The sequence below is a fragment of the Mesorhizobium sp. L-8-10 genome (assembly GCF_016756635.1).
In the GTDB taxonomy this organism is placed as follows: domain Bacteria; phylum Pseudomonadota; class Alphaproteobacteria; order Rhizobiales; family Rhizobiaceae.
The window spans coordinates 7,722,933-7,780,603 of sequence record NZ_AP023263.1 but is presented as its reverse complement, the minus strand read 5'-3'; the positions used below and the strand labels follow the sequence as shown (position 1 = coordinate 7,780,603).

The window sequence follows — 57,671 nt, the reverse complement described above, 5'->3', positions numbered from 1 at the left end:
TCCTCAACGCCTCGCCCGAAGCGGCCGCCGGCGGCGGGCTCGCGCTCCTGAAGACGGGAGACCGTGTGCGCATCGATCTCAGGAAAGGCCGTGCCGACATGCTCGTCACGGACGACGAACTCACCCGTCGTCGCGCCGATCTCCAGAACGAGGGCGGCTATCGCTACCCGGCGCACCAGACGCCGTGGCAGGAGATCCAGCGCGGCATGGTCGACCAGCTCTCCGAAGGCATGGTGCTGAAGCCCGCGCTGAAGTACCAGCGTGTCGCGCGTCAGGGCAAGGGCGTGCCGCGCGACAATCATTGACGCCAGCGCCGACTGGCGGAACAGGACGAAGATCGACGTCTCCCACAATCTCGCTGATCCACGTTGCGGCGAAACGAATGCCGTCATAGAGGCAGGCGGTCTTTTCCCCGTCACAACGGGGAGAAGATGCCGGTCCACCCTCCGCAGCTGCAGCGCAGCTGCTGCGGAGGACGGACAGGCAGATGGGCGGTTTTGCGACACGACACAAAATAGCCGTTACGGATCAACGCCTAAGCTCGGGTGAAAATTTTCGGCCGTGCTCTTGAAAGGCAGCGGCGGCGGACCAGATTTCCAATCGCGAGGGGGCCTTCCCGCCAACGGAGGCAAGCCTCGATCGGCATGGGTTCGCGCGCCGGATTTCGGCGTGCAAGGGCCTGTTGCCCGGTGGTGTTTTTCCGATTGCGTTTGCCGATTGAAGGAGATGGACGATGGCCGCCAAGGAAGTGAGGTTCCATTCCGACGCCCGCGACAAGATGCTGCGCGGCGTCGACATCCTCGCCAATGCGGTGAAGGTCACGCTGGGGCCCAAGGGCAGGAATGTCGTGCTGGACAAGGCCTTCGGCGCCCCGCGCGTCACCAAGGACGGCGTCACCGTCGCCAAGGAGATCGAGCTCGAGGACAAGTTCGAGAACATGGGCGCCCAGATGGTGCGCGAGGTCGCGTCGCGGACCAGCGACGTGGCGGGCGACGGCACCACGACCGCGACCGTGCTCGCCCAGGCGATCGTTCAGGAGGGCGCCAAGGCGGTTGCCGCCGGCATGAACCCGATGGATCTGAAGCGCGGCATCGATATCGCGGTCGCCGCGGTCGTGGAGGAATTGAGGGGCAAGGCCCGCAAGGTGACCAGGAACGACGAGATCGCCCAGGTCGCCACCATATCGGCCAATGGCGATGCCGAGGTCGGCCGTTTCCTGGCGGAAGCGATGGAGAAGGTCGGCAACGAAGGCGTGATCACGGTCGAGGAAGCCAAGACCGCCGTGACCGAGCTCGAAGTCGTGGAGGGCATGCAGTTCGATCGGGGTTATCTCAGCCCCTATTTCGTCACCAACCAGGACAAGATGCGGGCCGAGCTGGAAGAGCCCTACGTGCTGATCCATGAGAAGAAGCTCGGCAATCTCCAGGCGATGCTGCCGGTGCTGGAAGCGGTCGTGCAGTCGGGCAAACCGCTGCTCATCATCGCCGAGGATGTCGAGGGCGAGGCGCTCGCCACGCTCGTCGTCAACAAGCTGCGCGGCGGCCTGAAGGTTGTCGCCGTCAAGGCGCCGGGCTTCGGCGATCGCCGCAAGGCCATGCTGGAGGACATCGCCATCCTGACCGGCGGTACGGCGGTTTCGGAGGATCTCGGCATCAAGCTCGAGAATGTCGGCCTCGACATGCTCGGGCGCGCCGGCAAGGCGGTGGTGGAGAAGGATGCCACCACTATCGTCGACGGCGCCGGTTCCAAGGCCGACATCCAGGGCCGTATCGGCCAGATCAAGGCCCAGATCGAGGAAACCACTTCCGACTACGACCGTGAGAAGCTGCAGGAGCGTCTGGCCAAGCTCGCCGGTGGCGTCGCGGTCATCCGCGTCGGCGGCTCGACGGAGGTCGAGGTGAAGGAAAGGAAAGACCGCGTCGACGACGCCTTGCACGCCACCCGTGCCGCAGTCGAAGAGGGGATCCTGCCCGGCGGCGGCGTCGCGCTCCTGCGCGCCGCGGCCGCGCTCAACGGGCTGAAGGTTGCGAACCCGGACCAGCAGGTCGGCATCGACATCGTGCGCAAGGCGATAGAGGCGCCGGCGCGGCAGATCGCGGAGAATTCGGGCGCGGAAGGATCGATCATCGTCGGCAAGCTGCGCGAGAAGGACGAGGTCGCCTATGGCTGGAACGCCCAGACCGGCGAATTCGGCGACCTCTTCGCGCAAGGCGTGATCGATCCGGCCAAGGTCGTGCGCGCCGCGCTGGAAGACGCCGCCTCCGTCGCCGGCCTGCTCGTCACCACCGAGGCGATGATCGCGGAAAAACCGAAGAAGGAAGCGCCTGCGCCGGCCATGCCCGGCGGCATGGACTACTGACGAGAACCGCCTACAGCCCCATCGCCCCGCGCGGCAGATGGATGAGGTTGCCGAAGCGGACCCGGAGCTGGTCATCGACCGCCTTGGGCACATGGCGCGGGAACCGCGTGGCGAGGATCCGCTTCTTCTCCGCGATCGCGTTCTGCAGCATGTCGGGCTTGCCCTTCTCGTTCCATTCCTTGGGCGAGAAGCGGTCGCCGATCGCCGGATAGAAATACTCCGTCTGCATCAGCCGCAATGTCTGTTCGTTGCCGAGATAGTGGCCGGGCCCGTTCATGCAGACCTCGGCGATCGTGTCGATCGAAAGCGCGGCGTCCGTCACCTCTACGCCGCGCACGCAGCGCAGGCAGTGGCCCAGCATGTCGTTGTCGATGATCAGGCTTTCCAGGCAGAAGCCGAGCAGCGAGGCGTGCATGCCGGCCGATTCATAGATGAGGTTGAGGCCCGACAAACCAGCCATCACGGTGGTGATGCCCTTTTCGTAACCGGACTGGATGTCGGGCAGTTTGGAATCGGCCATGCCGGCCGCCGAGCCGCCCGGCAGGTCGTAGAACTGCGCCATCTGGGCGCAGCAGGAGGTGAGCAGGGCCTGCTCGGCCGAACCGCCCGACATGGCGCCGGTGCGCAGGTCGGAGACGAAGGGCCATGTGCCGAAGATCGCGGGATGGCCGGGCTTGAGGGCGTTCACATAGACCAGCCCCGCCAGCACCTCCGCCACCGCCTGCACCACCGCGCCGGCGATCGCCGCCGGCGCAGTCGCGCCGGCCTGCCCGGCGGATAGAAGCAGGATCGGGATGCCGCCTTCCACGCAGGCTTCGAGCACGCCGCAGGCGTCCTCGGCGAACTTCATCGGCGGCACGACGAAGCAGTTCGAGTTCGACACGAAGGGCCGGGCGCGGAAGTTCTCCTCGCCGCCGGCGATGGCATAAAGCATCTCCAGCGCAGGTCCGACATTCTCGCGGATGGTGAAGGAGGTGCCGACATGTTTCGTCGTCCCCATCACGCAGGCGTAGAGCGTGTTGAAATCCATCTCGAGCGGGTCGGGAATGTCGCGCGGCACCATCGGCCGCTGGAAGAAGTGGATATTGTCCAGGCCGTCCACGATGCGCGCGGCGTCGTAGATGTCCTGCAGCAGCGACTCCCGGTATTCGCGTTTCTCGACATCGACCAGATGCACCGCCGCGCCGGCCGTGCCGTAATGCACCCTGGTTCCCTGCACGCTCATGTCGTGCCGGGGATCCTGGCCGCACAGGGTGAAGTTGCGGGCCGCTGTCCTCACCGTGTCGAGCACGAGCCTGCGGGGAAAACGGATGCGTCCGTCCTGGCCCAGTTCCGCGCCGGCGCGGGTCAGGGCTTCGATGCAGCTCGGTATCGCGTTGGCGAAGCCGACGGTTTCGAGCACGGTCAGCACCGCCTCGTGGATGCGTTCGAGATCGTTCTGCGAAAGCGGCTTGTAGCGGCCGCCTTCCAGACCCGGGCGGACGGGTCGGATGTCCTCAGCCAACGGCGCGGCCCTGAGCGCGCGCCGCGCTTCGCGGCCGCCTGATCGGCGCGAGGTGCGTTCCGTGGCGCTGTCGGGCTGTTCGAGCACGATCGACATGACTTTTTTCACTCCGATCCCTGAAGCGCATTCCCGCGCCGTGGACCGGCGTCGAGCCGCTTTGTTCCCCTTCCGCATCGGTCCGAAAATCGCCATCGATTTTCGGAAAGCACGATGCGCAAACCAGTCGTCTTGGAGCGTCCATTGCGCGTCCATATGGACGCGCGGCGCTGCAACATGTGCTGACTATGCGCCGTCCCGGCTCGCCCTCCATGGGCCAGCCGATCACGCCGGATATGCCAGCGGCCCGGGGTTGCCGGGCCGCTGGAGACGACTTTTCCTGCTTTGCCTACGCTGCGGCCGGGCGCCGTCCCGCCGCGGTGGCGAGCTCGCGGATGCCGGGCTCGATATGCTGGAGCGCGATCGAGGAGATGCCCAGTCTCATATAGCGTGTCGGCTTTTCCGGGCGGTCGAAGAAGCGGTCGCCCGGCTCGATGATCACGCTGCGCGCGGCCGCCGCTTCGGCGAGCGCGCGGGAATCGGTGCCGCGCGGCCCCTCGAGCCAGAGCGAGGTGCCGCCGGCCGCGTCGGTCGAGCGCCACTCCGGCAGGAAGGCGGAGATCGCCTGGACCAGCCGCTTGCGGCGTTCGTCGAAGGCCGCCGAGAGGCGCCGCACCAGGGCCTCGTGATGGCCGAGCGACAGGAAGAGCGCGACCGCGCGCTGGTTGTTGGCCGGCGGGTGGCGCAGCATGAAACGGCGGAGCGCGCGCAGTTCGGCGATCAGTTCCGCCGAAGCGACGATGTAGCCGAGCCTGAGACCCGGCGCGAGCGTCTTCGACATCGAGCCGACATAGACGACCCGACCCGAGCGGTCGATGCTCTTCAGCGCCTGCTGCGGCGCTTCATCCACCAGCTGGCTGTCATAGCCGTCCTCAATGATCACCTGGTTGTTCCGCTGGGCACGCGCCAGGAGATCGTGCCGGCGCTCGTTCGACAGCGGCACCATCGTCGGACAATGGTGGCTGGGGGTCACGAAGACGAAACCCGCTTCGGGCGAAATGGCTTCAGTCACAATGCCTTGGCTGTCGACCGGCACCGGCAGCGTGTCGGCCCCGGCCAGCCGGAAGATGCTGCGCGCATCAGGATAGCCGGGGTCTTCCATGGCCACCTTCGAGCCCTTGGTCATCAGCAGCGTGGCGAGCATATAAAGCGCGTTCTGCGCGCCCAGCGTGACGATGATCTCGTCCGGATTGGCGAAGATGCCGCGCCGCGGCAGCAGCCGTGCCTGGATCTGTTCGATCAGCAGCGGATCGTCGCGGTCGACCATGTCGGCCGCCCAGTTGCGGATCTCGAGCACCGCCAGAGCCATGCGGTTGCACTCGCGCCATTCGGCGGTGGGGAAAAGCGCCGGGTCGAACTGGCCGTAGACGAAGGGGTAGGACGACTTGATCCAGTTCTCCGTCTTGGCCGGCCGCTGCATGTCGGTCGCATTGATCTGGCGCAGCGCCTTCCAGTCGACCTGGCCAGTCGATTCGGAAGCCTTCTGCGTCGGCTTGGCCGGTGTGGTCAGTACCTCAGGATTGACGAAATGGCCGCGACGCTCGCGTGCGATCAGGAAGCCCTGATCGACCAGTTGCTGGAAGGCCAGGACGACGGTTCCGCGGGCCACGCCCAGCTTCTCGGCGAGGATGCGGCAGGAAGGCAGCGGCATCGATGCGGCGATCTGCCGGTCGAGGATGGCGGCGACGATCGCCTGCCGGATCTGGGCCTGCAGCGTCTGCCCGGATTCGGCGGAAATCCGGAACAGTCCGGACCAGATCGCGGTATCGTTTCGCTGAGCCATCACGCACCTCCCGGGGCGGAATCTTTGTTTTAGCTGGACTACAAACTACTAGTCCTGGACCAAAGCGTTGCACCAATGAATTTTTCTGATCCTAGCCATTTATGCCAGTGATCCGTCGTCGATGGGGCCATGGCGGGACTGTCGAAATCGTCCGGCTCCGTCGTCTCGAAAACATCTTTTGTCTGCTATGGTCGCCGGACTTGCGCCACTGCCACTCTGGCGCCGATGCCGAACGTCTGCTGATAAGGAGTATGCCCTTGACCCAGTCCCCGCTTGCCAAGGAGATCGAGGCGCTGCGCCGGCACCACGCCGCCACGACGGTCGACATGCGTGCCGCCTTCGCACGCGACCCCCAGCGTTTCGAGAGCTTCTCGCTGACATCGGGCGACATGTTGCTCGACTGGTCCAAGACGGCGGTCACCGGCGAGACGATGCGCCTGCTCGCCGACCTCGCGGGCAAGGCCGGGGTCGAGCAGCGCCGCGCCGCCATGCTGTCGGGCGAGAAGATCAACATCACCGAGGGGCGCGCGGTTCTCCACACGGCCCTGCGCAATCTTTCCGGACAAAGCATCGTGCTCGACGGCGTCGACGTGATGGCCGAGGTCAAGGCCGTGCTGTCGGCCATGGAGGCGTTTGCCGACGCCATCCGGTCGGGCAAGGCGACCGGCGCCACCGGCAAGCCGATCGCCGACATCGTCAATATCGGGATCGGCGGCTCGGATCTCGGTCCGGCCATGGCGACGCTTGCGCTGGCGCCCTATCACGACGGCCCGCGGGCGCACTACGTCTCCAATGTCGACGGCGCCCATATCGCCGACACGCTGAAAGGGCTCGACCCCGAGACGACGCTGTTCATAATCGCCTCGAAGACCTTCACCACCGTGGAGACCATGACCAATGCCGCCACCGCGCGCGCCTGGATCGAGGCAGCGCTTGGAAAGGAGGCGGTGGGCAGCCACTTCGCGGCGGTCTCGACCGCGCTCGACAAGGTCGCCGCTTTCGGGATCGAATCCGACCGTGTCTTCGGCTTCTGGGACTGGGTCGGCGGCCGCTATTCCCTGTGGTCGGCCATCGGCCTGCCCATCATGATCGCGGTCGGTCCGACGAATTTCCGCGCCTTCCTGGGCGGCGCGCATGCGATGGACGAGCATTTCGCGACCGCGCCGCTGCTGGAGAACATTCCGGCCGTCATGGGCCTCGTCGGCTACTGGCATCGCGTGATCTGCGGCTATCCGGCACGTGCCGTCATCCCTTACGACCAGCGCCTGTCGCGCCTGCCGGCCTATCTGCAGCAACTCGACATGGAATCGAACGGCAAGAGCGTCACCATCGACGGGGCCCCAGTGTCGACGCCGACCGGCCCGCTGGTCTGGGGCGAACCGGGCACCAACGGGCAGCACGCCTTCTTCCAGCTTCTGCACCAGGGCACGGATGTCATTCCCGTCGAGTTCCTGGCCGGGGCCGAAGGCCACGAGCCGGCGCTGCGCCATCATCACGACCTGCTGCTTGCCAACTGCCTGGCGCAGTCGGAGGCTCTGATGAAGGGCCGCACGCTCGCCGAGGCGGAAGCGCAGATGCAAGCCAAGGGCATGGCGCCGGCCGAGATCGGGAAGATCGCGCCGCATCGGGTCTTCTCCGGCAACAGGCCGTCGGTCACCATCGTCTACCGGAAGCTGGATCCCGGGACGCTCGGCCGCCTGATCGCGCTCTACGAGCACCGCGTCTTCGTCGAGGCGCAGTTGTTCCGCATCAACGCCTTCGACCAGTGGGGCGTCGAACTCGGCAAGGAACTGGCGACGGATCTGCTGCCAGTCGTCGAAGGCAAGGCCGGTGCCGCTGCCGAGAACCCCTCGACAAGCGGCCTCGTGCGCCATATCCACCGGCTGCGCAAACCGGAGTAGGGCATGGCGAACATCAAGGGGATCCTGTTCGACAAGGACGGGACGCTGGTCGATTTTCAGGCGACGTGGTTCGCCATCGGCCAGAGGATGGCGCTGGAAGCCGCCGGGGGCGACCGCGACCGCGCCAATGCGCTGCTGGCGGCCGCCGGCTACGACTTCGAAGCCCGCCGCTTCAGGTCGGATTCGGTCTTCGCGGCCGGCACCAATGCCGACATCGTGGCCCTCTGGTATCCCGGCCTGCCGGCCGGGGAGCGCAAGCGGATCGTGACGGGCTTCGACACCTTCACCGCGGCCGAGGGGGCGGCGCAATCCGTTCCCCTGCCGGGCAGCAGGGAGGCGGTCGCCCACCTCCACGCCAGGGGGTTCCGCCTCGGCGTCGCCACCAACGATTCCACCAGCGGCGCGGAGAAGACCCTTCTGGCGCTCGGCATCGCCCAGATGTTCGAGGCCGCCTATGGCTATGACGCGGTCGCCAATCCCAAGCCGGCGCCCGATACGATCCACGCCTTCTCCGATCTCACCGGGCTGAGGCCTTCGGAGATCGCCATGGTCGGCGATAACCGCCACGATCTCGAAATGGCGCGGGCAGGCGGTGCCGGCCTCGCCGTCGGCGTGCTCTCCGGCACCGGTACCCGCGAGACGCTTCTTCCCATGGCCGACGTGGTGCTGGATTCGATCGCCGACCTGCCGGCCTATCTCGCGGACCGCGCTTGAGGGGCCCGTTGCCGGCGCACGCACGCATCCCGGCAGAATGGATGGGCGGCTGCGGCACTGCCTTCTCCTCGTGAAGGACGGGGCGAGGGGGACTTCGGCCGCGCGCCTCTCCTTCGAAATGGACATGTGTGCATAGCCTGGAGGCCCATTGGCATGGGGCGCACCAGGGCCGAGGTCGGGCGCGCTGACCGTCGTTGATGGAACGATCGTCCGTCCATGCGCGTTTTCCTGAGTTGAAGCCGCGCCCTGTGCGACGGTCGTTCAGGGCGCGGCGACGACCTGAACAAGGAGAAATGTCATGATCCGCAGATTAATGACCGCAACGGCTGCGGCCACGCTGGTCGCTGCCGGAGCATGGGCCCAGGACACGACCACACAGCCGGTTCAGCCCACGCCGGCTCCTCCCGCAGCAGAACAGCTGGCACCGCCGACGATCGTCGAGGGCAAGGACCACTTGGCCAGCAATTTCCTCGGCGAAAGCGTCTATGACGGTTTGGGCAGCGAGGCGCAGAACGTAGGTGACGTGAACGACCTGGTTCTCGACAAGGATGGCAAGGTGCAGTCGGTGGTGATCGGCGTCGGCGGCTTCCTTGGCATCGGCGAGAAGAGCGTTGCCATGGAATACGGCAAGATGAAGTGGGCGGAGCGTGACGGCGACCGCTGGCTGGTCGTGGAAGCGACCAGGGACGAACTCGACGCCATGCCCACTTTCGACCCCGCGCCCTATGGTCCGGCTCCGGCACCAATGGCGACCGGTTCGATCACGCCAGGCCCGGAGGCTCCCGCGCAATAGTCGACCCGGCGTGAACGTTCACATCGGCTGACTGCCGGAAGCGATGATCGGAGCGGCGCGGGGCGATGGCTTCAATTGCCCTTCGCCGCTTCGTAGCGCGCTTTGTTCTCGGCGTTGGGCGGATAGAGGCCCGGCAGCGGGACCCGGCCGAGACCTCTCGCATGATCCATCTTTCGAGCCGCTCCTGCCCCGGCGCGAGTTCGACCACCTCGTCGACGAGGGCGGCGGGGATCAGCACTGCACCGTCGTCGTCCGCCATGATGATGTCGTCCGGGAAGACGGCGATGCCACCACAGCCGATCGGTTGCTGCCAGTCGACGAAAGTGAGCCCGGCCACCGAAGGCGGCGCGGCTACGCCCTGGCACCAAACGGGCAGGTTCGTGGCCAGCACGCCGGCCACGTCCCGCACCACGCCGTCGGTGATCAGTGCTGCTACACCCCTCTTCGCCATGCGGGCGCACAGGATGTCGCCGAATATGGCCGCATCGGTCACGCCCATGGCGTCGACGACCGCGATGCACCCCTCTGGCATCGCCTCGATGGCAGCGCGGGTCGATTTCGGAGAAGACCACGACTCCGGCGTCGCGAGGTCTTCGCGCGCCGGGACGAAGCGCGGTGTGAAGGCGCGCCCCACAAGGTGCGGCTGACCCGGTCGCAACGGCCGCGCGCCTCGGACCCAGACGTTGCGCAGTCCCTTCTTCAAGAGGATCGTGGTGATCGTCGCCGTGGTGACCTCGCGGAGGACTTCGACGATCTTTGCATCGGGTGTCGCCCTCTTGGCGATCCGCGCGTGGAGATGCCGAGCGGGTGGCCGATCGCGATCGCGCCCCGCCGTTCGGATTGGCGTGGTCGGCGTACTTGGCGATTACGGCGGCTGATGATCAACGAACCGGAATGATGAGTGGCGTCGCGAGATAGTTCCCACCGACGGCAAGGGAAAATGCGACGTCATGACAATGCGCCCATTATCCGAGCAAGCCTCCAGGAATGCCCACCGCGTCCGACGTGCCTGGTCAGGGTCCGTGTCGTACCGAAAGTTCCAGTCGGGGTATATGCATTGCATCGGCCAATGCATGAGATCGCCGGAAAACACAGCCCCGATTCCTTGAGATCTCAGGCCGATGGCTACGTGCCCGGGGGTGTGGCCCGGCGTCGGCTCCAGCCACACTTCGTCATTCAGTTCATAGTCCATATCGACAAGCACAGCCCGACCGGCCTCGACGATTGGCAGAACATTCTCCTGATAGGTCGGTTGGTCGGCATCGGCGTAAGCCGTCTGTGCGGCCTCTAACTCGCGCCGCGCCATGATGTAGCGGGCGTTGGGGAACGTCGGTACCCAACGCCCGTCCACCAATCGTGTGTTCCAGCCGCAATGGTCGACATGAAGATGGGTGCACAACACATAGTCGATCTGCTCGGGAGCAACACCTGCGCTCGCTAGCCGCTCTAAAAAGGTGCCGTCATTGCGGCGATGCCAATGCGGGAAGTCTGCGATCGTCTTGTCGTTGCCGACGCAACCGTCGACCAGGATGGTGTGGTGTCCAGTACGAACCAGAAAACTCTGGATGGGAAGGATAATCCGACCGGTCGCCGGCGATATCGATCGGGGTTTGAGCCAATGAAGATGCGGTGCGAGCGCTTCGTCGGTGCAGTCGGGGAACCATTCCGATGGCGTCCGCAGAGGGTCGCACATCTCCAGAATTCTGGTTACCCGGATATTCCCGATTCTCCAGTCATCCATTGATGCGATTCTTCTTCGGTCGAGGACGGATCGATAGACAAGACATTCGCGGCCATCTGGCGTCTGACATCGCGCCGACAGGAGAAGGAGGCGCTCGCGATGTGGCCGCGCTTACCTTCGAGTACCAAGCGCCCCGACTTTTCAAAGAAGATACTACAGGCTGCACTGTCATCAAACATATCGTGCGGGGTGGCCGGCAATAAAAATCATCGGCGCGGCCATCGAGCCCAACTTGCACTGGAGGCTGTCCGGCACGCGCGAGATTTTTCTTCCCATGGCCGATGTCGTGCCGATTGGACGCGGGCGTGAAGTCTCCGCTGCCGGAGCTGCGTCAGGACTGAGCTTCGCGATCGAGCGAAGCGAAGATGTCTAGGCCCCTCTGAATCAGCATTCCGACAATGACGGTCTCATCCCAATGCTCGATCACCTGGCCACCGCGCAGGCGATCGATGTTGATACCCCTGACTGTCACGCTGCCGCCCGATGGCCCGATGTTCATCCATTTTCCCGGATGCGTGCCCTGGCCGAGACGCGGGTGACGACCAAATCGCCTTCAGCGATCATGTCGATCGCAATGTGAAGTCGAGAAAGGTGCTTCGAACTGCCATTACTTGCGTGCGAAGCACGGTTGGCCCTGTGCCCGGCTGCTCGGCGTTGTGACCGACACCGCATCGGCCAGAGAATCATCCTCTATTTTCGGAAAGCACGATGCGCAGATTCAAAGTGTTAGAGCGTCCTTTATCCTTTGCGCGTCCGAATGGACGCGCGGCGTTCTGGCCGGTCGTGATCAGCAACGCGACCGACAATAGGTCGCCCCGGCCAACAACATTTTCGTACAGCCGGCGGACGACGCCGTTGTTGTCTGTCACATCTAGCCCGATCCTCCCTGACCGGCCGCCCGATCTCTCGTCCAGGCGGTGGACCCTCGGGTCCTCGGGACCGGCGCCTATCCCCTCAGCTCGCGCCTCAGGATCTTGCCGACATTGGTCTTCGGCAGATCGGTCCGGAACTCGATGAGTTTCGGACGCTTGTAGCCCGTGAGGTTCTTCTTGCAGTATTCCATCAGCTCTTCGGAGGTGAGGTTGGGATCCTTCTTCACCACGAACAGCTTCGGCACTTCGCCGGAATGCTCGTCCGGCACGCCGATCGCGGCGACCTCGAGCACGCCCGGATGCTGGGCGACCACTTCCTCCAGTTCGTTCGGATAGACGTTGAAGCCCGAGACCAGGATCATGTCCTTCTTGCGATCGACGATCCTGGTGTAGCCGCGTTCGTCCATGACGCCCATGTCGCCGGTGCGGAAGAAGCCGTCCGGCGTCATCACCTTGGCCGTCTCGTCCGGCCGGTTCCAGTAGCCGGCCATGACCTGTGGTCCGCGGATACAGATTTCGCCGACCTCGCCGAGCGGCAGGTCCTTGCCGTCCTCGTCGCGGATCGCGATCTCGGTCGAGGGGATCGGCACGCCGATCGTGCCGGTGAAGCTGTCGGCGTCGAAACGGTTCGCCGTCGCCACCGGCGAGGTCTCCGACAGGCCGTAGCCTTCGGACATCACGCAGCCCGTGAGCTGCTGCCAGCGTTCCGCGACCCCACGCTGCGCGGCCATGCCGCCGGCGAAGGTCAGCAGCAGCGGCTTGAAGTCGAGCTTGCGGAAATCCTCATTGTTCATCAGCGCGTTGAACAGCGTGTTGAGGCCGGGGAAGATGTTCACCTTGAACTTCTGCAGTTCCTTCACGAAGCCCGGAATGTCGCGCGGATTGGGGATCAGCACATTATGCGCGCCCTGCTGCATGCCCATCAGAGCGTTCACCGTCAGCGCATAGATGTGATAGAGCGGCAGCGGGCACACATAGACGAGCTCCGCCGGCCGCGGTTTCCTGATGAAGGCGGTTTCGACCCAGACCGCATTCTGCGCGACATTGGCGAGCACATTGCGGTGCAGCAGCGTGGCGCCCTTGGAGACGCCGGTCGTGCCGCCGGTATATTGCAGGAAGGCGACGTCGTCGGCCGAGACGGCGGCCTGCTTGAAGCTCTGCGAGGCGCCCGCTCTCAGCGCCGCCGGGAACTTGACGTGACCGGGCAGCGACCAGGCCGGCACCATCTTCTTCACCCTGCGCACGACCAGGTTGACGATCGCGCCTTTGAGGCCGCCCAGCATGTCGCCCATCGAGGCCACGATCACATGCTTGACCGGTGTCTTCGAGACTACCGCCTGCAGCGTCGTGGCGAAATTCTCCAGGATGACGATCGCTTCGGCGCCTGAATCCTTGAGCTGGTGCTCGAGCTCGCGCGGGGTGTAGAGCGGGTTGACATTGACCACCGTATAGCCGGCGCGCAGCACCCCCATCATCACCACGGGATATTGCAGCACATTCGGCATCATGATGGCGACGCGCGCACCCTTGGCGAGGCCTTGCGACTGGAGATAGGCGCCGAATGCCGCCGAATGCCGCTCGACTTCGGTATAGGTCATCGCCTTGCCCATGCAGGTGAAGGCCGGGCGCGTCGCGAACTGCTTGCAGGCCGTGACCAGCAGCTCGCCGATGGAGGCCGCAGGCAGCGCGCCGATCTCGGCCGGGATCCCGTCGGGATAGCTTTTCAGCCAGGGCCTGGCGGCGCTCGTTTCACCGGTACCGCGGACGGCTGCCTTCTCCTGCGCGCCGTTGGTCTTGTCGGGCTTCTTGGCCATGTCTCGCTCCCCTGATTGCCGCCTTTTGCGGCGTTGTTTCCCGGCCTGCGCTCCGAAGCCGGCTGTCGCCGGCCGCCATGGTCGCGAGCATGGACCGCCTGTCTGAACTTGTATTGCCTATGTCGTGGCGAGCGCAAGCGGCGCTCGCCGGCGCAAACCGGCGCGGCTACTGGCCGAAGCCCTCATGGCCTGACAGGAACGCCTGCTCGTCTGCCGTGCTCGCGCGGCTCAGCGCCCGGTTGCGGTGCGGAAAACGGCCGAAACGCGCGATGATGTCGCGATGCGCGATCGCGTATTTGACGTCCTTGTGGTCCGGGCCGAACAAGGCGACGCAGCGCTCCTGGTCGTCGAGCGCTTCGGAATGCATGAACGGCATGTAGAGGAAGTTCCTGCGCTCCTGCGGCAGGTCTCGGTCGAAGCCGCGATCGAGGGCCTGGCGCGCGACCGCCAATGCCAGCGGGTCGGTGGCGAAGGCGTCGGCCGTGCCACGGAAGATGTTGCGCGGGAACTGGTCGAGGACGATCGTCGCGGCCAGCGCCGCGTCGCGCTCGAGCAGGGCCTCGGCCGGGATGGCGGCGCGCATTTCCTGCCACAGGCCAAGGAAGCGCTGTCTTATCGCCTCGTCCGTCGCGTCCTTGCGGGTAAACCAGTCGTCAGGCTGCAACTCCGCGAACCAGAATGAGAGTACATCCCGCACCCAGCCGACTCGATCCATCTGTTTCTCCATGTTTCGAAAGGTATGTTTTGCCATTTTTCAGCAGGCTTTTGGAAGTTTGTTCGCCTGACGATGCGGCAGGCAATCAGGCAGTTCCAATGATGTATGAACTTTGCTTATATGCGCGCTTCCCGAGCCTGCTAGCGGGGCTTGGAACACAAAAAACGGGAGTGCTTAATGTTCAAGAAGTTGACCTTTGCCGCCGCTCTGGCGGCAGCGACCGTGCTGAGCGGCGCGGCGAGCGCCAAGACGTTCGTCTACTGCTCGGAAGCGTCGCCTGAGGGCTTCGACCCGGGTCTCTACACTGGCGGCAACACCTTCGACGCGTCCGCCCACGCCGTCTACAACGGCCTGCTGCAGTTCAAGCCCGGCACCACCGAACCGGTGGCCGCCCTGGCCGAAAGCTGGGAGATTTCCGACGACGGCCTGCAATACACCTTCAAGCTGCGTCCCGGCGTGAAGTTCCAGACCACCGAGTTCTTCACCCCGAGCCGCGAACTGAACGCCGACGACGTGATCTTCTCCTTCGAGCGTCAGTGGAAGGCCGACAATCCCTGGAACAAATATGTCGAGGGCGCGTCCTGGGAATATTTCGCCGGCATGGGCATGGGTGACCTGCTGGAGAAGATCGAGAAGGTCGACGACCTGACGGTCCGCTTCACGCTGAAGCGCAAGGAAGCGCCGTTCCTGGCCAATGTCGCGATGCCTTTCGCCTACATCATGTCGAAGGAATATGCCGACAAGCTCCAGGCCGACGGCAAGATGAACCAGCTCAACCAGATGCCGCTCGGCACCGGGCCGTTCCAGTTCGTCGGCTACCAGCAGGATGCGGTGATCCGCTACAAGGCCAATGCCGACTATTGGGCCGGCAAGCAGAAGATCGACGACCTCGTCTTTGCGATCACCACGGACGCTTCGGTGCGCTACCAGAAGTTGAAGGCCGGCGAATGCCACCTGATGCCTTATCCGAACCCGGCCGACGTCGAGGCGATGAAGGCCGACCCCAATCTCAAGGTCTCCGAGCAGGAAGGCCTGAACGTCGCCTATCTCGCCTACAACACGACCCAGGCGCCGTTCGACAAGCCTGAAGTGCGCAAGGCGCTCAACATGGCGCTCAACAAGCAGGCGATCGTCGACGGCGTCTTCCAGGGGCTCGCCAGCCCGGCCAAGAACCCGATCCCGCCGACGATGTGGTCCTACAACAACGCCATCGAGGACGACAAATACGATCCGGAAGCGGCCAGGAAGATGCTCGAGGAAGCCGGCGTCAAGGACCTCTCGATGAAGGTCTGGGCCATGCCGGTGTCGCGTCCCTACATGGTGAACGCCCGCCGCGCGGCCGAGCTGATCCAGGCGGATTTCGAGAAGGTGGGCGTCAAGGTCGAGGTGGTGTCCTACGAATGGGCCGAGTATCTCGACAAGTCGAAGGCGAAGGATCGTGACGGCGCCGTCATCCTCGGCTGGACCGGCGACAACGGCGATCCCGATAACTTCCTCGATACGCTGCTTGGCTGCGATGCCGTCGGCGGCAACAACCGCGCCCAGTGGTGCGACAAGGAGTTCGACGATCTGGTCTCAAAGGCCAAGGAGACGAACGACCTCGCTGAACGCACCAAGCTCTATGAGGAAGCCCAGGTCGTCTTCAAGAAGAAGGCGCCGTGGGCGACGCTGGATCATTCCCTCGCCATCGTTCCGATGCGTAAGGGGGTCGAAGGCTTCCATCAGAGCCCGCTCGGCGATTTCAAGTTTGACGGCGTCGACATCACAGAGTAAGTCGACCGCGAGGATAGTTGCGGAGGGGCGCTTGTCATGCAAGCGCCCCGACCTGCTTTTTGTGCTATCCTTTTCCCCAAGCAACTCTTGCTGAAGGTCTGACATGCTCCGGTTTCTTCTGGGGCGGCTAGCCGTCCTGATCCCGACATTCATCGGGGTCTCAATCATCGCCTTTTCCTTCATCCGAATGTTGCCGGGAGATCCGGTCGCGCTGCTATCCGGTGAGCGCGTGATGTCTCCCGAGCGCCACGCCGAGATTTCGAAGGCCCTCGGCTTCGACCGGCCGATCGTCATCCAGTATCTTGACTATCTGTGGGGCGTGCTGCGCGGCGACTTCGGCACGTCGATCTCGACGAAGGGCTCGGTGCTGGAGCAGTTCTTCCAGCTCTTCCCGGCCACGCTCGAACTGTCGATCTGCGCCATCATCTTCGCGGTCGTGCTCGGCATTCCGGCCGGCGTCTTCGCCGCCATCAAGCGCGGCTCCTTCTTCGACCAGGCGCTCATGGGCACCGCGCTCGTCGGTTATTCCATGCCGATCTTCTGGTGGGGCCTGCTGCTCATCATCCTGTTCTCGGGCGTGCTGCAGTGGACGCCGGTCTCGGGCCGCATCTCGCTGATGTTTTTCTTCCCGTCGGTCACCGGCTTCATGCTGATCGATTCCCTGCTGTCCGGGCAGGAGGGCGCCTTCAAGTCGGCCGTGAGCCATCTCATCCTGCCGACCATCGTGCTCGGCACCATCCCGCTTGCTGTCATTGCGCGGCAGACGCGCTCGGCCATGCTCGAAGTGTTGGGCGAGGACTACGTGCGGACCGCCCGCGCCAAGGGCTTGTCGCCCTTCCGCGTCGTCAGCGTGCATGCGCTCCGCAACGCCATGATCCCCGTCATCACCACGATCGGCCTGCAGGTTGGGGTGCTGATGGCCGGCGCGATCCTCACCGAGTCCATCTTCTCCTGGCCGGGCATCGGCAAATGGATGGTCGATTCGGTGTTCCGCCGCGACTATCCGGTGATCCAGGGCGGGCTGCTGATCATCGCCGGCATCATCATGCTGGTGAATCTGGGCGTGGACCTGCTCTACGGCCTCATCAATCCGCGTATCCGGCATTGAGGGAGGGCACAATGGCTGACACCACCTCGGAAGAAGTCCACGTCCAGGAGCCGGCGAGCGCCCGCCGTTTCGCGGAGTTCTGGTATTATTTCTCGGAGAACCGCGGCGCCGTCATCGGGCTCTTCGTCTTCGCGCTGCTCGTCGTCGTGGCGCTGCTGGCACCGCTGATCGCGCCTCATGCGCCCAACGCCCAGTATCGCGACGCGGTGCTGGTGCCGCCTTTCTGGCAGGAAGGCGGCCGCATCGGCTTCCTGCTCGGCACCGACCCCGTCGGACGCGACATCTTCACGCGCCTCATCTACGGCGCGCGTTATTCGCTGTTCATCGGCGTGGTCGTCACCGGCATCGCGCTTGTCGGCGGCATCGTCGTCGGCGTCATCGCGGGTTATTTCCGCGGCTGGATCGACACGGTGATCATGCGCATCATGGATATCATCCTGGCCTTCCCGTCGCTGCTGCTTGCCCTCGTGCTGGTCGCCGTGCTCGGGCCCGGCCTCACCAATGCGATGATCGCCATCGCGCTCGTGCTGCAGCCGCATTTCGTGCGCCTCACGCGCGCCGCTGTGATGACCGAGAAGAGCCGCGAATATGTCGTGGCCGCGAAGGTCGCGGGTGCGGGACCGCTCAGGCTGATGTTCAGGACGATCCTGCCCAACTGCCTGGCGCCGCTGATCGTCCAGGCGACGCTGTCCTTCTCCAACGCCATCCTCGACGCCGCCGCACTCGGCTTCCTCGGCATGGGCGCGCAGCCGCCGACGCCGGAATGGGGCACCATGCTCGCCGAGGCGCGGGAGTTCATCCTGCGGGCCTGGTGGGTCGTCACCTTCCCGGGCCTGGCGATCCTGATCACCGTGCTGTCGATCAACCTGATGGGCGACGGCCTGCGCGACGCGCTCGACCCGAAGTTGAAGAGGTCCTGACCATGGCGCTTCTCGAGATCGAAAACCTGGTCGTCGAATTCGAGACGGCCAGCGGCCCGTTCCGTGCCGTCGACGGCGTCTCCATCGCGATCGACCAGCGCGAGGTTCTGGCCATCGTCGGCGAGAGCGGTTCCGGAAAGTCGGTGTCGATGCTGGCCGTCATGGGGCTGTTGCCCTGGACGGCCAAGGTCACGGCCGACAAGATGGCCTTCGACGGCCGGGATCTCCTGTCGCTCAGCCCGTCCGACCGCCGCAAGCTCGTCGGCAAGGACATGGCGATGATCTTCCAGGAGCCGATGACCAGCCTCAATCCGTGCTTCACGGTCGGCTTCCAGATCGAAGAGGTCCTGCGCATCCATATGGGCATGGACAAGGCGGCTCGCCGGGCGCGCGCCGTCGAACTCTTCAAGGCTGTCGGCATTTCCGATCCGGCGGAGCGGCTGCGCTCCTATCCGCACCAGATGTCCGGCGGCCAGAACCAGCGCGTCATGATCGCCATGGCGATCGCCTGCAATCCCAAGCTCCTGATCGCCGACGAGCCGACCACCGCGCTCGACGTGACCATCCAGAAGCAGATCCTCGATCTTTTGATGCGGCTGCAGGCCGAGCACGGCATGGCGCTGATCATGATCACCCACAATATGGGCGTGGTGGCCGAGACGGCCGACCGCGTCGTCGTCCAGTACAAGGGCCGCAAGATGGAGGAAGCGGACGTGCTTTCCCTGTTCGAGGCGCCGAAGAGCAGCTACACGCGCGCGCTGCTCGCCGCCTTGCCCGACAATGCCACCGGCGACCGGCTGCCCACCATTTCCGACTATTTCGCCGACGAGGCGCGCAGCGCGGGAGCCGCCAAATGACCGGTGTCATCCTCGAAGCCAAGGACATCGTCCGCGACTATCACATGCGCGGCGGCCTCTTCACCCCGGCCAGGACCGTTCATGCGGTGAAGGGCGTCAGCCTGTCGGTGGAGAAGGGCAAGACGCTGGCCATCGTCGGCGAGAGCGGCTCGGGCAAGTCGACGCTCGCCCGCATCATCACCATGATCGACGCGCCGACATCGGGCGAGCTCAGGATCGAAGGCGAGAAAGTCGACATCGCCAGGAACGGCCTCACGCCGGAGATGCGCCGCAAGGTGCAGATCGTCTTCCAGAACCCCTACGGCTCGCTCAATCCGCGCCAGAAGATCGGCGACGTGCTCGCCGAGCCGCTGCTGATCAACACCAGCCGCTCCGCCGCGGAGCGGCGCGACATGGCCATGCGCATGCTGCTGAAGGTCGGCCTCGAGGAGAAGCACTTCAACCGCTACCCGCATATGTTCTCCGGCGGCCAGCGCCAGCGCATCGCGATCGCCCGCTCCCTGATGCTCAACCCCAGCCTGCTGGTGCTGGACGAGCCGGTCTCGGCGCTCGACCTGTCGGTCCAAGCCCAGATCCTGAACCTCCTGGCCGACCTGCAGGACGAGTTCAAGCTGACCTACGTCTTCATCAGCCACGACCTCTCGGTGGTGCGCTACATCGCCGACGAGGTGCTGGTGATGTATCTCGGCCAGGCGGTCGAATATGGCAGCCGCGACGCCGTCTTCTCCGACCCGACCCACGACTACACCAAAATGCTCTTCGCCGCGACGCCGCGCGCCGATGTCGAGAGCATCAAGGCGCGCCTGGCGCGGAAAAAGGCCGCGTAGCGCAGACGCGATGGCTCCCATCGCCGGCGTCCCGACGCCTGGCCGCAATGGCTTTCCCTTCGTCATCCTCGCGGTTGGCCCGAGGATCCGTGCCGTGAAGTCGCCATTCAAGCCGAGCAGGACATCCTTTTGGGCGGATTGTGACGCGCTCAGGTATCGGAGCCGTCGGCGGTGAACCTGTGTATGCCGTGGGCAGGTGGAGGCGAAGCCGTCGGCAACAGGCCCAAGCCTGGGTTAGAACCGGTCGCGGTGGAACTCCATGCAATGTGTTCAAATGTGGTGACGGTGTGCTGAATTCATTTGAGCCCGGCACGCCTGCTCTCGTCGCCTGGAGCTACCTTATGAACTGGCTTGGATCTGTGCATCGGCGCAGGCGCGCCAACCCGTGGACTTAACGGTTGACAAATTCGGCGATGGATTGGATGAGCGGGCGGGAAAAAGGGACATCATGAATAGAATCCAAAGCGCCCCGGCCTATGCCGGTACCGACAAAACAGTATTCGCATTCTATCCGGAATTCACTGAAGAAGCCGATGCAGCCAACATTGTCCCGCGGGCGTTTTGGTACTTAGCGAATCTATTGCGCAATGGCGCCGTACTGCTAGTGCCATCACAAGTAAAGCTTCCAACTGGGTCGGACATCCCTCGCCACATTGACCCGGCGATCTTGCCCCTTTTCGAGGATCTGAGAGGGCGGGTCGTTCACATCAGGTCGGATGGCGCTCCTATCGGCGACATCCTGAATGCCCATGAGCACACGAACGTAATTGTGCTGTGCCACAAGGCAGAACAGCTGGTGGCTGTCCGGCAGCAGGTTTCTCGGTCTCCGAACGTCCGGGTCGTCAACGTCGACCCTGAGGCATCGCAATATGAAAGCAGCCTCTACCTCAAACTGTCGTCCAATGACGGCAAGGGGACGATTGAGGACATCGAAACCTGTCGCGCGCGTTTTGAACGCATGGTCCAGTCAATGGAGACCAGTCGCGTCTTCGTATTTGGAACCGGCCCCTCCCTCGACACTGTCGATTTCGGAAGCCTCCCGGCGGGGGAGAAGATCGTAACCAACAGCATGGTCGTCGATGACGACCTCATGCGGGCGATCAGGCCGCGTGTGATCGTGGCATCCGATCCGATATTCCATGCCGGCTGTTCGTCCACTCAAGAAGATGACGGTCGACGAGGTCGAACGCGCCGCCGTTCGCACCGTCTTCGAGCCGTTCCGATCCAAGGCGCTCCACCAGAAACTGCGTGGCGCCATCGGCGATCAGTTCCTTGCGGTCGAGAGAATAGTTGAACCCGAAAGACACAACGCATTCTTCGACGCGTTTTCCACGTTCGCCAAACAGGTGGACGGGCGCGCCGATGTTTTGCCCCAGAGCAGCCCGCCGAGCCCTCCAGCAGGGTTCGAGCAAAGGCGCAGGATGTATCGCTTGCTTGCGAGACTTCCGTTGGTGCGCCGCGCGTTGCAGCCGCTGAAAAGGCGCTATTTGCGAAGCCGTGGGCTGATCTAGCCCAACTTGCGAAGAGCAACGCTGCAGCGCCCTCTTGTCAACAAATCAGGCCAAGGCAAACTGAGCATGTTGTCGTCAAGGATTGTTCGGCCGGTTTGCAGGCCGTGTCGTTCGCTCCGGCCAGATGGCTCGTAGGCAAATGCCCGGGCGATTTTGCGGCAGCCTTCGATCAAAGCCCAGCCTGGCGTTGGCGAGCCGAGGTTCGCCGGGCAGAATGATGGGTAGTCGTGAGGCGAACAGCCGAGGCGAACGGCTCCTTATGGTTCAGGTCCTGCGTGCTCTCGCGGCGATGGCCGTCGTGTTTCAGCACGCGCGCGCCCGGATGACAGACTTCGATGGTCAGGTCGATTTCTTGCCGTTCGATCACGGCGCCCAGGGTGTCGACCTGTTCTTCGTCATCTCCGGCTTCATCATGGTCTGGGTGACCAAGGACGGAGCGGTCGCCCCCTTGACCTTCATCAAGCGCCGCTTCTTTCGGGTGTGGCCGCTCTATGTCTTGGTGACGCTGGTTGCAGCCCTGCTTTCTTTCTTGGCTCCACGTTACTATTCCGGATCCACCGACCTAATATACATTATCAAGTCGGCGTTCTTCATCCCCGCATTCCGACCAAGTGATGGCAACCTGTTCCCGATAATGGTGCCGGGTTGGTCGCTGAACCTTGAAGTCGTCTTCTATGTGATCTTCGGGTTGTCGTTTTTTCTGCGGTCTCCTTACTTCGTCGCCTGTGCGGCGGTCAGCGCCTTGTATCTGATATCAAGTCAATTTGACTCAGTCGGCCCATTGATGGCAGCCTATGGCGGGCGAAATGCCATCATCCTCGAATTCGTCGTCGGCGTCCTTGTCGGAATCGCCTATATCAAAGGCGCCCGAATTCCGCAGATCACCGCTTATGTGTTGATGGCGTTCGGCTTCTACCTGCTGATCGCCAGGAACCAGGAGGGCCTGATTGGCGCCGGTATCCCCGCCGCGTTCATCGTCTTTGCGGCGATCAACATCGACCTTGACCTCGGCGAGCGGACCAATCGGGTCGTCGACCTACTCGGGCGTGTTTCCTTTGCCCTGTACCTCATCCACAACTTCGTGATCCAGGGTTCGACGCGAGTGCTTCTCGACTACGGCATCGGCGCCGGCGAGCTCAATGGATGGGTTTATTTCGTGCTTGTCGCTTTGCTCAGTCTCGGCGCCAGTCTGACAATCTACCGATACATTGAAGCGCCGATGACAAAGTTCCTGACATCGCCGCTCAGGCGGGCATGGCAGCCATCCGAGAAGCCCGTTCCCCTCGACGAGTCTTCCGAGAAAGCGACGCGGCTGAAGAGACGAGCGGTCTCCCGCCATAGCTCGTGACGAATCTCACGGGCTTGGTGGTCTCGTGCAGTCCCCGATACGCAGCGGACGCCAGTATGGCCGGCAGACGCCTGAGGCCGCGCGACCCTGACGCAGGACCTTGGCTTGTGCTATCGGGGATAATACACCTTGCGGCTTGCCTCTGGGTCTACGGTCTTGACCTTGGTAGCTCGGTAGTAGGCGGAATTGGTCAGGCCTTTCAGAGGTTTGTTCGGGAAGTTTACTGACGGGTCCGTAAGCGCGGTCACGTTGTCGAACCCGGACCACCGGATCATCCGCTCGAGCAGCGGTCGGGTTGGATGCCACCCGCTCAGAACGATGTCATCCGACCAGAACCCCTTCGGCATCATGCCTTCATCGCGCCTGTTTACGAGGTGAAGGGAATCGCCGGTCGCGGTCTGTGTGGAGATTACGATATCCTTGGTGTCGAGCGTCGACAGGAAGTCGAGCAGGTACTGCGGATCGCGGAAGTGATAGATCACGCCAAGAAGCAGGATGCAGTCGAACGAGCCGTATTTGCGTGCCTCGAAAAGGCCGTCTTTGTGGATCGACAACGACAGCTTCTCTTCGGCGATGACGCTCTCGACGGTCTCGCGGACGAGGTTGAAGTACCAGTCGAATGGGTCCGGCTCGATCCCCACGACTGAGGCACCTGCGCGAGCGAGTTCGATGCTCAGCCCAAAGGTGTTGGCGCCAATGTCGAGAACACGTTTGCCGCGCCAGTATGAGTCGTCATTTCCTGACACCACCTGGGACAGTGGCTTGGGGTCCCACTGGCCCAGGATAAGAACCTCACCGGAACGACCATAAATCGTCTGGGCGCCGGCGCGTGCCTGCGATTGTACGCTCATTCGACAGGCCTCCTCATGATGCGAACCTGCGCTGACGATATCTTCTGGGTGACCAGATCGTCTCTGTCTCGGCCATCGATCGAGAATGAGATCGAAAATCGTTGCGGTCAAGAAGACTGCATTATTGTGTTCGTATCCAAGGATAATAGGCGGTAGCGAAGGTATGGTTATGGTCCAAAGGCAGAGATGTTTCAGCGTTATTGATGGGACGAAAGCAGATCCATATACGTCTGTTGGCGCCTGCTCATGCCCCCTTTGAGCCCGACGCAATGTCGCGATGGGCGCCAACATCCGGTTCGGCAGTCCCGTATCCGGGCTCTTGTTTTTGATCGATCCCGTCTTTCACCGGCCGGCGGGATTTTCGCGTTGCGGCACAGCCTAGATCACAACGAAATCCGCATTGGTGAGAGCGAGATCCGCATCAAGCGTAGCGAAATGAATCGAACCGCCGGCCCCGTTTCCGTCGGCGTCGTAGAACAGCTTGCCGGTATGGATCTGATAGATGATGCGGTCATCCGCGTCGTGGGCCACCCCGGTATAGGTCCTCCAGAGCTTCTCCGCTCCAAGCGTGCCGAGTGTCGCTCCCAATCCGGCCATGACGTCATTGTCAAGCTGTATCGTGTCCGAGTCGACAAAGTACCCGACGATCGTATCGACATTGGTTGCGGCGTTGAGCGTGGTATCGAACACGAAAATGTCGAGGCCGGCACTGCCGTTCAGCGTGTCGTTGCCAAGTTTTCCGTTCAGCGTGTCGTGACCTGTCGAGCCGTTGAGCGAATTGGATGCACTATTGCCGGTGATGATGTTGTCGAGGCTGTTGCCCACGCCATTAACGGCGCTTCCACCGATCAGCGTCAGGTTTTCGAATGCGCCCGACACCCTGGCACCGGTGTTCGCGAGGCTGAATCCGATTTTCGATAGCACGGTGTCGATGCCGCCTGAACCGGCGATGCTCTCATCGACCTTGTCGCCGACATTGTCCACCTCATATGTGTCGTTGTTGGCGCCGCCATACATGGTGTCTGCGCCATCCCCTCCGTTCAATGTGTCGTTACCGCCTAGGCCGCTCAGGACATTGTTGCCGGAATTGCCGTCTATGATGTTGTCGAGCGCGTTGCCTGTGCCGGCGATGTTGCCGTCGCCTTTCAAGACGAGGCGTTCGATTGCACCCGACACATGCGCAAGGTTGGCCAGACTGAAACTGATCGTCGATCGCACGGTGTCGATGCCGCCCCCCGGCATGTTGCTGTCCTCGACAAAATCCCCGACGTCGTCGACTTCGAAAATGTCGTTACCCAAGCCACCGATCATGGTGTCCGCCCCGGTTCCGCCGTCGAGAACGTCGTCCCAGCTGCCGCCATCGAGCTTGTCGGCACCCTCGCCCCCGAAGAGAAGATCCGCCCCATCGCCGCCGTAGATTGTGTCGGAGCCGGCGTCACCGTACAGCTGGTCATTTCCCCGTCCGCCTTCGATATAGTCATTGCCGTGCCAGCCGGTGATCACGTCTTGATCGTCACCGCCGTAGATTGCTTCGGCGTTGCTGCCACCGTCGATGGTGTCAGCGCCCGCGCCTCCATAGATTTCCGCATTCCCGCCTGCCAGATCGCTGTAGTCGATCGTGTCGATGCCTTGTCCTCCATAGATGTAGACAAGCCCGGAAGACGAAGAGAATATTGTGTCATTTCCATCGAGGCCGTAGATGATATTCGAGACGGCATCGTTGATGTTGTCGTCGTTGAGAGTTCCCACATTCGTCGGCATTGCGCCTTCTCCTCTTGATTGGTGCTTGAGGGCGCGCACAGCTAGCAGAGATATCCCTTCGGCGTGTGGACGAGACGGAACTGGATATCGCAGGAGTGGAACTCAAGTGCGGTATTGTTTCGATTTGCCATCTTCCGAAACTGGGGCGGACACAGTTCCAGCCTATTCGAAGCTCGGTCGAAGTCCTTGCTCGGGATGCGTGCGCTCTTGCTTGCGGAAGGGTCAGATCACCACGAAATCCGAGTTGGTGAGCGCGCAAGGTTCGGCGGCAGCGAGGCGAAATGGACTGCACTCATTCGAGCCGCTACGGTCGGCATCATGGAAGAGCCTATGTCGTAGATGGTGCGAGCGTCGGTGTCATGAGCCATGCCGACACTGCTCTTCCAGAATTTCCCGTTCGACAGCGTGCCGGGGGGCACCAGCCAGGCCATCATCGCTTTGTGCGCTGTTCCATCTCGACCGATGATCGAAAGTACCGCAAGCTTTTTCTTGCCGGCCTCAGATCACCTGGAAATCGACGTTGGTCAGCGCCAGGTTGGGTGCGAGGCCCGCAAACTGGACACGCCCGGCTGCACCAGTGCCATCCGGATCGTAGTAGAGCTTGCCCGTGTCGGTTTCGTAGATGATCCGGTCGGTAGCGTCATGGGCAAGTCCGCTCGTGCTCATCCAGAATCGGGAGACGTGCAGCGTGCCCAGGGTAGTGCCAAGTCCGGCCATCACCGCGTTGTCCAGCCGGATCGTGTCCGATGGGACATAGAAATCGGTAATGATGTCGAAATTTGTCGTGGCGTTCAGGGCGGCATCGAAGACAAAGATGTCGGCTCCGGCGTTCCCCGTCAGCGTGTCGTTGCCGAGTTTTCCATCGAGGACGTCGTTTCCAGTGCTTCCATTGAGCGCATTTGCAGCACCGTTCCCGACAATAACGTTGTTCAGACTGTTGCCGGTGCCATTGGTCGCCCCGGTGCCGATCAGCGTCAGGTTCTCGATCGCGCCCCTCACCTTGACCCCGGTGTTCGCCAGGCTGAAGCTTAACGTGGACTGTACCGTGTCTACACCGCCGAAACCGTTGGTGACTTCGTCGACGACATCGCCTGTCGAACTCACGATATAGGTATCGTTCCCCGAGCCGCCGTGCATCAGGTCGGAGCCGCCGCCGCTGACGACGTCGTTCCCGCCGTTGCCGACGAGCGTGTCGTTGCCGCCGCCGCCGTTGAGGCTGTTCGTTCCGTTGTTGCCGTTGATGCGCTGCGACAAGGCGTTGCCTGTCAGGTTGATGGTCGCGGTGCCGGCAACCGACGTCGTGGCCAGCGTCTCGATGTGCTGGCCCGCTGCGAGCACGAAACTGGTCGAGGCGTAGACCGTGTCGTTGCCCTGGCCGGCGGCCTCGAAGACCTTGTCGCCGGCGTTGTCGACGAAGAATCTGTCGTTGCCGCGACCGCCCGTCATCTGGTCGAAGCCGGTGCCGCCGATGAGCGTGTCGTTTCCGACGCCGCCGAAGAGCCGGTCATTGCCGGGGCCGCCGTCGATCCTGTCGGCGCCGTCGCCTGCCGCGATGCCTGGATTGAGCCGATGGATGCTGCCCGTCAGGCTCACAACATAGAGGTTGCCGCTGTTGTCGGTGCCGAAGGACGAGATCTGTTCGAGGCTGGCGCCGACGATCTGCGCGGTCCTGTCCAGCGCATCTTCGGCGACACCGTTTACCATGCGCAGCGTGAACAAACGTCCGGTGACGAAATCGCCGAAGAAGTAGGCGCCCTGCAGACCCGCTGCCGGCCCGTGATACACATAGCCTCCGGTAATGCTTTGGCCGACATCGCGACCATACTCGAAGACCGGCGAGGTGAAGACGATGGGCGGATTGGGCGCCGGGCTCGGGCCGGGCAGGGTCCCCTCGCGATAATCCCAGCCGTAGTTCCGTCCGCCCGGATCGCCCGCCGCCTGAAAATCGACCTCTTCGCGCGCGCCCTGGCCGACATCGGCGATGTAGAGGTCGCCGGTGAGGGAATCGAAGCTGAAGCGCCAGGGGTTGCGGAGGCCGTAGGCCCATATCTCGTCGGCGCCGGCCACAGCCCCGGCGAACGGATTGCCGTTGGGAATGGCATAGTTTCGGGACGCGTCTGCCGGAAAATCGTCGTCGTCGATATCGATCCGAAGGATCTTGCCGAGCAGCACATTGGTGTTCTGAGCATTGCCGGCCGGATCGTTGGCGCCTCCGCCGTCCCCTGTCGCGATGTAGAGGTATCCGTCGGGACCGAACGCCATGGAGCCGCCATTGTGGTTGGCGAAGGTCGGGTGAGGAATGGTGATGATCGTCGCCACCGCCGCAGGGGCGGCGCTCGCGGGATTGCCGGCCGAACGCGCATACTCCCGCAATTCGATGTTGCCGGCAGGGTTGGTGAGAAACACGAAGAACCTGCCGTTCGTCCCGTAGTCGGGATGAAAGGCGAGGCCGAGAACGCCACGTTCGCCGTCGCTGGAAAACTGCCCGTTGGGAATGTCCAGAAAGACGGACCGCGCGCCTGTCGTGGTGTTGATCCGCACGATGTCGCCGACATCCTTTCTCAGCGCGTAGAGAAAGCCCTCGTCCCCGGGAGCCCCCGTGGCGAACACCGCGCCCGAGCCGACATCGGCCAGCAGTGTTGCCGAGATGTTGCCCGAGTTCGGATCGAGGTCGGCGGTGCTGTGACCGTAAAGGATATCGTTGCCGTCGCCGCCCCAGACATGGTCAGCGCCGTCGCCGCCCGAGATCGTGTCCGTGCCGCCGCCGCCGCTGATACGATCGCTGCCGCCCAGGCCGTTGATCGTATCGGCATCGTCCGTTCCGCCGAGGATTTCGGTCGCGTTCGTTCCCGTCCGGTTTGCCATGTCAGGGCCATCCGCTGTCGCGGTTGCTTTCGACGGGCAACCTTAGCACGGATTGTCCTCAGGGTGCTCCGCCGACCCGGGCCGGCAAGAAGATGAGCGGCCGCCATGTCGGCCTGCCGACGCGATCGTCCGGCAAAGGATCGTCAGATTACCATGAAATCGGTTTTGGTAAGCGCGAGATTGGAGGAAGCCGTGGTGCGGCGCCCCGCCTGCCGCGTCCCCCACGATTGCGGACACCGCTCATGTTGCATCGCAGCAATCCTCTGCTATAGAAGCATCAGTCGATCGGACCCGGTGCAATCCCGGGTGGCTCTTCCGGCCGCCAATCCGCCGGACAATCTACCAAGCCCTGACATTTGCTCGCCTGTTTCGCGACGGGGTTTTGCCGCGCATTTCGGACCCTCATGTTTTCATTTGACGCTTTCCGCCGTGAATGGCTTTCCAACATACGTGGCGACATACTGGCCGGTATCGTTGTCGCTTTGGCGCTGATCCCCGAGGCGATCGGCTTTTCCGTCATCGCCGGCGTCGACCCCAAGGTGGGTCTCTACGCCTCCTTTTCCATTGCAGTGATCATTTCGATATCAGGCGGTCGTCCCGGCATGATCTCCGCGGCCACGGCGGCGACTGCCGTGCTGATGGTTTCGCTCGTGCGTGATCATGGCCTGCAATATCTGCTGGCCGCCACGATCCTTGCCGGCGTGCTGCAGGTCCTCGCCGGCTTTGCCCGGCTGGGATATGTGATGCGCTTCGTTTCGCGCTCGGTGCTGACGGGTTTCGTCAATGCGCTCGCCATTCTGATCTTCATGGCCCAGCTCCCCGAGCTGATCGGGGTGTCATGGCAGACCTATGCCATGATCGCGGCGGGCCTGGCGGTCATCTACCTTTTCCCGCGGCTCACCACCGTCGTGCCTTCTCCGCTGGTCTGCATTGTGGCGCTGACCGCCGCGTCCCTGGCGCTGGGCATCGACGTGCGCACCGTCGGCGATCTCGGCGAGTTGCCGTCGAGCCTGCCCACCTTCCTGATCCCGGACGTGCCGTACACGCTTGAGACGCTCCGGATCATATTTCCCTATTCGGTCGGCGTCGCAGCCGTCGGGTTGCTGGAAAGCCTGCTCACGGCATCCATCGTGGATCAGATGACCGACACCAGGAGCGACAAGAACCGCGAATGCGTGGGCCAGGGCATCGCCAATTTCTGCACCGGTTTTCTGGGCGGGATGGCAGGCTGCGCCATGATCGGCCAGTCGGTGATCAATGTGAAGTCAGGGGGACGCGGAAGGCTTTCCGCCTTCGTGGCGGGTGCCTTCCTCCTGGTGCTGCTCCTGCTGCTCGACGATTGGGTGCGCATCATTCCCATGCCCGCCCTCGTGGCCATCATGATCATGGTGTCGATCGGCACGTTCTCATGGTCCTCCCTCAATGATCTGCGCAAGCATCCGCGCCGCTCCAGCATCGTGATGCTGGCAACCGTGTTCACCGTGGTCGGCACGCACAACCTCGCGCTCGGGGTCGGTGTCGGCGTGCTGCTCTCGGGCATCTTCTTCGCGTGGAAGGTCGCCCAGATCTTCCGTGTCGGCTCGGAGCTCTCGGCGGACGGCGGGACTCGGATCTACACCGTCCTGGGTCAGCTCTTCTTTGCGACGGCCGACGACTTCCTCGATTCCTTCGACTTTCGTGAGAAGCTGGACCGCGTCCGCATCGACGTCTCCCACGCCCACATCTGGGATCTGACGGGGGTCGGTGCGATCGACCGCGCGGTTCTGAAATTCCGGAAGGAAGGTGTCGACGTCGAGGTGGTCGGCATGAACGAGGCAAGCGCCACGATTATGGACAAGCTTGCCGTTCATAACGATCAGCATGCATTGGAGCGTGCATTCGGCCACTGAACCGGTCCAGGCTGGTGCGCCGAGCAGGTTTCGGGAAACTGCGACGCGGTCAGGTTCTCCGGTTGCCATCCGCCGACCTTTCGCACCCGCCGCCTGTAGGCGGGATAGCCCGACCGGGTGGAAGCGCGCGGCTCACAATCGCGATGTCGGCGGAACCCGCTCTATTGTGACCTCCGCATCCCGATCGGGGTCAGAATTCCTGTCGTTCGACCGTGGGGCTGACATCGTTGATCCGAAACTCGATCAGATTTGAAACGTCGCTTTCGCAGCGCATTTCGGCAGTGTTGCGACCTCGCGGCGAATAGTATGATGGCAAGATATCGAAGGAGGTGTTTTGTGAACACCTCGCCGGCATTACCAGAAAGCCCGGAAATCCGGCGTTCCTGACGGGCTGCTTTCGGAGGGGTTACTGGAACACTCTTCTCGGCCGTCCGCTTGCGATCCGGGCATCCGGCGAGTAGGTTCGCCACGCGGTGAGAAGGGAGAGTTGTGTCCGCCGTTCTGGCAATCGCTGGGGCGGTCTGTCGTCTCCCCAGCGCACCACGCCGATAAGGGCGAGGATGTATCGTCCTGGTGATCGTGGCGGCGTTCGGTAGTACCCGCATGCGTCGGCTCCGCCCTTGCGCCACCCGGCGCAGGCTTTCCCCGAAACGGGTGCCAACCCATACACAGCGCGGCCCACAGTCGGACGGGCACTTTACCAACCTACTTGCGGGCTTGAACAAAACGCATGTAGGCCCCTTGAACATAGCTCTGAGCGATCTTACGTCTTCCGCCGTTGGTCCAACAGCGTTGGATCGGCATCAGGGTGTAGCGCAGTTGGTAGCGCACCCGCGTGGTAAGCGGGGGGTCGTGGGTTCGAGTCCCACCATCCCCGTTTTTTCTTGCAAACTAGCTTGACTTTCAATCGGACTCAGTTGTGCAAAATAGCTGCGTCGGCTTGAAATAGCGCCGGACTCAGCCAAAATTCGCCGCCGGCAGTAAGGTGGTGTGAAATGGCTGAAAACGACGATCTTGACCGGTTACTCGCTCGAATGGACGAAATCGCCAAGGCGGTAAATTCGTTCACTTCGGAGTCAGTTCAGCAATCGGCTTTCGATTCGCTCATCTCTGCGTTTGCTGGCGCGATTTCTTCGCGCGCGTCGAAGCGAGACGTGGATTCGAATTCAAGCCCAAATGATACTGAGGATCGAGAACAACTCGGCAAGAGGGTTCGCAAGTCACAGCGAAAATCTCGAGCGACTGACAGTTCGAGCCGTTTCGACGAAGTCGCGCTGCTAAACTCGATCAAGGACGATCCGAGATTTGAGAGGTTCCGAGAGAGGATTGTCCTTGGCAATCCAACGAAGGTGCAACAGGTAAAATTCGTCTCTTGGTTCGCAGGAGAAACAGCCATTACGTCGGGCGACATGATGCGCGTTCTGAACGGCCTCGGGGTTAAGATCAGCCAGCCCGATGCCTCGAAGGCGGTAGCCGCAGCAAAGAATGACTTCATCGCGGGGACAAAGGCAAATACGTTCCGAATGTCTGCACGCGCACATGCAGACTTTGAAAAGTGGCTGCTTGAATGAGCAGTCGAATCGCTGATTTTGCCGCATATTTGGCCGAGAAGCGGGCGAGCGAAGTTGATTCGGCGATAGGAATCATTTGGTTCTTGACCCGTCAGGCCGGTGAAGAGGAAGTTACGATCGGCACTATTATAAAAATTTTGGCAGAACATCGACTCAGATCGAATGTTAATGTCTCGCGATTGAACGAAAAAATACGAAGAAATACTGGAATAATTGCAGGAAATGGAAGAAATTCGTACCGAATACGTGCTACACACGACAAAATGTTCTCGGACAAATATGCGGGGTCCTTTCCTATTGCTCGCGCGGTGAGGGTGACGGATAGCGTCATTCAAAACGATTTATCGCTCGGCGGTCGTTCGCATTTGGATCAAATTCGGAGGGAGGCGAACGGCTGCTATGATTCGGGATTCTACAACGCGTGTGCGATGATGTGTCGCCGGCTTGTCGAACTGCTACTGATCGAAGCTTTCCAGAAAGGCGGGCATATCAACGCAATCACAGCGGCGAACGGAGAACTGCGCAGCTTCGGTGACATCATCGCGGCAACCAAATCGAAGCAGTATGTGAAGCTCTCTCGGTCCGCCCCGAGCACTCTGGATAAGGTGAAGGCGACAGGGGATGCAGCTGCCCACCATCGCTACTACAACACATCCAAGCGCGACATCGACGATTTGAACCCAAACCTGAGACAGCTTGTAGCCGAGCTGGCTGCACTAGCCGGCCTATAGCGCCGCCTACGCGTGCGTTTGCAGTGCTGCGCACTTGTGGGGCGGCAGCTGCTTTTCGGGGCTACCGGTGAAGAAAACACAGCGCACATTGCGGTGCTGCATCTCGCTACTCGTCGTCGAGCGGACATATTCCGAGTCGCTAAGTGCTTGCAACTGCTGTGGAATTTGGTGCCGCTTGCGTGACTCGAACACGCGACCCCATCATTACGAATGATGTGCTCTACCAACTGAGCTAAAGCGGCATTCCGGTGCCGGGCGGGCCCCGGTGCGGATGTGGAGCGGGTGATAGCTTCATTGCGCGGGGATTTCAAGCCGCCCGTGACGGGATTTGCCGGGCTTCCTGAAAATAGCCGCGCCGCGCCGCCTCACGCAGCGGCAAGGGCGGAGCGCGCCGCGTCGTATTCGGCTGTGAGGCGGTCGATCAGCACGGCCGCCGGCACCACTTCCGTCACGGCGCCGATGCCCTGGCCGCAGCCCCAGATGTTCTTCCAGGCCTTGGCCGCGCCGAAATTCATCTTGGACGGATCCGATTCCGGCAGATTGTCCGGGTCCATGCCCTGGGCGCGGATCGAACCCTTGAGATAATTGCCGTGCACGCCGGTGAAAAGATTGGAATAGACGATGTCGGCGGCCTTGGAATCGACGATCATCTGCTTGTACTGGTTGTCGGCGCGGGCTTCCGTCGTGGCGATGAAGGGCGAGCCGACATAGGCCATGTCGGCGCCCATTGCCCGGGCGGCGAGCACCGCTCCGCCATTGGCGATGGCGCCCGACAGCAGCAGCGGCCCGCCGAACCACTGGCGGATCTCCTGGATGAGCGCGAAGGGCGACAGCGTTCCTGCATGGCCGCCGGCCCCGGCCGCCACCGCGATCAGCCCGTCGGCGCCCTTCTCGATCGCCTTGCGTGCATGACGGTCATGGATGATGTCGTGCAGCACGATGCCGCCATAGGAATGGACGGCCTGGTTCACTTCCTCAACCGCGCCGAGCGAGGAGATGACGACCGGAACCTTGTATTTCACGCACAGGGATCGTGCTCCAGCCGCGGATTGGACTTGTGAACGATCTGGTTGACCGCGAAGGGCGCTGCCGGCCTGTCAGGATTGGCGGCGTCGTGGCTGGCGAGGTCCTCGGTGATCTCGGCCAGCCATTCGTCGAGTTGTGCCTCGGGGCGGGCATTGAGCGCCGGGAAAGAGCCGACGATACCGGCCTTGCATTGCGCCAGCACAAGCGGCGGATGCGAGATGATGAACAGCGGCGAGCCCACGACCGGCAGACGCAGATTCTTCTTGAGAATGTCGGGCAGGGCCATGGGGCCTCCATCAATTGACGTTTGCGTAAACGTCACTGCTTCTAGCAGATCGGTACGATGCCGCAACGGGGAATCCGGCGGCTCCAACGCCCCGTCGGGACTGCCCGCTGGGGCGCGCGACGGCGCGCCGCGGCCGTTGACGCGAAGGCCGGGCGGCCCGGATGGGCGTTGTCCGGGCCTGCCGGCATGGGCATCGCCGCCCCGAACGGCGGGAATCGACCTTTCAAGCGGGCGAAGGCATAGTGGAAGCGGCGAATCCGTTGATCGGACCCGCCGCACGCGTTAGAGACCTTTTGTGTATGCGCGCCGGCGAGGCTTGAGCCGGTCTGACCAGCGGGTTTTCGAAAGGTTTCGGAGCGATCCGGACGAGGTGATCCGGAAGAACGTGGGGAACACTGCTTGGACGTGATCGAAACCGCGATCCGCAATGCCTTCGGGAAGGGAGACGCCAGCGACCGCGCGTTCCGCGAGAAGGTCTATCGTTCGGTGTTCGCTGCGCTGGATCGGGCGCTGAAGGCCAATCCCAACATCACGGTCGAGGCGGCGATCAATCGCAGGAAGAGCCTGCAGGCGAAGATCGCCGAGATCGAGTCTGAGTTCATTGCCGCGGTTCCGACCGTGGCACCTGATGTGGGGAGCGCCGAGCGGGTGCTGGACAGGCTCGAAATCGGCGCCGGGTCTCCCCGTGGGGCGGCGCCGGTTCCCGAGGTCAACCTTGGGCGACAGGAGCCTGCCGCGGACGCGCCGCGGCGGGCCCCTGCGCCGGCCATCGAGCCAGTGCGCGCCGCGACGGCGCGCAAGGCTGCGCCCGCCGGGAGCGGCCGGGTGGAGCCGCGGCTCGACGCGGCGGGCGATGCGCCGGGGCGTGCGACGGACACCATCGCCGAGGCCGAAGTGCCTGCCCAGACCGAGCGGGTGGTCGATGCCGAGCGCCGCCGCCCCTATGCCGCGATCTTCTTCATCGTGACGCTCCTGTCGCTCGGTGCGATCGGCGCCTGGTGGGGCTTTCAGACCGGCCTCTTCAAGACGCCGGAAGAAATAGACACGAGCGTTCCGAAGCCGCCGGCCGTCACGGGCTCGGAGGACTTCGATCCCGACGAAGAGCCGATCGGCGCTCCGGCCAAGCCCGGCCAGACAGATACACAGCGCAGCTGGATCACGGTCTTTACGCCGTCGGATCCGTCGCAGGTCAATGCGCCGGGCGACACCAGGGCCGAGGTGATGGAGGACGACACGGGCGATTTCATCCGGATCCGTTCCGGTGCTTCGGGTTCGGCCATCACCTTCGACGTCGGCCAGGGCGTACTCGAGCAACTCGCCGGCAGGCGCGCCGTCTTCGACATCGTGGCGCGCGCCGAAGAGGGCAAGGAGACCCAGATCTCGGTCGACTGCAATTTCGGCGAGCTCGGCGATTGCGGCCGAAAGCGTTACGCCGTCGGCTACGAGAAGGGCGAGTTCCTGTTCGAGATCGAACTGCCGGACAAGAGCCCGGGCGCCGAGGGCACCATCGCCATCAATTCCGACATCGCCAATGGCGGCAAGGCGATCGACGTGTACGAAATCAAGGCGTCGGTGGCGCAGTAGACGTCAAGGGCTCTCCGAGGTCCTCGCGTAGTATGGCGGAGGGCAACGCCCATGCCCAAAGCCCTGCGCGGATGGCGGGGAGGGGCCGTGGGTAAATCAATCCAGCAGCGCCTGCAGCGTCTCGATCCGGTCGGCCTCGCTTGCGGGCTTGTCCCAGCGCAGGCGCGATATGCGGGGAAAGCGCATGGCCACGCCCGAGCGGTGGCGTTGCGAACGGTTGAGGCCTTCGAAGGCCACCTCCAGCACCAGCCCGCTCTGGCGGTCGGCGCGCACCGAGCGTACCGGGCCGAAGCGCTCGATCGTGTTGTCGCGCACATATTTGTCGATCTGCCTGAGTTCCTCGTCGGTGAAGCCGAAATAGGCCTTGCCTACCGGCACGAGTTCCGGCCGGTCCTCGGGGCCCGACCAGACCCCGAACGTGTAGTCGGAATAGAAGCTCGACCGCTTGCCGTGGCCGCGCTGGGCATACATCAGCACGGCGTCGATCGTATGGGGGTCGCGCTTCCACTTGAACCAGGGCCCCTTGGGGCGTCCGGCGACATAGGCGGAAACTCGCTGCTTGAGCATCACGCCTTCGATGATGGGGTGGGGCGGCGCCTTGCGCAGCGCCTCCAGCGTCGGCCAGTCGTCGAAGTCGATCATCGGCGACAGGTCGAAACGCTGCGGATCGATGCCGGCCACGAAGGCTTCGAGCCGTGCGCGCCGCTCGGTGAAGGGCAGGGGGCGGATGTCCTCGGCCCCCGCCTGCATGAGGTCGTAGCAGCGCACGAAGGCCGGGTAGCTATCGCGCATCTTCTGCGACACGCTCTTGCGGTTGAGACGCTGCTGCAGGTCGGAGAAGGTGCCGGTCCACTCCGGCGGCCGGCCGACAAGCAATTCGCCGTCGAGCGCGCCGTCGAACGTCATGGCCTCCACCAGGTCGGGAAAGGCGCCCGAGATATCGTCGCCGGTGCGCGAATAGAGCCGGCGCAGCCCGCCTTCGCACACGACCTGGACGCGGATGCCGTCCCATTTCCATTCCGCTGCGTAATCCGCCGGATCGAGTTTCTCGAGGTCGCCGTCGTCGACGGCATTCGACAGCATCACCGGCCGGAACAGGGCCTTGGCCGCCTTCTCCGGCTTGGGGGCCTTGCCCTCCAACCAGGCGAACAGCGCTTCGTAGGGAGGCGACAGGCCGTGCCACAACTCCTCGATCTCGGCGACGTCGACGCCGCCGAAATCCGCCAGCGCCTGTTTGGCCAGCCGGGCCGAAACGCCGATCCTCAGTCCGCCGGTGACCAGCTTGATGATGGCGAAGCGCGCCGCGATGCCGACGCAGTCGAGCAGGGTCGCGAGCACGCGCGGGCCGTCAGAGCGGCTCGCGGCCTGCAGCCTGGCCACGACCTCGCCAAGCGTCGGCGAATGGTCGATGGTGGGCCCGTCTTGCGGCTCCGGCCAGACCAGCGACACGGTTTCGGCGAGGTCGCCGACATAATCGTAGGAGTAGCCGAACAGCACCGGGTCCATGCGCTCGGTCACCAGTGTCCTGAGCATTGCAGGTTTCACCGCCGCGATCGACAGGTCGCCGGTCATGGCCGCGAGCGCCAGCCCCCGGTCGGGATCGGGTACGGCCCGGAAATAGTCGACGAGCAGGGTCAGCTTGCCATTGCGCGACGGGGTCAGCACCAGGCGGTCGAGCAGCTCGGCGAAGCGGTCCATCAGTCGCCCTCGTCCTCGTAGCCGACCAGATGCAGCGGCCGCGCCGCGATCCCCGCCAACTCGCACCAGCGCACAAGCGCCTCTTCGCGGCCATGCGTGACCCAGATCTCGCCCGCGCCCGTCTCCCGGATCGTGCCGGTCAGCTCGTCCCAGTCGGCATGGTCGGACAGGATCAGCGGCAGTTCCACGCCGCCCTGCCTGGCGCGCTGGCGGATGCGCATCCAGCCGGAGGCGAAGCAGGAGATCGGGTCGGGAAAACGCCGCGCCCAGCGATCGGCAAACGCGGTCGGCGGGCCGACGATGATCGCACCGGCGAACTCGTCCCGGTCGGCCTTGTCGACCGTCGCCGGCCGCAGTTCGCCCAGATCGATGCCCTGGCTCTGATAATAGGCGCTGAGCGTCTCCAGCGCGCCGTGGATGTAGATCGGCTTTTCGTAACCGCAGTCGCGCAAGAGGCGGATCACGCGCTGCGCCTTGCCGAGCGCATAGGCGCCGACGACATGGGCGCGCTCAGGGAACTGGGCCACCGAGCGCAGCAGGCGCGCCGTCTCCTCCCGGTCGGGAGGGTGGCGGAAGACCGGCAGCCCGAAAGTCGCCTCGGTGATGAAGACGTCGCAAGGAACCGGCTCGAAGGGGACGCAGGTCGCATCCGCCTGGCGCTTGTAGTCGCCCGATGCGACGATCCTGAGCCCTCCATGCTCGACCGCGATCTGGGCGGAGCCGAGCACGTGGCCGGCCGGATGGAACGTCACCTTGACCCCGTTGACCTCGATGGTTTCGCGCAACGCTGCAGCCTGCGTGCCTCCGGCGAAGGGGTCGCCGTAGCGCAGCCGCATGATGTCGAGCGTCTCTCGCGTGGCGAGCACAGCGCCGTGGCCCGATCGGGCATGATCCGAATGGCCGTGCGTGACCAGGGCGCGCCCGACCGGACGGACCGGATCGATGAAGAAATCGCCGGGCGGGCAATAGAGCCCTTCCGGCCTCGGGTGGAGAAGCTCGCTGGCGCGCATGGTGCAAACATAAAGCATGTCTCCCGAAAGTGTGCAGCGGTTTCGGGAAAAAGACATGCGTCAAATCAAGAACATACAGCGCTTCGCGTGAAGCCTTCTTCACGCGAAGCGCTGTAGGCATTTGCGCGGGATGTGGAAGCCGGTTGCATTCGGCTCCTGACACGCGCTATAGCGCCGCGTCCAACCCTTCCAGGTCCTCAGCAAAACATGAAATCGCTGCCGCGTTCTTCCGGCGACCTTCTGGCCGACCGCCGTGCCGACTATGCCGAAATGCTGTTTGCGGCGGCCGATCATGCCGCCGCGGCGGAACTGATGCTGGGCGCGCTCGAACTCGCGCCCGGTTGGGCAATGGGCTGGTTCCGGCTGGGCGAGATGCGGGAGGCGGCCGGCGCGCTCGGCGAGGCTGCCGAGGCCTGGCGCATGGCGCTGAAGCTCGATCCCGACGACCGCCCCGGTGCGGCGCTGAAGCTGGAACTGGCCGGCGCCGCGCCCGCCTCGTCCGCGCCGCCGGGCGCTTTCGTCGAAGCGCTCTTCGATCAATATGCCACCACCTTCGACCAGTCTCTCGTCGAAAAGCTCGCCTATCGCGTGCCGGAACTGTTGTTCGAGGCGATCCGCGCAACCGGCGAACGCCGCTTCGAAACCGCGGTCGATCTCGGCTGCGGCACGGGGCTGATGGGCGAGAGGCTGCGTCCTGTGGCCGGCTTCCTCGAAGGCCACGACATCTCCGCCGCGATGCTGAAGAAGGCTGAGGCCAGGAAGATCTATGATCGTCTGGCCAAGTCCGATCTGCAGTCGCTGGCCTTGCCCGCGGCGAGCGCCGATCTCGTGGTGGCCGCCGACGTCTTCATCTATATCGGGATGATCGACGGCGTGGTCTCCCGCACCGCCGCGGCCCTGCGGCCAGGCGGCCTCTTCGCCTTTTCGGTGGAGAAGCATGACGGACCCGAGGATTTGGTGCTGCGACCCTCGCGCCGCTATGCGCATTCGCAGGCGTATCTGCAGCGGCTGCTGGATCAATCCGGCCTCACCGTCCTTTGGCTCGACGCCCAGCCGATCCGCATGGATCGCGGCGAGCCCATCGCCGGGCTGCTCGTGCTGGCCGAGGCGCGCTGAGCGTCGTACCTCTTTTTGCGCGGCCGGCCTTCCCGGCGCGCATGTTCTGTTTTAGAGTCCCCGATAGGGGATCAGGAAACCCCACGCCTTTAGGCGGCTGGGATCGCGACGCTTCCCGTGTAGATTGGTTTTATGGAAGCGTACAAGCGTGGCAGCCACACAGCCTGGGACTGCAAATATCATGTGGTTTGGGTGACGAAGTACCGCTACGCGGTGCTTGGCGGCGACGTGGGTAACCGCTGCCGAGAATTGCTACGAGAGACAGCACGGGCCCACGAGATGGTCGTTCACGCCGGGTCGATCAACCGCGACCATGTGCATATGCTGCTGTCGATCCCGCCGAGCCTGTCGGTGTCGCGCGCCGTGCAGCACCTGAAAGGGCGCAGTTCGCACAAGCTGCTGAGCGAATTCGGGATATTGCGCAAGCGCTACTGGGGCCAGCATCTGTGGGCGAGAGGCTATTGGGTTACCACGAGTGGCAACGTAACGGACGAGATGTGGATGGAGTATATCAAGAACCAAGCGCCACCCGAGCCTGATGACAACTTCAACGTGACGTGAGTGAGCGCCTCGTCCGCCGCCGGCGGACCGATCCGGCTTTAAGCCGTAACCCGAAGCCACCGCCTTTCAGGCGGTGGAGCATTCACTTCTGAAGCAATTCCAGCAAATGTGGACAGCGGTTGTGCGTCCGGAATTGCGTAAAGACAAAGAGCTAGAGCGCTTCCGCGATCCGGAGGAAAGCGGAAGCGCACCGGCGTCCGTGAACCGATCGGCCCACGACCTCGAACCTCAAGGCGCGGCAGGCCTTCTTCCCGAACCCTTTGTCAAATGGTTCGGGAAGCGCGGCTGGTCGCCGCGCGCCCATCAGCTCGACCTGCTGGCTGCGGCGCAGGCGGGGCGCTCCGTGCTGCTGATCGCGCCGACCGGCGCGGGCAAGACGCTCGCCGGTTTCCTGCCGGCGCTCACCGATCTCGCCACGCGGCCCAAGCGCCGGCCAGGCGAAGCGCGGCGCGGCATCCACACGCTCTACATTTCGCCGCTCAAGGCGCTGGCCGTCGATATCGAGCGCAATCTCGGCAAGCCGGTCGGCGAGATGGCGCTGCCGATCACGATCGAGACCCGCACCGGCGACACGCCGGCCCACAAGCGGCAGCGCCAGAAGCTGGTGCCGCCGGACATATTGCTGACGACGCCGGAGCAACTCGCGCTTCTCATCGCCTCGGCCGATGCGGAGCGCTTCTTCGCCGGCCTCCGCTATGTGGTGCTCGACGAACTCCACTCACTCGTCACCTCCAAGCGCGGCCATCTCCTGTCGCTGGGCCTCGCCAGGCTGCGGCGCTTCGTGCCGCGCCTGCAGGCGATCGGCCTTTCCGCGACGGTCGCGGAGCCGGACGCGTTGCGGCGCTGGCTGGTCGGCCAGAAGCCATCAGGCGCCATGGCCGAGGTGATCACCGTGGCCGGCGGCGCCAGGCCGGAGATCTCGATCCTCGATTCGGAGGAGCGCGTGCCCTGGGCAGGCCATTCGGCGCGCTACGCCATCCCCGAGATCTACGAGGCGATCCGCAGGCACCGGACGACGCTGCTCTTCGTCAATACGCGGAGCCAGGCCGAGTTGCTGTTCCAGGAGCTCTGGCGTGCCAATGACGACAATCTGCCGATCGCGCTGCACCACGGTTCGCTGGATGTCGGGCAGCGCCGCCGCGTCGAAAAGGCGATGGAGACGAACAGCCTGCGCGCCATCGTCGCCACCTCGACGCTCGATCTCGGCATCGACTGGGGCGATGTCGATCTCGTCGTCCATGTCGGCGCGCCGAAAGGGGCGAGCCGTCTCGCGCAGCGCATCGGCCGCGCCAATCACCGTATGGACGAACCGTCCAAGGCGATCCTGATACCGGCCAACCGCTTCGAGGTGCTGGAATGCCAGGCAGCGCTCGACGCCAACTATCTCGGCGCGCAGGACACGCCGCCGCTGGTGGCGGGCGCGCTCGACGTGCTCGCCCAGCACGTGCTGGGCAGCGCCTGCGGAGCGCCTTTCTCGCCGGATGAACTCTATGCCGAGATCGTCGGGGCAGCGCCCTACGCCGCCCTGCCGCGCGAGCAGTTCGACCGGGTCATCGATTTCGTCGCCACCGGCGGCTATGCCCTGCGCGGCTATGAGCGTTACGCCCGCATAAGGCCGACCAAGGACGGCCGCTGGCGGGTGTCCAACCCTCAGGTCGCCCAGCAGTACCGGCTGAACATCGGCACCATCGTGGAATCGCCGATGCTCAACATCCGTTATGTCCGCGGCGGACGCGGCATGGCCGCACGCGGCGGGCCGGTGCTCGGCAAGATCGAGGAGTACTTCATCGAGACGCTTTCGCCGGGCGATACCTTCCTCTTCGCCGGCAAGGTGCTGCGTTTCGAGGGAATGCGGGAGAGCGACTGTTTCGTTTCCAACGCCGCCGGCGGCGATCCCAAGGTTCCCGTCTATGCCGGCGGCAAGTTCCCGCTTTCGACCTACCTGGCCGATCAGGTCCGCGCCATGCTGGCCGATCCCGACCGCTGGCAGCGCCTGCCGGAGCAGGTGTCCGACTGGCTGCGCATCCAGAAGGAGAAATCCGTCCTGCCGAAGCGCGGCGATCTCCTGGTCGAGACCTTTCCGCGCGGCAACCGCTTCTATCTGGTCGCCTATCCCTTCGAGGGCCGGCTGGCGCATCAGACGCTCGGCATGCTCTTGACGCGGCGGCTCGATCGCGCCGGCGGCCGGCCGCTGGGCTTCGTCGCCACCGACTATTCGATCGCGGTCTGGGGCCTGGACGACATGGGTGCTATGTTCCGGCGCAAGGCTCCCTCGCTTGCCCGGCTCTTCGACGAGGACATGCTGGGCGACGACCTCGATGCCTGGCTGGCCGACAGCTACCTCCTGAAGCGCACCTTCCGCACCTGTGCGGTCATCTCCGGGCTTATCGAGCAGCGTCATCCCGGCAGGGAAAAGACCGGCCGGCAGATCACGGTCTCTGCCGACCTGATCTACGACGTCCTGAGGACGCACGAGCCCGATCACATCCTGCTCCAGGCCACGCGCGCCGACGCCGCCAGCGGGCTGCTCGATGTCAGGAGAGTGGCCAACCTGCTCTCCCGCACACAGGGGCGAATCGTGCATAAGGATCTCGAACACATCTCGCCGCTGGCCGTGCCGATCATGCTGGAGATCGGCAAGGAATCGGTGCGGGGCGAGGCCAACGAGACGCTGCTCATGGAAGCGGCCGACCTGGTCGAGGAAGCGCTGGGAAGAGGATGAAGGGACGGTCGAAAGACGAGATGGTGGCCGGCTGCATCGAGATCGCTGGCGAACGCGCGATCTGCGATCCGCGCGGAGTGCTTTATTTTCCTGCGCTCGAATTGCTCGCCGTTTCCGACCTGCATCTGGAGAAGGGGTCTTCCTTCGCCCGCCGCGGCGTGCTGCTGCCACCCTACGACACCGCCGCGACGCTCGAACGCCTCGGAGCGGTCGTCGAGGCTTATGCGCCGCGCATCGTCATCAGCCTGGGCGACAGCTTCCATGACCCGGAGGGCTCCGGCCGGTTGCCCGACCCGTTTCGCGACCGGCTTGCCGCGATGGCGGCGGGGCGCGACTGGTTCTGGATCACGGGCAATCACGATCCGGTGGCGCCGCGCGGCCTGCCCGGCGAAACGGTGGACGAGGTAGCCATTGGCGGGCTCGTCTTCCGCCACGAACCCTCCGCTTCGACGGTCGAGGGCGAGGTGGCCGGTCACCTCCATCCCTGCGCGCGCATCGTCCAGCGCGGCCGTTCGGTGCGCCGCCGCTGTTTCGCCAGCGACGGCAGGCGCATGATCATGCCGGCCTTCGGTTCGTTCACCGGCTCTCTCAATGTGCTCGACCGGGCCTATGCCGGCCTGTTCCTGCGCGAGACGCTGATGGCTTACATGCTCGGCACGGCCCGCATCTATGCCATTGCCGGCTCGATGCTCAGGCCGGGTTGAGCGTGGCATCTGTCGGCAGGGAACCGACAGGGGACGCACATATCGCAAGGTCCTGGCGAGCGGTTGAAGTATCGTCCGAGTTCAACCTTGGCGGCGGCGGGCAGGCCTTAAGTCCTTGGCAATTTTCAGGTGCCGGCAGCCACGGCGCTCACTCGGCGCCTCAATGACCGTGCTTCGCCTTCTCGGCGACCGGATGGCCGGTCTTGCGCCACTCCGAGAAGCCGCCCCGCATGCTGCGTGCCTCCAGCCCCATCTCCTGCGCGACCTTGGCCGCAAGCAGCGAGCGCCAGCCGGACGCGCAATAGAAGACGAATGTCTTGGCTTCCGCGAATTTCGGCTTGTGGTAGGGGCTTTCCGGGTCGATCCAGAACTCCAGCATGCCGCGCGGCGCGTGGAACGCGCCGGGGATCATGCCGTCCCGCTCCAGTTCGCGCGGATCTCGGATGTCGACCATGACGATGTCGGCATTGCCGGCGTCCGCGGCGATATCGTCGACGCTGACCGAGCGGACGACCGCGTCGGCTTCGGCCAGCATGTCCTTGTAGCCCTTGGCCATCGCTCAGCGCCCCATCGCATAGAATTCGTCGTTCGGGCGCATGCTGGTGACGTTGGCCAGCCGATTGGACATGCCGAAAAAGGCGGCGATCGCCGCGATGTCCCAGATGTCGTCGTCGGTGAAGCCGTGCGACCGCAGCGTGTCCATGTCGTCGTCGCCGACCTCCTGCGCGCGCGCCGAAACCTTCATGGCGAAGTCGAGCATCGCCTTCTGGCGCGGCGTGATGTCGGCCTTCCTGTAGTTGATCGCGACCTGGTCGGCGATGAGCGGGTTCTTGGCGCGGATGCGCAGGATGGCGCCGTGGGCGACGACGCAGTACTGGCACTGGTTGGCGTTGCTCGTCGCCACCACGATCATTTCCCGCTCGGCCTTGGTGATCGGTCCGGGCTTGTCCATCAGCGCGTCGTGATAGGCGAAGAAGGCGCGGAACTCGTCGGGGCGATAGGCAAGCGTCAGGAAGACGTTGGGCACGAAGCCCGATTTCTCCTGGACCTCGAGTATGCGTGTACGGATGTCCTCGGGAAGATCCTTGATCTCGGGAACCGGGAAGCGGCTGATTGCGGGCAGGGTCATCTCATTCCTCCTGTCAGACGGCCGCAAGCGCGACCAGTTTCTCGTGATATGTCTCGAACGCGTCGCTGGCGTCGCCCGCATAGGGCTCGACATGGACGAGGCAGGTATGGGCCGAGCAGCCCTGGCCGAACTGCGACGTGCCGACATCGAGCGTGAGCACGTTGGGGTTGCCGGCCATCTCCAGCCCGCTGTTGCCGGACGGCGTGAACCAGGCCCCGGTCGGCAGGACGAGGACGCCCGGGCGCACGGTGTCCGTAACCCAGGCCGTCGCGAGGCTCGCGCCGCGGTCGTTCCAGACGCGGATCGTCGCGCCGTCCTCGATATCCAGAACGGCGGCGTCCCGCGGATTGATGCGCGCCTGTTCGCGGCCGTTGCGCTTCATGGCGACGCTCGATTCGCCGGTCTCGAGCTGGCTGTGCAGCCGCCCGGCGGGCTGGTGCGAGATCAGATGGAGCCGGTGCGGATCGCCGGCGTTGCCCAGCCATTCCGCCGGCTCGATCCATGCCGGGTGCGGCCGGCAGTCGGCATAGTCCAGCCTGGCCAGCAACTCGCTGCCGAGCACGATCCTGCCGCTTTCGGTGTCGAGCGCGAATTCCTCGGGATGTTCACGAAACCCGGCCAGGTAGGTGTGTTCGGCCCTGGTCGGGCAGCGCGCGTAGCCGGCTTCCCAGAAGGCGTCGAAATCGGGCATATCGAAGCCGAGCCGGTTCGCCGCGTCGCTGCGGCTCACCTCGTACAGATGGCGCAGCCAGCCCATCTCGTCGCGTCCCTCGCTGAAGCGCTCGCCCACTCCGAGCTTCATGGCGATCGCATTGAAGATGTCGAAGTCGCTGCGCGATTGCCCGACCGGTTCTATCGCCTTGCGCATTGCGAGGATGAAGTCCGAGCGCTTGTTGCCCGCGAGGTCGTTGCGCTCGATGGAGGTCGTCGCCGGCAGGACGATGTCGGCGCGTTGCGCCGTCGCGGTGAACATCGGGTCCTGGACGATAATCGTCTCGGGCTTCGTCCAGGCGTCTTCCAGGCGATTGAGATCCTGGTGGTGGTGATATGGATTGCCGCCGGCCCAGTAGACGAGGCGGATGTCGGGATAGGTCCTGGCCTCGCCCTCATAGGTGTACCGGCCGCCGGGATTGAGAAGCATGTCGCTGATGCGTGCGACCGGGATGAAGCTGTTGATCGGCTTTGCAAGCTGCGAGATCGCGGGCGACCTGCCGAGATTGATCGGCGCGCCGACGCCGCCGAGCGAGGCGTATCCGTAGCCGACGCCGCCGCCCGGCAGCCCGATCTGGCCGACGATGGAAGCAAGGCCGAGTGCTGCCCAGAAAGGCTGCTCGCCGTGGTGGGCGCGTTGCAGGCTCCAACTCACCGTCAGCATGCTGCGGGTGTCGATGAGACGCCGGGCAAGGTCCGCGATGGCGTCGCGGTCGAGCCCGGTGATGCCGGCCGCCCAGGCCGCATCCTTTTGCTGACCGTCCTCGCTGCCGTCGAGGTAGCGCAGGAAACGGTCGGAGCCGCTGGTGCACCGTTCGAGGAATGCCTTGTCATGCCGGCCGGCCTTGACGATCTCGCCGGCCAGGCCGAGCATCAGCGCGGTGTCCGTGTTGGGGCGGATCGGCCACCATTCCGCGTCGACCCAGTCCGGTACGTCGTCCCTGAGCGGCGAGACCAGGACCACTTTGGTGCCCCGCGCCGCGATCCGCTTCAGGTGGGTTTCGAGCGAATGGCTTCCGATGCCGCCGGCCTCGGTCTGCGCCGTGCGCGGCGACAGGGCGCCGAACACCACCAGCGTGTCGGTATGTTCGGCGATCGTGTCCAGCGTGTTGGCCTGCCCGCCGCAGGCCCTGTCGTCGCCGAGTGTGTGGCGCAGGATCACCGGCCCGGCCGCGATCGAATAGGTGTCGACATGTCCGGTGTAGCCGCCCGCCAGATTGAGCATGCGCTTCAGGAGCGACGAGGCGTGATGAAACCGGCCGCAACTCGTCCAGCCATACGATCCCGCGAAAATAGACTCGTTGCCGAACGTGCCCGACACGCGCCGGATCTCGTCGGCGACCAGAGTGGTCGCTTCGTCCCATCCCACCGGGACGAACTTCTCGCGCCCGCGCCCGCGGCGGTCGCTTCGCCCTCGCTTCTCCAGCCAGCCGGAACGAACCATCGGCCGAAGCACGCGACGCTCCGGTTTCGCCCATTCACGGATCGACCCGATGATCGGCGAGGGAGCGGGATCGTGCTCGAACGGCTCGACGCCGACGATCTCACCGCCGTCGACGAGGATCGTGTAGGCGCCCCAATGGCTGCAATGCGGTACTCGTCTGATCGTGCCCATGCTCCGTCTCCGTCCGCCTTCAGATGCGCGCCTCGATCAGAAATGGCCCCTTGCGCGTGCAGGCGGTCCTGAGAAGCTCGGCAAATCCTTCCGCCGTGTCCGTCGATGCGCCCTCGACGCCCATGCCTGCCGCGAGCCGTACCCAATCGAGCTCTGGATTGTCGAGGTCGAGCATGCGGCGCGCGTTTCGTCCGGGTTCGCCCGCCCCGACATTCTTCAACTCGCCATGCAGGATCTGGTAGCGTCTGTTGGCGAAAATGATGGTCACGACGTCGAGCGCTTCGCGGGCGTGCGTCCACAGCGCCTGCAGCGTGTACATGCCGCTGCCGTCCGCTTGCAGCGTGATGACTTTCCGGTCGGGGCAAGCGATCGCGGCGCCGGCCGCCAGCGGCATGCCGATGCCGATCGCGCCGCCGGTGAGCTGCAGGAAATCATGCGGCTCCGCGCCATAGGTCTTGCCGAAGAAGTCGCGGCCCGAGGAGACCGATTCGTCACAGATGATCGCATCGGCCGGCATATGGTGCGCCAGCGCGATCGCGATCGCGTCGGGCGTGAGCCGGCCCGTCACGGGTTCCGGTCGCATGCGCGGCGCGAGCCTCGGCGCCGGGCCGGCCGTCGCGCCCGACATATCCGCCAGGAGCTCGACCGCCGCGACGATGTCTTCGCCCGGTTCGACGAGTTCGAGGATGCGGCATTCCTCGGGCAGCATGCTGCCCGGCTTGCCCGGATAGGCGAAGAAGCCGACCGGCGCCTTCGCGCCGACCAGCACCGCCTGCTCCGTATCGGCAAGGGCGGCGACCGCCTTGTCGACGACATACGGCACCCGGTCGACCGCGACGCGTCCCGCGCCGCGCTGCATGCGGCTGTTGGATTGCTGGGCGAGAAGGCGCGCACCGGTCCTGGCTGCGATACGGTCGAGCAGTTCGAGTTGCGGCGCGCGCAAGGCCAGGCCGGTCGCGATGAGCGTCGTGCGGCGTCCGTTGCGCAGGGCGTCCGCGGCCGCCCTCACACGCCGGTCGTCCGGGGCGACGGGCGCCGGGAGGGTGACCCTGGCGGGTGGGGCGGCCGATGTCGGGTTCCAGGCTGCGTCGGCGTGGAGGATCAGCGTCGCGATCCCGCCCGGCGCGGTCCGGGCGGCACGGATCGCATCCTCGGTTCTCGCGCCGACGGTTTCGGCGGTCTCCACCCGGCCCACCCAGTTCGACATCGGCCAGGCCAGGGCGTCGATGTCGGTCGTGAGGGGCGCGTCGTATCGGAGGTGGTCGAGCGCGTGCTCGCCGACGATGTTCACCATCGGCGAGTGCGCCCGGCGCGCATTGTGGAGATTGGCCAGACCGTTGGCGAGGCCGGGGCCCAGATGCAACAGCGTCGCGGCGGGCTTGTCCGCCATCCGCGCATAGCCGTCGGCGGCGCCCGTCACGACGCCTTCGAACAGGCCCAGCACGCAACGCATCCTCGGCTGGCGATCGAGCGCGGCGACGAAGTGCATTTCCGACGTGCCTGGATTGGCGAAGCATATGTCGATGTCGTTGGCGAGAAGCGTCTCGCACAGCAGGTCCGCGCCGTTCATGTTCCTCGACTTCCCATCAATCCTTCCGCGCTGTCGCGGATGCGCGACATGTCCGCCCAGGCAGGCGATACCGAATCGGCGAGTTGCGAAAACAGGGCGAACTTGCCGTCGGCATAATCCGCCACCTCTCCGCTCTGCGGTTGAACCACCTCGGCGGCAGCGCCGATCCAGCGTTCGGCGAGGGCCGCGTCGCTTTCCCCGTAAAGGAATTTCGCGCCGATCGCGGCCAGTCCGCGCAGCCCGGCGTGCCCGCTCGGCGGGCGCTGCACCGGCGATCGGGTCACGGTGGCGAGGAAGCGCGCGAAGTTCGTGTCGGCCGCCAGTCCGCCGCCCATCGAAAGCGCGCCGGCGGGCGCGTTCATCATGTCGTGGCTCTTGCGCGCGACGAACGCCAGCGCCTCGCGCGCGGCCCATGCGATCTGTTCGGGTCTGGTCACGGCGGTCAGCCCGACCGCGGCGCCGGCCGCGTCGGGATCCGTGAACGGCGCCCGCTCGCCGCCCGCTTCGAAGAAGGGGTGGAACAACAGCGACGAATAGCTCGGCTCGACCGTTTCCGGCACGCCGGCGAACATGCGTCTGACATGCTGGAGAAACGAAGCGCCGTTGAAGCTCGGATGAAAACAGAGATAGCCATCTCCGAGCACGAACTGCTGGATCATGGCGCCGCCTGGCTGTTCCGGCAGGGCGGATGGGTCGCGCGTATGGCACGCATGGATGGCGCTGGTGCCGAAGATCGACGCGCGCGTCACGCTCGCGCGAATGCCCAATCCCAGGCCGATGAGCGTCGCCTGCACGTCGCCGGGCCCGAGCAGGACCGGCGTCCCGGACAAGAGTCCGGTGGCCTCGGCCGCGCGCCCGGAAAGCGCGGCCCGGCATTCTCCCACGGGGAGAAAATCTGGCAGGAGTTCCGAGCCGCGCGGCAGGTTCAGGAGCCCTGCGACGTCGTCGCGCACGGTTCCGGTCCGCCAGTCGCCCCAGACCGGCAGCGCCGCGCCCGGTTCGCCAAGGAGGCTTCCGGTCAGCGACAGGAACAGCCACTCCTTGAGACGCAGCGCGTGGGCGATCCGATCCAGCCGGCTCGGGTCGTTTCGCGCCAGCCAGAGAAGCTGAACGCTCTGCGAGGCGGCGGTGGGACGCGAGCCCGTGACGGCGCGGATGCGCTCGAGCGTGCCCGCGCCGTCCAGTTCCGCGATGATCGGGCGCGAGCGTCCGTCGAGCCAGGTGAAGGCGCGGCCGACCGGCTGTCCCGCGACGTCGACCGGCCAGAGCCCGTCGCCCTGGCCCGCCACCACGATGCCGCCGACCGTTCCGCCGGCTTGAACGGCGCATGCGCGCAGGACGGCAAGCGCGTCGTCGCGCGTGATCTCCATGTCCTGTTCGACATTCGACCCGTCCCGGCGAAGGGCCCGGTTCTCACGTTCGACCGTGCCCAGCAACCGCCCATGCCGGTCGAAGGCTGCGGCCTTCACGGCAGTGGTGCCTGAGTCGAGGCAGAGCAGGATGGAGTCCATGGCGGCGGATCAGCAGGCCTGGCGCAATCCCTCGAGCGCGGCGGTGCCCTGCTGCCCGTAGGTCTTGAACTTCTCCAGCACGTCGGCGATCTCGCTGTCCGAAAGGATCGGAGGCTCGCCGAGGGGAAGGCACAGCATATATTGCTGCGCAAGCTGCTCCACGGTCACCGCAAGCGCCAGGGCGCGTGCGATCGACACGTGAGCGGCGATGACGCCGTGATGCGCCATCAGGCAGGCCCGCCTTCCTTCCAGCGCCTTGACGACCCTGTCCGCGAGCGCCTGCGATCCGAAGATCTCGTAGGGCGCGCATCGGATGGTCGGGCCGCCGGCCGCGGCGATCGAATAGTGAATGGCGGGGATGTCCTTGTGCAGGATCGACACCGCGGTCGCGTGCGTCGAATGGGTGTGGACCACGGCGTTGAGGTCCGGCCGCGCCCTGAGGATGTCGCGGTGGAAGCGCCATTCGCTCGACGGCAGGACATCGCCCGAAAAGGTAGCGTCCCAGTTCATTGCCACCACATGCTCTGGCGCGAGCTTCTCATAGGGAATGCCGGTGGGCGAGATCAGGAATCCGTCGCCGTAACGGGCACTGATGTTGCCGGCGGTGCCCCTGTTGATCCCCAGCCGGTTCATGCTGCGGCAGGCTTCGATCAGTTCCGTGCGGAGAGCCAGTTCTTCGCTCGTCATGGCGGGTCCGGTCCTTGTTCATTTCGTCGGGTAGAGAGGCGGCCTGCCGTTCAGGATCAAGCCGATATCCGTCGCGATCATGTCTGCCGCCTTCGTCACCGAATAGCGGGAGGCGCCGGCGATGTGCGGCGACAGCGTGACGTTGGGCAGCTTGAGCAGCGGCCAGTTCGCCGGCGGCGGCTCCGGATCGAAAGTGTCGAGCGCTGCACCTTTGAGATGGCCGGAGGCGAGCGCGTCGTAGAGCGCAGCATAGTCCAGGACCTGGCCCCTGGTCGTGTTGACGATATAGGCGCCGGGCTTCATCGATTCGATCTGTGCGCGCCCGATCATGCCCTTTGTCTGTGGCGTCACGCGCGGGTGCAGCGTCACAACGTCGGCCTGGCGCAGGAGTTCGTCGAGCTCGACCTTCCGTATCCCCGCGGCCAGGTCTTCATCCGTGAGCTGCTTGAAGGGATCGGCGACCACGATCCGGCAGCCGAAAGGCCTCAGCAGCCGCGCGACGCGCGTGCCGATGTCGCCGTAGCCGACGATTCCCACGGTCAGCTCGCACAGTTCCGGTCCGGCGTGGTCGAAATGATAGAACTCGCGGCGGAATTCGCCGGCCGCGACGGTCAGGTGCCCGCGGATGATGTTGCGCGTTTCCGCCAGCAGCGATGCGACGGTGAACTCCGCCACAGCCGAGGCGTTGCGTCCCGGCGTGTTGACCACGGTGATGCCGCGGTCGCGGGCCGCCGCCATTTCGACGTTGACGGGCCCGCCGCGCGACACGGCGATGATCTTCAGCTTGGGTGCGCGTTTCAGGCTCTCCGCCGTGATCGGCGCGAGATGGGTGACCAGGATGTCGAGGTCGGCGATGAAGTCGAAATAATGCTCCGGCCGGCCGACGAATTCCGCTACCGGCAGCGACGGATCGAATTTCGTCGACTGGACCTTGAGCGGCCAGTCGAGTTGCATGTGCTTGTATCGGACCGCGCGGCCGGCCAGCCCCTTGCACAGGGCCCGCTCGAAGAAGGCCGGTTGCATGAAGCCGTCGCCGATGATGCCGATCGTCAGTGTGCCGGCATGGGTGATCGCGTTCATGGTCGTCTCACGCCCTCTTCGCTTTCGTTTCCGGATCGAGGCCCGGCAGGACCTCGCGGTAACGCTCGCCGTCAATCGCCAGCTCTTCGAGGATCTCCTCCGTATGCTCGGCGAAGCCCGGAGGGGCCAGCCTGTAGGAGGCCGGCGTTCGGGACATCTTGATCGGGCTTCCGGTGCCGCGATAGGCGCCGATGTCGACCACCATCTCGCGATGCCGCGTATGCGGTTCGGCCACGACCTGGTCGATGGTGCGCACGTCCCCGCACGGCACGCCCGACTTGATGAGCCTGTCCGCGAGCGGCCCGCATTCGAATGCGCGCAACGCCGACTCCAATTCGCTCTTCAGGACGTCCCGGTTGACATTGCGCTCGCCATTCGAGGCGAAGCGCGGATCCCTGGGCAGATCCGGGCGCCCGATGATCTCGCAGAGCGTCGCGAACTGGCGGTTGTTGCCGACGGCGAGGAAGATCGGGTCGGTGCCGGTCTCGAACGTGTCGTAGGGACAGATGTTCGGATGCGCATTGCCCGACGGCTGCGCGACCTTGCCGGAGAGATAATAGTTCGGAAGATGCGGGTGCAGCAGCGAAACGCCGCAATCATAGAGCGTCGTCTCGACGAACTGCCCCTTGCCGCTGCTCGCCCGCTCGTTGAGCGCCATCAGGATGCCGACCACGGCGTTGAGCCCGGTCACCATGTCGACGACCGGAAGACCGACACGCAAGGGTTGCCCGCCGAGCTCGCCATTGACGCTCATGATGCCGGCCGACGCCTGGATGGCCGCGTCGTAGCCGGGCAGGCCGCCCAGCGGACCGTCGGCGCCGAAACCCGAGACGCGGCAATGAACCAGCCGGGGGAAGCGCCGGGTCAGTTCCTCGCGCGTCAGTCCCCAGCGCTCGAGCGTCCCGGTCTTGAAATTCTCGATGAAGACGTCCGCGGTCTCCAGCAGGGCGAGCAGCAGTTCCTGGCCGGCCGGCCGAGCCAGGTCGAGCGCCATGCCGCGCTTGTTGCGGTTGAGGCCGAGGAAGTAGCTCGCTGTTCCGTCGAGGAAAGGCGGTCCCCAGCCGCGCGTCTCGTCGCCGGCCGGCGGCTCGATCTTGATCACGTCAGCGCCATGGTCGGCGAGAACCTGCCCGGCATACGGGCCGCCCAGCACGCGGCTGGCGTCGATCACCTTGAGGCTGGCGAGGGAACCTGCATTGGAAGTCATCAAATCGTCTCGAGCTGATCGGGTTGCTTATGCGGGACGCGCGCGGCCCATATCCTGGTGCATCTGGGCGGCGAATTCCGGATAGGTCTCGGACAGTTCGTCCAGCACGCGGCCGCGCAGCAGGGCGAGCGTCGACGCGTCGGGCAGCTCCGTCTGCGGCGGCCGTTCGCCATGCGCGAACTCGAAGCCGGTTGCCTGCCTCACTTCGGCGAAGTCGTGCCCGGGGTGAACGCTCTCCAGGGCGAAGCCCGGCCGCGTCCGGTCGAATCGGAACAGCGCCTTTCCGGTCAGGAGCGCGTAGGGACCGCCGGTACGATAGACGCCATCGTCGCTCACGCCCGGCGCGCTGACGAAATCGACCTTGTCGACGAAGACCCGAGGCGTGTGCTCCTCGCGGAACAGGATGACGCGCGGAACCACGAAGTAGAGATAGGCCGCGCCGAAGGAACCCGGCCAGCGCACGCTCGAGCGGGGATAGTCGCCGGCGCCCACGAGATTGACGTTGCCGCGGCCGTCGATCTGACCGCCGCCGAGAAAGAAGGCGTCGATTCGCCCCTGGCCGGCGCAATCGAACAGCTCCGTCGAGCCGTTGGTGAAGAAGTTGTGCTCGACGGAGCCGAGGACGGAGATGCGCACCGCGGGGGCGCCCATCTTTTCCTTCAGGGCGCGAAGAAGCATCGCGCCTGCGGCCGGCATGGGGGAGGATGCGCCGACCGCAACATGGCGGACTCCGTCGAGCAGTCGCGCGATGGTGCAGATCAGCACCTCGCGGGGGAGAACTTCCTTCATTGCACGGGCTCCGTCTGTGCCCGCGCCATATAGTCGGCGAAACCTTCCGCCGTTCTGGCTGCCTTCGCGTAGCGCAGGATCTCGCCGGTGTCGGTCTGGTATTCGCCCCACAAACCATACGGCCATGCGCCCTTCTGCGCGACCGCGACCTCCGTCACATAGAGGGCGGGCAGGGTGCCGGCGGCGGTCGTCTCGTTGCCGAGAAGGCTGCCCTCGACCAGGCGTTCGACTGTGACGAGGGTTGTCCGCGAGGCGTAGGCCATTGCCGCGAGCTCGCGCCGCCGTCCGATCCAGACATTGCCGTGGCGGTCGGCCATCGGCGCATGGAACACCGCGACATCAGGCGTGATCGCGGGGATCAGCACGATCGGGTCCGGGGCTCCGGCGAAGGGGTTGTCGATCACGCGCCAGTCGTCCCTGTAGCGCAGCACGTCGGTGCCGATCAGGCCCCGGAGCGGGACGAAGGGACTGCCCTTCTGCGCCGCCATCAGGCCGGCATGGATCGCCGGGCACGTCGCGTCCCTGAGCCGGATGGCGCCGTCTTTCACCGCCTGGTTGAAGCGGGGAGCGCCGCCGGCCTCGCCAAGCGACACCGCGCTGGTCTCGACCGACCTGACGAGGCCCGCGCCGACGAGCTGGTCGACCTGCAGCCCGCCGGTCGGCACGCAGACGAGATCCAGGTCGCCCGCGCCATGCTCGATGATGGGCTGCGTCATCGCCATGGAAACGCCGGCATAGTCGACCGGCAGCGCAATGCGCATGCCCGGCTCGATGTGCTTCGCCAGTTTGCGAAGGTCGCTCGACACCCTGCTCCTCCCGTGTCACGCCGCCGGCACATAAGAGTTTCCCGGCGCGCCCCGCGTGTTCTATAATACAGAACAGCTTTCTGAAAATCAGGGTAGTCGGAGCATGGCGATCCTGTCAATGCGATTTCGCTCGTGCTGTGCCGACGGCGGTCCGAATGGATTGGACCACGAAAGGGATCGACGTTCGGCGCAGCCAGGCACTTGACAAGTCGGCGCATCGGTTCAAGGATTATGGAATGCTGTTCTATATTGTAGAACACAGGGAGGAAACAGATGGGTGAAACGGTGGCCATCCGCGCCGGTCGGAGCGCAGGCGCGTCGGCACGGTCGTCCCAGGTCGCGGAAACTTCCGCCCGCAGCGTGATCGGGTCGAAGATCGCGATCCGCGAGGCCGCGAAGAGCTTCGGCGGTTTTCACGCCGTCGATCGCATCAGCCTCGACATCGAGCCGGGCGAGTTCATCACCTTGCTCGGGCCGTCGGGAAGCGGAAAGACCACGCTCCTCAACCTGCTCGCGGGATTTCAGGCGCTGGATAGCGGCGAGATCCTGGTCGACGACCGGCCGATCCACAACGTGCCCACCCACAAGCGCGGCTTCGGCATGGTGTTCCAGAGCTACGCCTTGTTCCCCAACATGACCGTGACGCAGAACGTCGCCTTCCCGCTGCGCATGGCCGGCGTCGATCGCGCTACGACCGAGCGCCGCGTCGCCGAGACGCTGGAGATCATGCGTCTGTCCGACCATGCCCGGAAGATGCCTTCGCAGATGTCGGGCGGCCAGCAGCAGCGGGTCGCGATCGCCCGCGCCATCGTCATGCGGCCGCGAGTGGTCCTGATGGACGAGCCGCTCAGCGCTCTCGACAGACGGCTGCGCGAATCGATCCAGATCGAGATCCGCGACCTGCATCAGACGATCGGCAGCACGATCCTCTTCGTCACGCACGACCAGGGCGAGGCGCTCACCATGAGCGACCGCATCGCCGTGCTGGACGCGGGCAAGATCGTACAGATCGGCCGCCCGGCGGAGATCTACCGCCATCCGGTGAACCGCTTCGTGGCCTCCTTCGTCGGCGAGAGCAACCTGATCGAAGCCGACATCGTGCAGAAGCGCGGCACGACGATGACGCTCAGGAACCGGGCGGGTTACGTCTTCAACGCGGAGAGCCGCGACGCGATCGACGTGGGGCGCGCGACGGTGCTGGTGCGGCCGGAACGCATCGCGATCTCGGACGAAGCCAATGCCGGCTCTGCCCCGGTGACCGTCACGTCGGCCCTGTTCCTCGGCGAAGTCCTGCGCATCGAGGCGCGGATGGAGGGCGGGGAAACGTTGTTGATCCGCTGCTCCGACACCGCCCAGCGGTCACTGCCGGCCGTCGGCGACACGCTCCATGTGAGCTGGGGCGCCGACGACTGCTGGGTGCTGTCATGACAGCCGCTTCGATCGGCATGGAACCGGCGCGCGGCGGCGCGCTTGCAGGGCGGCTGAGAGACCCGGCGATACTGCTCATTCCAGCGGCGGCCTTCCTCGCCTTCTTCTATGTGCTTCCGCTCATCGATCTCACCCGCATCAGCGTCAGCGGCCCGACCTGGTCCGCTTTCTTCGAGCGGGTCTTCGCCGTGCCGCTCTACTGGGACTCCCTCTTGCGCACGATGCAGATCTCGGTCACCGTCGCCTGCCTGTGCCTGCTGTTCGGCTACCCGACTGCGCTGCTCATCCACCGGACCCGCGGCATTGCGCAGCTCCTCATCGCGACCGCGGTCGTATTGCCCTATTTCATCGCCATTCTCATCCGCACTTATGCATGGATGGTGCTGCTCGGGCGCAACGGCCCGGTCAACAAGCTGCTCGTCGGGCTCGGCATCCTGAGCGAGCCGGCGCAGCTTCTCTTCACCCGCGGCACGGTGTTCCTCGGCATGACGGCCGTGCTTCTGCCGCTGATGGTGCTCACCATCTATTCCAGCGTCGCCCGCCTCGACCAGAGCCTGACCCGCGCCGCACTCGCGAGCGGCGCAGGACCGATCGCCGTGTTCTGGCGCGTGCTCCTGCCGCTCACGCTCCCCGGCATCGGCGCCGGGTTCCTGCTGGTCTTCGTCGCCGCGCTCGGCTTCTTCATCACGCCGACCCTGCTCGGCGGACCCGGCGACCAGATGTTCGCCATGCACATCTCGCAGCAGGCCGATTCCGTTACGTCGGAAGGCTTTCTCCAGGCGCTCGGCGTCGTGCTGCTGGTGATCACGCTGGTCGTGGTCGGCGTCGCGGGACATTTCCTGGGTTTCGAGTTCATCTGGGGTGGAGGCAAGCTGGCCAACAAGGCTTCCGCCAAAACCGTGTCGCGGGCCGGCGACGCCGATGGCGGCGGGCGCACGCTCGCCATGCTGCTCGCGGATGCGATCGGCTGGCCGCTGCTGAGACTGTTCGGCCGGCTGCCGGCCGGCTTCGGCACCTGGACGGTGTGGCTCATGGGCGGCCTCGTGATCGCCGTCCTCATCCTGCCGCTCGTCGTCGTCATGATCATCTCGTTCAGCAGCGCAAGCTATCTGACCTTTCCTCCCCCCGGCATTTCGCTGCGCTGGTACGAGAAGTTCTTCTCCGACTCCAACTGGATGGCTGCGTTCTGGAACTCGCTCCAGGTCGCCGCGCTGTCGGCCTGCATCGCCGTCGCGCTCGGCACCTCCGCCGCGATGGGAATCGTGCGCAGCAGCATCCGCGGCAAGTCCGCGATCATGCTGCTTGTCGTCAGCCCCGTCATCGTGCCGCCGGTCGTGCTCGGCCTGTCGCTCTACAGCCTGTTCCTGCGCTTCGACCTGACCGGCACCGTGGCGGGACTTGCGGCCGCGCACGCGATCGGCGGTCTGCCGATCGTCGTGGTGATCCTGTCCGCGGCCCTGCAAGCCGTCGATCCGAAGCTCGAGCAGGCGGCGGGGGTGCACGGCGCGTCGCCCTTGACGGTGTTCCGCACGGTAACGCTGCCGGCGATCGTCCCGGGCCTGGCGGCCGCGAGTTTCTTCGCCTTCCTGCACTCCTTCGACGAGCTGGTTCTTTCGCTCTTCCTGTCGAGTGCGCAACTGAAGACCCTCCCGCTCATGCTGTGGGCGGACATCAACTATCAGCTCAATCCGGTGCTGGCGGTGGTCTCGACGCTCGAGGTGCTGCTGGTGGTGGGAGGAATAGCCCTTGCGCGGCCGGTGTTGGCCCGATCGCGCGCGGGTGTCTGAGATTTAGGTCAACCCAAGTGGAGGAGAATGACATGCTGGGCATGACAAGACTTCGAAATTCCGCATCCCTTCTGGTCTCGGCCATCGTTGTGGCGGCCGGCGTCGGCGTCGCGGCCGCGCAGGAGGACGTCGTCATCATGCAGGATCCGGGCGGCGGCTATGGCGAGGCGCTGCGCAAGGTTATGTACGATCCGTTCGAGAAGGAGACCGGCATCAAGGTCGTCACCGTTCAGGAGGCCCGCAGCGGCCCCAAGATCAAGGTCCAGGCGGAGGCCGGCAAGGCGGAGTGGGACCTGACCTTCATCTTCGACCAGGAAACGAAGCTGCTGGGAGATTGCTG

44 protein-coding genes, 2 tRNA genes, 3 pseudogenes and 1 other annotated feature (2 of these 50 cut by a window edge) are annotated in these 57,671 nt (G+C 64.6%); of the genes and pseudogenes, 24 read left to right on the top strand and 25 right to left on the bottom strand.

Features of this window, described 5'->3' with window-relative positions; translation table 11 throughout:
- Both JN280_RS36150 and groL read left to right on the top strand, forming a co-directional pair.
- Window positions 1-305, top strand: partial view of an IlvD/Edd family dehydratase gene (locus JN280_RS36150; RefSeq protein ID WP_202308981.1) — the 3' portion only. 1,501 nt of this gene lie to the left of the window's left edge; only the last 305 of its 1,806 coding nucleotides appear in the window; the start codon falls outside the window, past its left edge; its stop codon occupies window positions 303-305.
- Between the two features lie 428 nt (window positions 306-733).
- Complete coding sequence (gene groL, locus JN280_RS36145; protein WP_202308980.1) at window positions 734-2,359, top strand: chaperonin GroEL; 1,626 nt, start codon at window positions 734-736, stop codon at window positions 2,357-2,359.
- 10 nt (window positions 2,360-2,369) lie between these two features.
- On the opposite strand, the gene JN280_RS36140 is transcribed toward groL, so the two are convergent.
- Both JN280_RS36140 and pdxR read right to left on the bottom strand, forming a co-directional pair.
- Entirely contained in the window at window positions 2,370-3,959 is a 1,590-nt protein-coding gene (locus JN280_RS36140; RefSeq protein ID WP_202308979.1) for a trimethylamine methyltransferase family protein, read from the bottom strand.
- 289 nt (window positions 3,960-4,248) lie between these two features.
- The gene (gene pdxR / locus JN280_RS36135) at window positions 4,249-5,742 is read right to left on the bottom strand and encodes a MocR-like pyridoxine biosynthesis transcription factor PdxR (protein ID WP_202308978.1); all 1,494 of its coding nucleotides are present in this window, start codon (window positions 5,740-5,742) and stop codon (window positions 4,249-4,251) included.
- A gap of 257 nt (window positions 5,743-5,999) precedes the next feature.
- On the opposite strand from pdxR, the gene pgi reads away from it, so the two are divergent.
- The 3 genes from pgi (at window position 6,000) to JN280_RS36120 (ending at window position 9,150) form a co-directional block, all read left to right on the top strand.
- Window positions 6,000-7,643 carry a glucose-6-phosphate isomerase gene (pgi, locus tag JN280_RS36130; protein ID WP_274609049.1) on the top strand — a complete coding sequence of 548 codons (1,644 nt, stop codon included), beginning with the start codon at window positions 6,000-6,002 and terminating at the stop codon, window positions 7,641-7,643.
- 3 nt (window positions 7,644-7,646) lie between these two features.
- Window positions 7,647-8,357: an HAD family hydrolase gene (locus JN280_RS36125; protein ID WP_202308976.1), complete on the top strand. Its 711-nt coding sequence runs from the start codon at window positions 7,647-7,649 to the stop codon at window positions 8,355-8,357.
- Window positions 8,358-8,655: 298 nt separating this feature from the next.
- Complete coding sequence (locus tag JN280_RS36120) at window positions 8,656-9,150, top strand: PRC-barrel domain-containing protein (RefSeq protein ID WP_202308975.1); 495 nt, start codon at window positions 8,656-8,658, stop codon at window positions 9,148-9,150.
- 71 nt (window positions 9,151-9,221) lie between these two features.
- Here JN280_RS36120 and JN280_RS36115 read toward each other — a convergent pair.
- The 6 genes and pseudogenes from JN280_RS36115 to JN280_RS36090 form a co-directional block, all read right to left on the bottom strand.
- Window positions 9,222-9,904, bottom strand: a pseudogene (locus JN280_RS36115) (ribonuclease activity regulator RraA).
- Between the two features lie 111 nt (window positions 9,905-10,015).
- Window positions 10,016-10,891 (bottom strand): MBL fold metallo-hydrolase, encoded by an 876-nt coding sequence (locus JN280_RS36110; RefSeq protein ID WP_202308974.1) that lies wholly within the window; start codon window positions 10,889-10,891, stop codon window positions 10,016-10,018.
- A 331-nt stretch (window positions 10,892-11,222) separates the two neighbouring features.
- A pseudogene (locus JN280_RS36105) lies at window positions 11,223-11,402 on the bottom strand (hypothetical protein); the annotation flags it as partial.
- A gap of 172 nt (window positions 11,403-11,574) precedes the next feature.
- Complete coding sequence (locus JN280_RS36100) at window positions 11,575-11,760, bottom strand: hypothetical protein (protein ID WP_202308972.1); 186 nt, start codon at window positions 11,758-11,760, stop codon at window positions 11,575-11,577.
- Between the two features lie 77 nt (window positions 11,761-11,837).
- Complete coding sequence (locus JN280_RS36095) at window positions 11,838-13,577, bottom strand: long-chain fatty acid--CoA ligase (RefSeq protein WP_202308971.1); 1,740 nt, start codon at window positions 13,575-13,577, stop codon at window positions 11,838-11,840.
- 166 nt (window positions 13,578-13,743) lie between these two features.
- Complete coding sequence (locus tag JN280_RS36090) at window positions 13,744-14,292, bottom strand: DUF924 family protein (protein ID WP_202308970.1); 549 nt, start codon at window positions 14,290-14,292, stop codon at window positions 13,744-13,746.
- A gap of 177 nt (window positions 14,293-14,469) precedes the next feature.
- Here JN280_RS36090 and JN280_RS36085 point away from each other — a divergent pair, with 177 nt between their 5' ends.
- The 7 genes from JN280_RS36085 (at window position 14,470) to JN280_RS36055 (ending at window position 22,636) form a co-directional block, all read left to right on the top strand.
- Window positions 14,470-16,065, top strand: coding sequence for an ABC transporter substrate-binding protein (locus tag JN280_RS36085; RefSeq protein WP_202308969.1), 1,596 nt, complete (start codon window positions 14,470-14,472; stop codon window positions 16,063-16,065).
- A 103-nt stretch (window positions 16,066-16,168) separates the two neighbouring features.
- Window positions 16,169-17,173, top strand: a complete 1,005-nt coding sequence (locus tag JN280_RS36080) for an ABC transporter permease subunit (RefSeq protein WP_202308968.1) — start codon at window positions 16,169-16,171, stop codon at window positions 17,171-17,173.
- Window positions 17,174-17,184: 11 nt separating this feature from the next.
- The gene (locus JN280_RS36075) at window positions 17,185-18,093 is read left to right on the top strand and encodes an ABC transporter permease subunit (protein WP_202308967.1); all 909 of its coding nucleotides are present in this window, start codon (window positions 17,185-17,187) and stop codon (window positions 18,091-18,093) included.
- Between the two features lie 2 nt (window positions 18,094-18,095).
- Window positions 18,096-18,950, top strand: a complete 855-nt coding sequence (locus JN280_RS36070; RefSeq protein ID WP_202308966.1) for an ABC transporter ATP-binding protein — start codon at window positions 18,096-18,098, stop codon at window positions 18,948-18,950.
- On the top strand, window positions 18,947-19,777 hold the full coding sequence (locus JN280_RS36065; protein WP_202308965.1) for an ABC transporter ATP-binding protein: 831 nt from the start codon (window positions 18,947-18,949) through the stop codon (window positions 19,775-19,777). The genes JN280_RS36070 and JN280_RS36065 overlap by 4 nt, the downstream gene beginning before the upstream one ends.
- Window positions 19,778-20,225: 448 nt before the next feature.
- Window positions 20,226-21,071 (top strand): hypothetical protein, encoded by an 846-nt coding sequence (locus JN280_RS36060; protein ID WP_202308964.1) that lies wholly within the window; start codon window positions 20,226-20,228, stop codon window positions 21,069-21,071.
- Between the two features lie 476 nt (window positions 21,072-21,547).
- Window positions 21,548-22,636: an acyltransferase family protein gene (locus JN280_RS36055; RefSeq protein WP_202308963.1), complete on the top strand. Its 1,089-nt coding sequence runs from the start codon at window positions 21,548-21,550 to the stop codon at window positions 22,634-22,636.
- A 110-nt stretch (window positions 22,637-22,746) separates the two neighbouring features.
- Here the strand turns inward: JN280_RS36055 and JN280_RS36050 are convergent, their stop codons facing one another.
- The 3 genes from JN280_RS36050 to JN280_RS36040 form a co-directional block, all read right to left on the bottom strand.
- Window positions 22,747-23,487 carry a class I SAM-dependent methyltransferase gene (locus JN280_RS36050; RefSeq protein WP_202308962.1) on the bottom strand — a complete coding sequence of 247 codons (741 nt, stop codon included), beginning with the start codon at window positions 23,485-23,487 and terminating at the stop codon, window positions 22,747-22,749.
- A 378-nt stretch (window positions 23,488-23,865) separates the two neighbouring features.
- Window positions 23,866-25,287, bottom strand: coding sequence for a calcium-binding protein (locus tag JN280_RS36045; protein WP_202308961.1), 1,422 nt, complete (start codon window positions 25,285-25,287; stop codon window positions 23,866-23,868).
- Window positions 25,288-25,746: 459 nt separating this feature from the next.
- The gene (locus tag JN280_RS36040) at window positions 25,747-28,113 is read right to left on the bottom strand and encodes a PQQ-dependent sugar dehydrogenase (RefSeq protein WP_202308960.1); all 2,367 of its coding nucleotides are present in this window, start codon (window positions 28,111-28,113) and stop codon (window positions 25,747-25,749) included.
- Between the two features lie 284 nt (window positions 28,114-28,397).
- Window positions 28,398-28,453 (top strand) — a sequence feature (sul1 is cis-regulatory element that is thought to sense ions involved in sulfur or methionine metabolism; They are found in Alphaproteobacteria).
- A gap of 64 nt (window positions 28,454-28,517) precedes the next feature.
- Here JN280_RS36040 and JN280_RS36035 point away from each other — a divergent pair.
- The 4 genes from JN280_RS36035 (at window position 28,518) to JN280_RS36020 (ending at window position 32,304) form a co-directional block, all read left to right on the top strand.
- Complete coding sequence (locus JN280_RS36035; protein WP_202308959.1) at window positions 28,518-30,002, top strand: SulP family inorganic anion transporter; 1,485 nt, start codon at window positions 28,518-28,520, stop codon at window positions 30,000-30,002.
- An 806-nt stretch (window positions 30,003-30,808) separates the two neighbouring features.
- Window positions 30,809-30,879 (top strand) — tRNA-Thr (locus tag JN280_RS36030).
- A 118-nt stretch (window positions 30,880-30,997) separates the two neighbouring features.
- The gene (locus JN280_RS36025; protein WP_202308958.1) at window positions 30,998-31,573 is read left to right on the top strand and encodes a hypothetical protein; all 576 of its coding nucleotides are present in this window, start codon (window positions 30,998-31,000) and stop codon (window positions 31,571-31,573) included.
- Entirely contained in the window at window positions 31,570-32,304 is a 735-nt protein-coding gene (locus JN280_RS36020) for a DUF4145 domain-containing protein (RefSeq protein ID WP_202308957.1), read from the top strand. Before JN280_RS36025 ends, JN280_RS36020 begins: the two co-directional genes overlap by 4 nt.
- Before the next feature lie 166 nt (window positions 32,305-32,470).
- Here JN280_RS36020 and JN280_RS36015 read toward each other — a convergent pair.
- Both JN280_RS36015 and JN280_RS36010 read right to left on the bottom strand, forming a co-directional pair.
- Window positions 32,471-32,546 (bottom strand) — tRNA-Thr (locus JN280_RS36015).
- A gap of 123 nt (window positions 32,547-32,669) precedes the next feature.
- Window positions 32,670-33,616, bottom strand: a pseudogene (locus tag JN280_RS36010) (NAD(P)H-dependent flavin oxidoreductase).
- Window positions 33,617-34,021: 405 nt separating this feature from the next.
- Between JN280_RS36010 and JN280_RS36005 the strand changes: the two are divergent.
- Entirely contained in the window at window positions 34,022-35,200 is a 1,179-nt protein-coding gene (locus JN280_RS36005) for a hypothetical protein (protein ID WP_244743687.1), read from the top strand.
- Window positions 35,201-35,296: 96 nt separating this feature from the next.
- Here JN280_RS36005 and JN280_RS36000 read toward each other — a convergent pair whose 3' ends face one another.
- Window positions 35,297-36,898, bottom strand: coding sequence for a cisplatin damage response ATP-dependent DNA ligase (locus JN280_RS36000; protein WP_202308955.1), 1,602 nt, complete (start codon window positions 36,896-36,898; stop codon window positions 35,297-35,299).
- Window positions 36,898-37,908, bottom strand: a complete 1,011-nt coding sequence (locus JN280_RS35995; protein ID WP_202315262.1) for a ligase-associated DNA damage response exonuclease — start codon at window positions 37,906-37,908, stop codon at window positions 36,898-36,900. The genes JN280_RS36000 and JN280_RS35995 overlap by 1 nt, the downstream gene beginning before the upstream one ends.
- Window positions 37,909-38,115: 207 nt before the next feature.
- Here JN280_RS35995 and JN280_RS35990 point away from each other — a divergent pair, with 207 nt between their 5' ends.
- From JN280_RS35990 to pdeM, 4 genes are all read left to right on the top strand, one after another.
- Complete coding sequence (locus JN280_RS35990; RefSeq protein ID WP_202308954.1) at window positions 38,116-39,024, top strand: class I SAM-dependent DNA methyltransferase; 909 nt, start codon at window positions 38,116-38,118, stop codon at window positions 39,022-39,024.
- A 132-nt stretch (window positions 39,025-39,156) separates the two neighbouring features.
- Window positions 39,157-39,585 (top strand): IS200/IS605 family transposase, encoded by a 429-nt coding sequence (tnpA, locus tag JN280_RS35985; RefSeq protein ID WP_202308953.1) that lies wholly within the window; start codon window positions 39,157-39,159, stop codon window positions 39,583-39,585.
- A gap of 199 nt (window positions 39,586-39,784) precedes the next feature.
- Window positions 39,785-42,307 (top strand): ligase-associated DNA damage response DEXH box helicase, encoded by a 2,523-nt coding sequence (locus tag JN280_RS35980; RefSeq protein WP_244742591.1) that lies wholly within the window; start codon window positions 39,785-39,787, stop codon window positions 42,305-42,307.
- Window positions 42,304-43,011, top strand: a complete 708-nt coding sequence (pdeM, locus tag JN280_RS35975; protein ID WP_202308951.1) for a ligase-associated DNA damage response endonuclease PdeM — start codon at window positions 42,304-42,306, stop codon at window positions 43,009-43,011. Before JN280_RS35980 ends, pdeM begins: the two co-directional genes overlap by 4 nt.
- A 160-nt stretch (window positions 43,012-43,171) precedes the next feature.
- On the opposite strand, the gene JN280_RS35970 is transcribed toward pdeM, so the two are convergent.
- From JN280_RS35970 to JN280_RS35925, 10 genes are read right to left on the bottom strand one after another with little or no spacing between them, the layout of a single operon-like run.
- On the bottom strand, window positions 43,172-43,567 hold the full coding sequence (locus JN280_RS35970) for a rhodanese-like domain-containing protein (protein ID WP_202308950.1): 396 nt from the start codon (window positions 43,565-43,567) through the stop codon (window positions 43,172-43,174).
- Window positions 43,568-43,570: 3 nt separating this feature from the next.
- The gene (locus JN280_RS35965; protein WP_202308949.1) at window positions 43,571-44,140 is read right to left on the bottom strand and encodes a peroxidase-related enzyme; all 570 of its coding nucleotides are present in this window, start codon (window positions 44,138-44,140) and stop codon (window positions 43,571-43,573) included.
- Between the two features lie 13 nt (window positions 44,141-44,153).
- Window positions 44,154-46,466: a molybdopterin-dependent oxidoreductase gene (locus tag JN280_RS35960; protein WP_202308948.1), complete on the bottom strand. Its 2,313-nt coding sequence runs from the start codon at window positions 46,464-46,466 to the stop codon at window positions 44,154-44,156.
- Window positions 46,467-46,485: 19 nt separating this feature from the next.
- On the bottom strand, window positions 46,486-48,036 hold the full coding sequence (locus tag JN280_RS35955) for an acetolactate synthase large subunit (RefSeq protein WP_202308947.1): 1,551 nt from the start codon (window positions 48,034-48,036) through the stop codon (window positions 46,486-46,488).
- Entirely contained in the window at window positions 48,033-49,547 is a 1,515-nt protein-coding gene (locus tag JN280_RS35950) for an FGGY family carbohydrate kinase (protein ID WP_202308946.1), read from the bottom strand. Before JN280_RS35950 ends, JN280_RS35955 begins: the two co-directional genes overlap by 4 nt.
- A gap of 9 nt (window positions 49,548-49,556) precedes the next feature.
- Window positions 49,557-50,234: an L-fuculose-phosphate aldolase gene (locus JN280_RS35945; RefSeq protein ID WP_202308945.1), complete on the bottom strand. Its 678-nt coding sequence runs from the start codon at window positions 50,232-50,234 to the stop codon at window positions 49,557-49,559.
- 18 nt (window positions 50,235-50,252) lie between these two features.
- Window positions 50,253-51,314, bottom strand: a complete 1,062-nt coding sequence (locus JN280_RS35940) for a 2-hydroxyacid dehydrogenase (protein ID WP_202308944.1) — start codon at window positions 51,312-51,314, stop codon at window positions 50,253-50,255.
- A gap of 7 nt (window positions 51,315-51,321) precedes the next feature.
- The gene (locus JN280_RS35935; RefSeq protein WP_202308943.1) at window positions 51,322-52,521 is read right to left on the bottom strand and encodes a CaiB/BaiF CoA transferase family protein; all 1,200 of its coding nucleotides are present in this window, start codon (window positions 52,519-52,521) and stop codon (window positions 51,322-51,324) included.
- 27 nt (window positions 52,522-52,548) lie between these two features.
- Window positions 52,549-53,310: a CoA transferase gene (locus JN280_RS35930; RefSeq protein ID WP_202308942.1), complete on the bottom strand. Its 762-nt coding sequence runs from the start codon at window positions 53,308-53,310 to the stop codon at window positions 52,549-52,551.
- Complete coding sequence (locus tag JN280_RS35925) at window positions 53,307-54,116, bottom strand: CoA transferase subunit A (RefSeq protein WP_202308941.1); 810 nt, start codon at window positions 54,114-54,116, stop codon at window positions 53,307-53,309. Before JN280_RS35925 ends, JN280_RS35930 begins: the two co-directional genes overlap by 4 nt.
- Before the next feature lie 273 nt (window positions 54,117-54,389).
- Between JN280_RS35925 and JN280_RS35920 the strand changes: the two genes are divergently transcribed.
- The 3 genes in view from JN280_RS35920 to JN280_RS35910 are tightly spaced (at most 32 nt apart) and all read left to right on the top strand, a layout consistent with a single transcriptional unit that may run on beyond the window.
- Window positions 54,390-55,544 (top strand): ABC transporter ATP-binding protein, encoded by a 1,155-nt coding sequence (locus JN280_RS35920; RefSeq protein WP_202308940.1) that lies wholly within the window; start codon window positions 54,390-54,392, stop codon window positions 55,542-55,544.
- Complete coding sequence (locus JN280_RS35915; RefSeq protein WP_202308939.1) at window positions 55,541-57,331, top strand: ABC transporter permease subunit; 1,791 nt, start codon at window positions 55,541-55,543, stop codon at window positions 57,329-57,331. The genes JN280_RS35920 and JN280_RS35915 overlap by 4 nt, the downstream gene beginning before the upstream one ends.
- Window positions 57,332-57,363: 32 nt before the next feature.
- Window positions 57,364-57,671, top strand: the start of a protein-coding gene (locus JN280_RS35910; RefSeq protein WP_202308938.1) for an extracellular solute-binding protein. Its footprint extends 784 nt past the window's final position; 308 of the gene's 1,092 nt are visible here — the first part of the coding sequence; the start codon lies at window positions 57,364-57,366; its stop codon lies beyond the right edge, outside the window.

Bases quoted from the DNA above. Each gene is read 5' to 3' on its own strand.
- JN280_RS35920 (WP_202308940.1), top strand. From the start codon at position 54,390: ATGGGTGAAACGGTGGCCATCCGCGCCGGTCGGAGCGCAGGCGCGTCG.
- JN280_RS36085 (WP_202308969.1), top strand. From the start codon at position 14,470: ATGTTCAAGAAGTTGACCTTTGCCGCCGCTCTGGCGGCAGCGACCGTG.
- JN280_RS36065 (WP_202308965.1), top strand. From the start codon at position 18,947: ATGACCGGTGTCATCCTCGAAGCCAAGGACATCGTCCGCGACTATCAC.
- JN280_RS36025 (WP_202308958.1), top strand. From the start codon at position 30,998: ATGGCTGAAAACGACGATCTTGACCGGTTACTCGCTCGAATGGACGAA.
- JN280_RS36070 (WP_202308966.1), top strand. From the start codon at position 18,096: ATGGCGCTTCTCGAGATCGAAAACCTGGTCGTCGAATTCGAGACGGCC.
- JN280_RS35990 (WP_202308954.1), top strand. From the start codon at position 38,116: ATGAAATCGCTGCCGCGTTCTTCCGGCGACCTTCTGGCCGACCGCCGT.
- JN280_RS36080 (WP_202308968.1), top strand. From the start codon at position 16,169: ATGCTCCGGTTTCTTCTGGGGCGGCTAGCCGTCCTGATCCCGACATTC.
- JN280_RS36020 (WP_202308957.1), top strand. From the start codon at position 31,570: ATGAGCAGTCGAATCGCTGATTTTGCCGCATATTTGGCCGAGAAGCGG.
- JN280_RS35940 (WP_202308944.1), bottom strand. From the start codon at position 51,314: ATGAACGCGATCACCCATGCCGGCACACTGACGATCGGCATCATCGGC.
- JN280_RS35995 (WP_202315262.1), bottom strand. From the start codon at position 37,908: ATGCGCGCCAGCGAGCTTCTCCACCCGAGGCCGGAAGGGCTCTATTGC.
- JN280_RS36090 (WP_202308970.1), bottom strand. From the start codon at position 14,292: ATGGATCGAGTCGGCTGGGTGCGGGATGTACTCTCATTCTGGTTCGCG.
- JN280_RS35950 (WP_202308946.1), bottom strand. From the start codon at position 49,547: ATGGACTCCATCCTGCTCTGCCTCGACTCAGGCACCACTGCCGTGAAG.
- pdxR (WP_202308978.1), bottom strand. From the start codon at position 5,742: ATGGCTCAGCGAAACGATACCGCGATCTGGTCCGGACTGTTCCGGATT.
- JN280_RS35955 (WP_202308947.1), bottom strand. From the start codon at position 48,036: ATGAACGGCGCGGACCTGCTGTGCGAGACGCTTCTCGCCAACGACATC.
- JN280_RS35965 (WP_202308949.1), bottom strand. From the start codon at position 44,140: ATGACCCTGCCCGCAATCAGCCGCTTCCCGGTTCCCGAGATCAAGGAT.
- JN280_RS36095 (WP_202308971.1), bottom strand. From the start codon at position 13,577: ATGGCCAAGAAGCCCGACAAGACCAACGGCGCGCAGGAGAAGGCAGCC.
- JN280_RS36125 (WP_202308976.1), top strand. From the start codon at position 7,647: ATGGCGAACATCAAGGGGATCCTGTTCGACAAGGACGGGACGCTGGTC.
- JN280_RS35915 (WP_202308939.1), top strand. From the start codon at position 55,541: ATGACAGCCGCTTCGATCGGCATGGAACCGGCGCGCGGCGGCGCGCTT.
- JN280_RS36000 (WP_202308955.1), bottom strand. From the start codon at position 36,898: ATGGACCGCTTCGCCGAGCTGCTCGACCGCCTGGTGCTGACCCCGTCG.
- JN280_RS36110 (WP_202308974.1), bottom strand. From the start codon at position 10,891: ATGGATGACTGGAGAATCGGGAATATCCGGGTAACCAGAATTCTGGAG.
- JN280_RS36075 (WP_202308967.1), top strand. From the start codon at position 17,185: ATGGCTGACACCACCTCGGAAGAAGTCCACGTCCAGGAGCCGGCGAGC.
- JN280_RS36055 (WP_202308963.1), top strand. From the start codon at position 21,548: ATGGTTCAGGTCCTGCGTGCTCTCGCGGCGATGGCCGTCGTGTTTCAG.
- JN280_RS35960 (WP_202308948.1), bottom strand. From the start codon at position 46,466: ATGGGCACGATCAGACGAGTACCGCATTGCAGCCATTGGGGCGCCTAC.
- JN280_RS35935 (WP_202308943.1), bottom strand. From the start codon at position 52,521: ATGACTTCCAATGCAGGTTCCCTCGCCAGCCTCAAGGTGATCGACGCC.
- pdeM (WP_202308951.1), top strand. From the start codon at position 42,304: ATGAAGGGACGGTCGAAAGACGAGATGGTGGCCGGCTGCATCGAGATC.
- JN280_RS36060 (WP_202308964.1), top strand. From the start codon at position 20,226: ATGAATAGAATCCAAAGCGCCCCGGCCTATGCCGGTACCGACAAAACA.
- JN280_RS36050 (WP_202308962.1), bottom strand. From the start codon at position 23,487: ATGAGCGTACAATCGCAGGCACGCGCCGGCGCCCAGACGATTTATGGT.
- JN280_RS35945 (WP_202308945.1), bottom strand. From the start codon at position 50,234: ATGACGAGCGAAGAACTGGCTCTCCGCACGGAACTGATCGAAGCCTGC.
- JN280_RS36120 (WP_202308975.1), top strand. From the start codon at position 8,656: ATGATCCGCAGATTAATGACCGCAACGGCTGCGGCCACGCTGGTCGCT.
- groL (WP_202308980.1), top strand. From the start codon at position 734: ATGGCCGCCAAGGAAGTGAGGTTCCATTCCGACGCCCGCGACAAGATG.
- tnpA (WP_202308953.1), top strand. From the start codon at position 39,157: ATGGAAGCGTACAAGCGTGGCAGCCACACAGCCTGGGACTGCAAATAT.
- JN280_RS35970 (WP_202308950.1), bottom strand. From the start codon at position 43,567: ATGGCCAAGGGCTACAAGGACATGCTGGCCGAAGCCGACGCGGTCGTC.
- JN280_RS36140 (WP_202308979.1), bottom strand. From the start codon at position 3,959: ATGTCGATCGTGCTCGAACAGCCCGACAGCGCCACGGAACGCACCTCG.
- JN280_RS35930 (WP_202308942.1), bottom strand. From the start codon at position 53,310: ATGAAGGAAGTTCTCCCCCGCGAGGTGCTGATCTGCACCATCGCGCGA.
- JN280_RS36040 (WP_202308960.1), bottom strand. From the start codon at position 28,113: ATGGCAAACCGGACGGGAACGAACGCGACCGAAATCCTCGGCGGAACG.
- JN280_RS36035 (WP_202308959.1), top strand. From the start codon at position 28,518: ATGTTTTCATTTGACGCTTTCCGCCGTGAATGGCTTTCCAACATACGT.